This is a genomic window from Rhodoferax sp. RT5P35 (assembly GCF_056521385.1).
This window is the reverse complement of the sequence record NZ_JBWMAX010000010.1, coordinates 114724-171198: the sequence shown is the minus strand read 5'-3', so window position 1 is coordinate 171198 and position 56475 is coordinate 114724. Positions and strand designations below refer to the sequence as shown.

Sequence of the window (56475 nt, the reverse complement as noted above, 5' to 3'; positions counted from 1 at the left end):
AGGGACTTAAGCGATGCCGAGCAAAAGCTGTACGACTTCGTGGTGCGCCGCTTTATGTCGGTGTTCTTCCCCAGCGCCGAATACCAGATCACCACCCGCATCAGCACCGTGGCGGTAGAGGCCAAAAAGTACGCCTTCCGCACTGACGGCAAGGTGCTGGTCAAGCCCGGTTGGCTGGCTATTTATGGCAAGGAAGCCGTCAATGACGACGATGAAAAAGACGGCAAGAACCTGGTGCTGGTGAAGGCCGGTGAGGTGGTGCAAACCATCGCTGCAGATCCCAAGGCGCTGAAAACCCGGCCCCCCGCGCGCTACTCCGAAGCCACGCTGCTGGGTGCCATGGAAGGCGCGGGCAAGACCATCGACGACGACGAGCTGCGCGAGGCCATGCAGGAAAAAGGCCTGGGCACGCCTGCTACCCGCGCCTCCATCATCGAAGGTTTGATTGCCGAGAAATACCTGCTGCGCGAAGGCCGCGAAATGCTGCCCACCGCCAAGGCCTTCCAGCTGATGACGCTCTTACGCGGCCTGGGCGTGGAAGAACTCTCCAAGGCCGAGCTCACTGGCGAATGGGAATACAAGCTGGCGCAAATGGAGCGCGGCCAGTTGACCCGCGAGAGCTTCATGGCCGAGATCGCGGGCATGACCGAACGCATGGTCAAAAAAGCCAAGGAATACGACCGCGACACCATCCCCGGCGACTACATCACCGTGGCCACGCCCTGCCCCAACTGCGGCGGCATCGTCAAGGAAAACTACCGCCGCTACACCTGCACCGGGGCCGACGGCCACAGCGACGGCTGCGGCTTCTCGTTCGGCAAATCGCCTGCGGGCCGCACCTTTGAGCGCGCCGAGGTCGAGCAGTTCATGCGCGACCGCAAGATCGGCCCGCTGGACGGTTTCCGCTCCAAGGCAGGCTGGCCGTTCACCGCCGAGATGGCCATCAAGTTCGACGAGGAAACCAAGAACTACAAACTGGAATTCGACTTTGGCGATGACAAAAAGGGCGAAGAATCTGGCGAGCTGGTGGACTTTGGCGATACGCCCAGCCTGGGCAACTGCCCCAAATGCGGCAGCCCGGTGCACGAACACGGCGCCAACTTCGTCTGCGAAAAAACCGTGCCCACGCTGGCCCAGCCTACCCCCAGCTGCGACTTCAAGAGCGGCAAGATCATCCTGCAGCAGCCGGTCGAAAACGCCCAAATGGCCAAGTTGCTGGCCACCGGCAAGACCGACCTGCTGGACAAGTTCGTCTCCATGCGCACCCGCCGCGCCTTCAAGGCCCACCTGGCCTGGGACGCGGAAGCGGGCAAGGTGAACTTTGAATTCGCCCCCAGCAAGTTCCCGCCACGTCCCGGTGCAGCCGGCGCTGCGGCCAAATTTGCCGCTAAAGCCGCCCCTGCAGCCAAGTCGGCGGCGGCGAAAAAGGCGGCTCCAGCAAAAAAAGCGGCTGCGGCGAAAAAAGTGCCCGCCAAGAAAGCCGCTGTCAAAAAGGCCAGCACCGGCACCGGCGGCCTCACCCCTAGCGCCGCCCTGGCTGCGGTGGTGGGTGCCGAGGCCCTGCCGCGCCCGCAGGTCATTAAAAAGCTGTGGGACTACATCAAGGCCCACAACCTGCAAGATGCCGCCAACAAGCGCAACATCAATGCCGACGCCCTGCTGGCCCCCGTGTTTGGCAAGCCGCAGATCAACATGTTTGAGCTGACCGGGCTGATTGGCAAGCACCTGGCGTAGGCCAGTTTGCTGCTTAAAATATAGCTGCTCGTGCTGGTTCTATAAGCATGGCAGCCGTATTTTCGGTATATTTTCGACGGTATCTTCCACACCGTCTTAAGTATGAAATATTAGACATTTCACCATAAATGTTTTATATTCCATACATGACCACCTCCTACCATTTGCAAAAGCTCGGCCAACGCTTGCGCGAAATGCGCTTGCACCGGGGATTGACGCAGGTGGCGTTGGCCGCGCAGGCCGGTGTCACGCGGCTCAAAGTCATTGCCATGGAAGCGGGCAAGGACTCGGTGGCCATCGGCAGCTACGCACAGGTGGCGGCGGTGCTGGGCTGCGAGCTGTCCTTGGCGGTATTGACCCGGCCCACGCTGGAAGAACTGGACGAGGTGTTCCGTGGCCCTGCATAAACTGGACGTGGCCACGCTCCAGGGCGTGGGCGGTGCGCTGTTCAAAGAGGCCGACAGTTACCTGTTTGGCTACACCAACACCGTATCTGCGGCGGCCATCAGCCTGACCATGCCGATCCGGGCGGCGCAGTATTTCCGGCCCGCGCTGCACCCGGTGTTCCAGATGAATTTGCCCGAAGGCTTCATGCTGGAGGAACTGCGCAACCGGCTGGCCAAAACCATGCAACTCGACCCAATGCTGCTGCTGGCCATTGCCGGTGGCGAGACGGCGGTCGGGCGGGTACGGGCCCAGAGTGCCGGGCTGCCCTGGGCCGGAGCCGCCAATGCCGCGCCCCGGGGCGAGCGTTTGAACGAAATCCTGCTGTGGGATGGGGCCGAGAATCTGTTTGCCGAGCTGGTGGACCGCTACATCTTGCGGGCGGGCATCTCGGGTGTGCAGCCCAAGGTGTTGGTGCCCGAAGTAATGGAGCCACCCGCCGACAAAGCCACCGTCATAACCCAGGAGTTGATCGTTAAAAGTGGCCGTGCCCAGTACCCCGGCCTAGCCGCCAACGAGTTTTTGTGCATGGGCATTGCCAAAGAGGCGGGCCTGCCGGTGCCGGAGTTTTACCTGTCCCACAACCATGCCCTGTTTGTGATGCGCCGTTTCGACCGCACCGCCCAGGGCCAGGCCTTGGGCTTTGAAGATATGGCGGTGCTCACGGGTCGCAGTGCCGACCAGAAGTACGAAGGCAGCTATGCCAGCCTGGCCAAGGTGGTCCGCCTGTTTGCATCGCCCCAGCACGTGCAGGCATCGCTGCTGGAGCTGTTCGACAGTGTTGCGCTGTCGTGCATGCTGGGCAATGGCGATGCGCACCTGAAGAACTTTGGTTTGCTGTACGGCGACCCGACCACCCACGACTGCCGTCTGGCACCGGCTTTTGACATCGTCAACACCACGGCCTACATCCCGGAAGACGCGCTGGCACTGGAGCTGGGGGGCAACAAGTCCTTGTTTGCATCTCGGCTGGGTTTGCTCGGGTTTGCCACCCTGTGCGGTGTGCAGAACATCCGTGACCGGATCGAAAACCTGCTTCTGTCTGCCGAAACGGTGTTGCAGCGCGAGAGTGCCATTGCCGACACCATCCCCCACGTGGTGGCCGCCATGCAGTACGGCATGGCGCAGTTTGAGGGAACGTTTTTCAGGTCTGTGCCGCGACCACCATGATTTCCACCTTGATCTCCGGCCTGGCCAGCCGCGCCTCCACCGTAGCGCGGGCCGGGCCGATGCCGGTGGTGCCGATCCAGGCATCCCATACCGCGTTCATGGCGGCGAAGTCGCCCATGCTGGACAGATAAATGGTGGCGGTGAGGATGCGTGATTTGTGGCTACCGGCCAGGGCCAGCACGCTGTCGATCTGGTCCAGTACGCTCTGGGTCTGGGCGGCGATGGGCAGACTGGCATCTTCCGGGATTTGCCCGGCCAGATAGGCCACGCCGTTGTGCAGGGTGGCGTCGCACAGGCGGTTACCGGGGTGGATGCGCTGGATGGTCATGGAAATGGCTTTCGGATGGATAAAAAGAGAAACCAGATGGTAATGCGGCCCGCAGCGCAAAACCTTAGGGATGGGCCTGACAGAACGCGGCCAGAGCGGTATGCAGCAGGCCGAGTTCGGTGCGCAGTACCGCCGCCTGCGCGGCCTGCGCCTGGGGGCCAGGTAGGGTGCAGTCGGCGCTGCCGGTTTCCAGGGCTTGCGCCACACGGACCAAGGGGTCGGCGCGGAAGTTGGCGACCAGGCCCTTGAGGGTGTGGGCAATGCGCTGGGCCGTGGGGGCATCGCCCACCTGCATGGCCGCCTCCAGTGCAGCCAATTGCTGCGGCCAGTCGCGCATAAACGGGGCGGCGATGGTGCCGACGATCCACGGGTCGGCCTCGGCCAAGGCCTGGGCGTAGTCGAAGTGCGGCATGGCCGCCATCGCCTCCTCCATGGCGGTGCGCAGCTGGACCGGGTACACGGGTTTGGGCAGCAGGGTGTGCAGACCCGCGGCCTGGCAGCGCTCCCGGATTCCGGGATAGTCGAAAGTCACCAGCCCCAACGTTGGGCGCGTGGGGTGTGCCAGCGGCGCATTTCCATCCAGGTCCAGCAGCACCAGGTCCGCCGCGTTTGCGGCTTCATCCGCCAGCACCTGGTGGCCCCAGGCGTGCAGCAGGGTGCGCAGCACGGCATCGTGGCCCGGCGTGGCGTAGGTGCCAAGCAGCAAGATGTTCATACCGCGTCGGCGGGGTCGTCGAGCCGGGCCTTGGTGGCCAGCACGGCCGCCAGCTGGGCCATGAAGGCGTCGATACACAGGGGGTCGAAATGGCTGCCCGAGCCATCGCGCAGCAGTTGCAGGGCGCGTTCTATCGGCCAGGCGGCTTTGTAAGGGCGGGCGCTGGTAAGCGCATCAAATACGTCGGCCACCGCGACGATGCGGCCGACCAGGGGTATTGCCTCGCCCACCAGTCCGAAAGGGTAGCCCGTGCCGTCGAACTTCTCGTGGTGCGAGATGGCAATGGTGGCGGCCATTTGCATCAGTTGCGAGCGGCCCACCACCAGCGCCTGGTGGCCGATGCTGCTGTGGGTTTTCATGGTGTCGAACTCGACCGGGTCCAGCCGGCCTGGCTTGAGCAGGATGCTGTCGGGGATACCGACCTTGCCCACGTCGTGCAGGGGTGCGGCATCGAACAGCAACTGCTGCGCTTCGGCGGGCAGGCCCAGGTGCGCGGCGATGAGCAGCGAGTAATGCGCCATGCGCTGGGTGTGCAGACCGGTTTCGGGGTCGCGGTATTCAGCGATGCGGGAGATGCAGGCAATGGTTTCGCGGTCGCGCAGGCGCAGCTCGGCGGTGGCTTTGGTCACTTCTTCAACCAGCCACTGGGCGCGGTCGGCCAGGCGGGTCTGGCTGCGGCGCAGGGCCAGCATGTTGCGCGTGCGGGCAAAAAATTCGGTGCGGTCCAAGGGTTTGGACAAAAAATCGTTGGCCCCGGCTTCCAGCGCTTCGACCCGTACGGCGCGCTCGTCGCTGGAAGTGACCATCAGCACGGGGATGTCTTCGCGCCCCGGGAAGGCCCGAAACTGGCGGACCAGGCTGATGCCGTCCAGCTCCGGCATCAGGTAGTCCACCAGCAACAGGTCGGGCACAGTGGTCTGGCAAAACGCCAAGGCTTCCAGAGGCTTTAAGAAGCAGTGCACGCGACAGCCACCGACCTGGTCCATTAAGCGGTTGAGCAGCATCAGGTTGATGTCTACGTCGTCCACGATCACTACGTCCATGCAGCACTCCCAGTTGTCGTCCACGCCAAAACGGCGCTCCCCAGACGCAGCACCAGCGCGTCCAGTCCGGGCTCCAGCGCGGGCCCATCACCAGGGTGGCGGCCAAGTGCGTCGTGCAGTGCCCGTGCCTGCTGGGCCAATGCGGCACCGCCCAGTGCGTCGGCTGCGCGGGCCAGGGCAGCCAGCCGCACTTGGGCTTCTGCGTTATGGCGGGCTTGCAATGCCGCGTAGAGTGCGGGCAATGGGTGTTGCAAGTCGTCCAGCAAACCCGGCAGCAAGGGAGCTACCTGCGCCAGATCGGCCCCATAGTATCGGCCTAGGAGCTCCGGATTGAAATCCTCCAAAGGTGTAACAGTGGGGGATGTCGGCGGCCATGGCGCGCCGCTGCCGGAACGCAGGCTGCGCCAGCGCTGCACTGCCGCGCGCAGGGTCGGGGCGTCGATGGGTTTGCTGATGTGGTCGTCCATACCGGCCGCCACCGCGATGGCGCGGTCGCCCACCATGGCGTTGGCGGTAAGGGCAATGATGGGTACGTCGCGGTGGCGCGCCCCGGCCTCGCCTGCGCGGATACGGCGGGTGGCTTCGTAGCCGTCCATTTCCGGCATGTGGCAGTCCATCAGCACCAGATCGAACGGGTCCTGGCGCAGCAGGGCCAAGGCATCCCAGCCATGCTGGGCGGTGTGCCCCTGGTGGCCCCATTTGTCCAGCAGGGCCAGCACCAGCCTTTGGTTGGTGGGGTTGTCTTCCACCACCAGCACACGGGCTCCGGACAGGGCACCCGTCGGCGTAGTAAACAAGCCCGTGCGGCTGGCCGATAGCGGTACAGGTACAAGAGACGGGGGTGGTGCGGCGTGGGACAGCACGTTGTGCATACAGCGCAGCAGCTGGGCACCCTTGATTGGCTTGGTCAAAAACGCGGCAAAGCCTGCGGCACTGCAGCGCGCCGCATCACCGCGCCGGGCCACCGATGTCAGCATCACCCGCGGAATCTGCGACCACAGCGGGTCGGCCTGCATCCATTGGCCCAGACCCACGCCGTCCATGCCGGGCATTTGCATGTCCAGAATGGCCACATGCAGCTTGCGGCCCGCAGCCTGCTCGGTGGCCAGAACGCGTTGGGCATGCAGGCCGTCTTCGGCGGGCACGGCCTGCATGCCCCAATCTTGCAGCAGCAGCTCCAGCAGGCGGCGGTTGGTGGCGTTGTCATCGACCACCAGAACGCGCAGGCCGTCCAGGTCCGACAAGGGACGCTCGACCTCGGCCGCGTGGGGTGTCGGCGGTAGGCCCAACGGCAACTCGAACCAGAACACCGAGCCCTGGCCCAGTACGCTGCGGGCACCGATCACACCACCCATGCGCTCGACCAATTGCTTGGAAATGGCCAAGCCCAGTCCGGTGCCGCCGTACTGGCGGGTGGTGGACGCGTCGGCCTGGGTAAAAGGGGTGAAGAGCTGGGCCAGTTTTTCAGGCGTGATGCCGATGCCGGTGTCGCGCACCTCAAAGTGCAACAGCACCTCGCTGCCCTGGTCGGCCACCAGGGCCAGGTCGATGGTGACCTCGCCCTGCTGGGTGAATTTGGTCGCGTTGCCTGCCAGGTTCAGCAGCACCTGGCGCAGGCGGCCGGGGTCGCCGCGGACGCGGGACGGCACCTGCGACTGCGCCACCCAGGCGCACTCCACCGGCTTGTTGCCGATGCCGAAAGCCACCACGTCCGCCACTTCGTCCATCAGGGTACGCAGGTTGAAGTCCAGCACCTCCAGCTCCAGCTTGCCAGCTTCGATCTTGGAGTAGTCGAGGATGTCGTTGATGATGCGCAGCAAAGATTCGCCACTGTTGCGCACGGTTTCGGCGTACTCGCGCTGCTCGTCGCTCAGCGGGGTGTCGAGCAGCAGACCGGTCATGCCCAGCACACCGTTCATGGGGGTGCGGATTTCGTGGCTCATGGTGGCCAGGAATTCGCTTTTGGCCTTGCTGGCCTCCTCGGCAATCTGGCGTGCCAACGCGGATTCATACAAGGCCAGCTCGGCGGCCCGCATTCCAGCCTGGGCCAGGATGGCGCGGATACCGTAAGCGATGTTGTTGGCCGCTTCGCCAAACAGGCGTACCTCGTCGACAGAGAAGTTTTCGACCACGCTCGAATGCGCAAAAATCGCACCCCACACGCCATCCGCACCGTGCAGCGGCAAGCACAGCATGGACCGCACCCCCAAAGCCTGGGCGCTGCCCGGCCCGGTCATGGCACGGGGGTCGGTGCGGGCATCTGCCACTACCACCAGCGCACCCTCCAGGATGCAGCGGCCCATGACACCAAAACCCGGTGCGGTTTCAGACCAGCTGTGCGGCAAAAGGCGCATCTCTTGGGCCAATACACCGTGGCTGGCGACCAGGCTGACGCTTTTAAAAACATCCGTCTCGGTGCGGCCAATACCCACGGTGGAGTAGCCCCCCAAATCCACCATCAGGCGGCAAATGGTATCGAGCAAATCCTGCAATTGGGTGGACTTGGCCACCGCCAGATTGATGGCACTGATCAGGGTCAGCGCGCGGTTCAGGCGCTGCAGGTTAGCCTCGTCGCGCTTCAAGGCCGTGATGTCGCGGCCCAAGATGATGACCCCCTCGACATCGCCCGCAGCGTTGCGCAAGGGCATGTAGCGCGACATAGCGGTGATGGCGTCTAACTGGCCCTGCTGTGGCGACGTAAATTCAAGCTGCTCTTCGCAGCCGGTGGCCAGCACCCGCGCCACCAGGGCTTCGTGCTGCTGCCGGGTGGCATGGTTCAGCATGGTGACCGAGGGGTGCATTACATCCGCATCGTCACCCCAGACACTGCGGTACCAGCGTTGCATCGCCGGGTTCATGTAGACCCTCTGGCCTTGTGCATCCAGGCACAGGATCAGATCGGTGATGTTTTCAGCCAGGCCCCGAAACTGCTGCTCGCTGTCGGTCAGACGCTTTTGCAGGGCTTGGCGGTCCACGATGTTGCGGGCAGTGGACAGTGAATACTCCACGCCTTCATGCACAAAAGAATTGATGCGGACCTCGACCGCAAAGTCGGGGCCCTGGCGGGGCCGGTGGATGGACTCGAACAGCACATGGCCCCGCGTCTTCAGCTCCGCCCGCAGACTGCCCAACTTGGCGACCGTCAGCGCCGGATCGATGTCGTATAGCGTCATACCGCCGATAAGTTCGGCCTGGCTGTAACCCAGAGATTTGCACATCGTCGCGTTCACGTAAACAAAGCCGCTGGTCCCAAACGGCACCAGGCACACCGAGTCCCCCACCCGGTCCAGCGCCGCCCCCAACATGTGCAAACGGTCTTCAATGGCCTTGCGATCGGTGATGTCGCGCGACAGGCCCACCGTGCCGAGAAGTTCACCGTCCAGGATGGCCGGGACCTTGATGGTTTCAAACCAGCGTGCCTGTGGCCCCGTGCCCAGCGGGGCCTCGATGTGCACCGCTTGCAAGCTCTGCATCGCCATGCGCTCTTCGGCCAGACAGACCTCGGCAATCTCGGGCGGGAACAAGTCAAAGTCGTTTTTACCCAGCATGTCGCTGGGCTGGGCAAAGCCGCGCTCGTCTGCCACACCCTGGCTCACCACCAGAAAACGGCTTTCTGTATCTTTGAGCCAGATTTTGAAGGGCAGGTTGTCCACCAGCACGCGCTGGTTACGCTCGCGCTCCAGCACCTGGGCTTCGGCGCGTTTGCGCAGGCTGATGTCGATCCCCACGCCCACCGTACCGCACTGCCCTGGCCCGTAGCGCACCGGAGTCTTGAAAATTTCTTCCCACGGGGCATCGGGCCACGCACCTTGCTGCTCTTCGATATGGCGGGCCTCGCCACTGTCCATCACTTGCAGATCGTCGTCGCGAAACCGCTGGGCCAAGGGTGCGGGCCAGAGTTCAAAGTCGGTTTTGCCTACTGCCGCATCCGTATGGGACATCTGCAGCCGTTGCGCATAAGCCTGGTTGACCAGCAGGTGCAGGCCCTGCGCATCTTTGAACCAGACGGGGAACGGCAGACTGTCCAGCACAGTGCGTTGCTGCTGGCATTGCAGCTCCAGGGCCGCCAAGACATCGGCCACGGTCTGCCCATGCACCCGCAGAGTCCGCCGCAGCACGACCGTACCCACCCAGGACACGGCCAACACCCCCAATGCGCCGCACACTGCGGGCCATAAGCCAGGCGGTCGGGCCAGCCACGCAATGCTTAAAGTGGCGGTGCACAGCGCCAAAGGAGCCCATTGGAGCCGCCCTATCTGCACAAGACTGGCGCCGCGCCCTCTGTGTCGCCCTGTGGGCGCACAGACGTTATTGCGTAAGTCCTGGTCTATTCCCATAGTGAGTCTCTCTGGCCAATGAAAACCGGACTCAAGGCATCGCCCGGCCACAGCGCATGAAGCGCTGTGGCCGGGCGATGCACAGACCCGATTTGTAACATTGTGCGCCAGGGAGACCGCCCAGCGCTAGCCGACTAACCCAGGGTTACCCTGGGCACAGCGGCCGGTTTTTAACCGTGCACGACGGGCATGGAGCCGTCTTTTTCCGCCTTGATCAGGTCGGCGCGCACTTCCGCGCGGGTCAGGGCCGTACCCGTGGGGGTGACGACCGGGTAGTTGTTGTCGTTCGCCGAGGCCAGCGTGCCATCTTTTTCAGCGGCTACAAGCTCAGCCAGCACTTGCGCGCGGGTCACCGCGCTCTGGGTGTTGATCACAAGTGGGTGTTCGCGGTCGTAAGAATCGGCAAACGCGCTGGTGGTGGCCACCGAGGCCAAAGCAATCAGGGAAGCAGCTAAAAATTTCGTCGTGTTCATGGTCATTCCTTAAAGTTAAAACAGTTCAGCAGGACCAGGAACCTCTGGCGGGGCACACCACTCTTTTAAGATGGTTGCAGCGCCGGAGGACTGGTTCACAGGGTTAAGAAGATGTTCTTGCCTTGCCCTCATTCAGAATGCAGCAGCAGAACTAAGTTTCAGCTTTATGACACCCTAAACGGAACCAGGCTGTTTCGGTCTTGGAAACAATGGACACTCTCGAACTCATCCGGACCTTCCGTGAAGTCGCCGCCCGCGGTGGCTTTTCGCTGGCCGCCAAAACCTTGGACGTGTCCAAAGCCAATGTGAGCAAGCACGTGGCCGAGCTGGAGTCGCGCCTGGGCACGCGCCTGCTGAACCGCAGCACCCGCACTGTCAGCCTGACCGACGCAGGCGGCCTGTTGCTGGAGCGCAGCAAGCCCCTGCTGGAAATGATGGCGCTGACCCGCGAGGAGCTGCAGCACCGCTCGCAAGAGCCCAGCGGCCGCCTGCGCATGACCGCGCCGCAAGGCATTGGCAGCGTGGAGCTGCCCGCCCTGCTGGCCGACTTCATGCGCCGCTACCCCGAGGTGCACATCAGCCTGGACCTGAGCAACCGGGTGCTCGATATGGTGGAAGAAGGAATGGACCTGGCGCTGCGCGTGGGCACCGCACCCAATGAAAACCTGATTGCGCGCAAGCTGCGCCTGATTGACGTGGTGGTCTGCGCCAGCCCCGGTTACTGGCAGACACGCGGCGTGCCCCGGCACCCGGACGAACTGGTCGAGCACGATGCCGTGACGCTGTCCATACACGGCATGCACCCGGAATGGCGCTTCAAAGTGAACGGCAAGGCGCACAACGTGGCAGTGCGCAGCCGCATGGACGCGACCGACCCGGTACCGCTGGTGCACATGGCCTTGCACGGCCTGGGCATTGCCCGCGTGCCACGTCTGCTGGTGCAAGCGCATCTGGACAGTGGAGCCCTGGTGCCCGTGCTGGAGGACTACCGCGCCAACGACCTGTGGCTGTACGCCGCCTACACCCAGCGCCGCCACAACAGCGCGGCCCTGAAGGCACTACTGGACTTCATGGAAGCCCGCTGGAAGGTGGTGGCGGACAAGGCCCCCGGTTAGGGGCCTGCGGGGTTGTTAGCCGTGGACCTTGGGAATGCTGCCGTCCTGCTGGGCTTGCACCAGTTCTGCACGCACCTGGCCTACGGTTTTGCCCGGGTGGGTGTTGACGATGACCGGATATTTTTTATCGTCCTGGATCAACGACAGCGAGCCGTCCTGGTAGGCCCGTGCCAATTCGGCCTGGACCTGCGCGCGGGTCACGGTGCTGGCTGCCGCAGGGCTGGCCTGCGTGCTGCGGCCATAAGAGTCCGCAAAAGCATTGCCCGTGGCCACAGAGGCCAGGGCAATCAAGGAAGAGGCTAAAAATTGGGTGGTACGCATGGTGGTGTCTTTCAAAGTCAGTGCATAAACAATCTAAACAATCGCAGCAGGAGCCCCTGGCGCGGCCATGGTGGCTGCGCTGGAGGTCGGGCATCAGGCTGATCGCCCTGCCCCTCCTGTGTGGAATAGATCGGTATGGTTGACCGGCTTTAAATAGCGTCCCAAGGAACCACTGTGTTGCGGCGAAAGCAACAATCGTTGGCCGCGGCCAGCGTACCAATCAGCCCAGGTTCTCGGCAAAAAACGCCAGCGAGCGCTCCAGTGCCAGCGCCGCCGCCGGTGCGTCATAGGCTCCGCGCTGGTCGCAGTTGAAGCCGTGGTCGGCCGGGTACAGGCGCACATCTACCGCCAGGTGGGCCTGGGCAAAAGCACGCACCGTGTCCAGCGCAATGCCATGGTCGCGCTCGCCAAAATGCGACAGCACCGGCACCCGGGGCGTGCGGGCCACTTCGGCCGCCACCGTCATGCCGCCGCCGTAATACGTCACCGCAGCCGCCAGGCCCTGCACCAGGCAGGCCGCGCGCCAGCTCAACAAGCCACCCCAGCAGTAGCCCACCGTGCCGACCTTGCCCGCCTGGGCCGTGGCATAGGCCACAGCGGCCTGCACGTCCAGCATCAGCGTGGGCACGCCCAGCGCTTCGGCCGCAGCTTTCAGGGCGATACCGGCCTGTACATCGTCTGCCGTGTAGCCCAAATCCACACCCGGCTGCACCCGGTGGAACATGGCCGGGGCCACGGCCAGATAGCCTGCGGCCGCATAGCCATCGGCCACCGAACGGATGTGGCTGTTGATGCCAAAAATTTCCTGCATGACCACCACCGCGCCCTTGGGCGTGCCGCTGGGTTGGGCCACGTAGGCAGGCAGGACAAAGCCATCGGCGGCAGTCAGGTCAATGAAAGAGGACATGGGGAAAACTCCTGAAAGGTGGTGTCAATAAGTCGGCGCAACTGTAAGCCGCAAACGTTAAGCTCCCCCCACTATGGACTTCAAACCCCTCATCACCCTGTTGGCCATCGTCAACCCGCTGGCCATCGTGCCGTTTTTCATCCACTACACGCAGAGCTTTTCGGACGCGCAGCGCAAGCGCACCATCTGGGTGTCGTCGTTCAGCGTGTTTGTGGTGATTGCGGTGAGCGCCCTGCTGGGCCTGCAGATTCTGGAGTTCTTCAACATCTCGCTGGCCAGCTTCCAGGTGGGTGGTGGCTTGCTGCTGATGACATCGTCACTGAACATGCTCAACGCCCAGCCCGCCGAGGCCAAGTCCAACGCCACCGAACTGCAAGACGCGTCCGAGCGCGCCGCTGTGGGGGCCAGCATTGCCGTAGTGCCGCTGGCCATTCCGCTTCTGACCGGCCCGGCCAGCATGTCCACCGTGGTGATTTATGCCGACAAGGCCAAGACCTTTTGGCAACTGGCCACCCTGGTCGGCTACGGCGTGGTGATCGGCCTGGCCACCGCCTTGTGCTTCGCGCTGGCCGGGCCCATTGCCCGTGTGCTGGGCAAAACCGGCATCAACGTGATGACCCGCCTGATGGGCCTGATCCTGGCCGCCCTGGCCGTGGAGGTGATGGCAGACGGTCTGCACAAGCTGTTTCCGGTGCTGGGGTAATACTACTATTTTCATAGCTGCTTGCGCAGGTAACATATGCGCTAGAGGCTGATTTTTTATAAATTTTATGCAACACACTTTTCGCCGTTTAGTCCCCCTGCTGCTGGCCTGCGCGCTCGCCCTGGGCGGCTGCTCCACATCGCTGCCCGAGGGCATCACGGCAGTTACGCCGTTCGATGCCACGCGCTACGCGGGCAAGTGGTTTGAGATTGCCCGGCTGGACCATTCGTTTGAACGCGGGCTGGACAACGTCAGCGCCCGCTACACCCTGCAACCGGATGGCAGCGTGCAAGTCATCAACCGGGGCTTCAGCAGCGAGAAAAACGCCTGGAAAGAGGCCGAGGGCGTGGCCAAGTTCACCGGCGACCCGCGTACCGCATCCCTCAAGGTGTCGTTCTTCGGCCCGTTCTACGGCGGCTACCACGTGGTGGCACTGGACCCGGCCTACCGCTGGGCGATGGTGGTGGGGGCCGACCGCAACTACGTGTGGATTCTGGCGCGCGACAAACAATTGCCCGCCGACATCCGCGCCCAGTTGCTGGCCAAGGCGCAGCAGCTGGGGCTGGCGGTAGACCAGTTGGTGTGGGTGGACCAGAGCCGCAACGACAGCTAGACGCGCGGCCCCATCCGCCCCACCAGACGGAACGCCACCCCCATCGCCAGCAAACCAAAAATCGCGGTGCCGATGGCCGCCCCGGCCAGCACGCCGACCGGACCGAATTGCGCGCCCCACCAGGCAAACGGGATGGTGCCCAGGGTGGCGCGGGCCCAGTTGAAGCCGGTGGACCACAGCGGCTTGCCCAGGTTATTGAACGCGGCATTGGCCACAAACAGCGCCCCGGCAAAGAAAAAGCTGGCGGCCAGCCAGGAGCAGAACATGTGGATCAGATGCGCTGCCTCGCCATGCGCGCTGAAAGCCCAAACCAGCGCGTTTTGCCCCAGCGCCAGCAGCAGCCAGGCGGTGCCCACCGCGATCACCATGAACAGCAGGCTGTCGCGCAGGCCCTGGCGCACCCGGTCGAAATGGCCCGCGCCCAGGTTTTGCGCCAGGATGGGGCCCACCGCGCCACTGAGCGCGTAGATCAGCCCAAACGCCACCGGGGTGACGCGGTCGATGATGGCCTGCCCGGCCACGGCCGACGCGCCAAACTGGGCAATGGAATGGGTCACGAACGCGGCACTGATGGGGGTGGCCAGGTTGGTCAATACCGCCGGGCCCGCCACGCCCGCCAGCAGCTTGGCATCTGCGCCCAAGGCCGACCGGTCCCAGCGGCCCAGCAAACCGTGGCGCAACACGCCGCGCAAGCCCACCGCCGCCAAAATGCTGCGCGACACCACCGACGTAGCCGCCGCGCCGTCCAGCCCCATGTGCAGGCCGAAGATCAAAATCGGGTCCAGCACGGCCGTCACTACCGCAGCCCCCAGCGTCACTGCCATGGCCCCGCGCGCGTCGCCCACCGAGCGCATCAGCGCTGAGCAGGCCATGCCGATCCCCAGCAGCGGCAGCGAATGCACGGTGACGCTGAGGTAGCGCACGGCCAGGCGTTCGGTCTCGCCGGTGGCACCCAGGGCCTCTAGCAGCGGGTGCAGAAACGGTGCGGTACCGCTGCCGATGAGAGCGGCCAGCAGCGCCATCAGCAGCAGGCTGGAGGTGGCCAGACGCTTGGCATCCACCGCGCGGCCCGCGCCCACGGTGCGCGCCACCACCGCAGTGATGCCGATGGTCAGCCCGATGCACAGCGAGGCATGGAAGAAACCCACCACCCCCGCAAACCCCACCGCCGCCGCAATCGACTGCTGGCCCAGCTGGGAGATGTAGAACAGGTTGATCAGATCCACGATGAACACGGCCACCAGCCCGATGGCCGAGGTGGTGGACATCACCGCCACATGCCGGAACAATGGGCCTGTAACAAAACGTGGCGAAGCCGAGGGGGAAGCGGGGGAGGTCATGGGGGCCGATGGTACAAGCCCTATTACTATTAAAACAATAGCTACTTGCGCTAGTGCAATCTACGCAAAGTGCCAATTTCATTTAAAAGAACATCGCCATGACAAGCTTCCACTCCCGCCAGAAATCCCAAGATGCCCTGCTGGTGCGCCACCTCCACGCTTTCTTCGGCGCGCTGGAACCCCAGGCCATGGCGCTGCTGCGGCACAGCCTGGCCTGGGTGGAGATCAGCGGTGGCGACACCCTGCTGACCCAGGGCGCGGCGGGCGATGCGATGTACCTGGTGGTCAGCGGCCGACTGCGCGCCTTTGTGCAGTCCGAAGGCAGCAGCCCGCAGCGGGTGGGCGACATCGTGCGCGGCCAAGTGGTGGGCGAAATGAGCCTGTACACCGGCGAGCCGCGCGCCGCCACCGTGGTGGCCGTACGCGATGCGGTGCTGGCCCGGCTGGACCGCCCGGCCTTCCAGCGCCTGCTGGCCTGCAGCGCCCAGGTGTCCATGGCGTTCACCACGCAAATCATCCACCAGCTCAAAGACCGCAAACAGGCCACCCCCGCCGACAAACTGGTCACCATCGGCCTGCTGCCCATCACCACCGGCATCGCCCTGCCCGACTTTGCCGCCCAGCTGGCCGCCCAGCTCAAGCCCCTGGGCCGGGTGGGCGTGGTCAGCCGCCACGACATCGACCAGCGGCTGGAGCCACTGGGCCTGGGCCCGAGCGACAACACCGACAAGGAAACCCAGCGCCGCATTGCCATGCTGCTGGACGAAATCGAGGCCGAGCACGACTTTGTGCTGCTGCTGGCCGATGCCACGCCCACGGCCTGGACACAGCGCTGCTGCCGCCACTGCGATGAGCTACTGCTGCTGGCCGATGCCACCCAGCCGCCGGTGCTGCACCCCAGCGAGGTGCGGTTTTTAAGCAACCGCCCGCCGCTGACGGTGATTGCCGACATCCTGGTGCTGCTGCACCCCGCCAACCAACCCTCGCCGCGTGGCACCGCGGCCTGGCTGGCGCGGCGCCCCGTGGCCGGGCACATCCACATCCGCCCCGATTTGCCCCGCGACATGGCCCGGCTGGCCCGCATCCAGAGCCGCACCGCCGTGGGCCTGGTGCTGGCCGGTGGCGGCGCGCGCGGGCTGGCCCACCTGGGCGTGCTGCGTGCCCTGCAAGAACGCGGCATCGAGGTGGACTGGGTGGGCGGCACCAGCATCGGCGCGGTGATGGCCAGCTACGCCGCGTCCGACCAGCCGCTGGAAGTAGTGATGGCCAACGCCCGCCGCGCCTTTGCCACCAACCCCACCGGCGACTTCAACCTGTTTCCGGTGCTGTCGCTGATCAAGGGCCTGCGGCTCAAACGCATCCTGCGCACGGCGGTAGAAGAACTGGTGGGCTTTGACGCCGACATCGAAGACCTGTGGAAAAACTTTTTCTGCGTGGCCACCAATTTCTCCACCGCCAGCGAGCAGCGCCTGCAGCACGGCAACCTGGCCCACGCGCTGCTGGCCAGCACCTCCATCCCCGGTGCGCTGCCGCCGGTGGCGCACGGCGGCGACCTGCTGTGCGACGGCGGCAGCTTCAACAACTTCCCGGTGGACGTGATGCGCAGCATGCGCGGCGTGGGCCGGGTGATCGGCGTAGACCTGAACATCCGTACCCCCGTGCGGGTGGACTTTGAGGACATGCCAGGCAGCTGGGCCCTGCTGCGCGACCGCCTGCGCCCGCTGGCCCAGCGCCGGTACCGCCTACCGTCGCTGCCCAGCTACCTGCAGACGGTGACCATCCTGTACAGCATGTCGCGCCAGCACAGTGCCCAGCAGCTGTGCGACCTGTACTTCAACCCGCCGCTGACCCGCGTCGGCATGCTGCAATGGCGGCGGCTGGAAAACATCGTCCAGCGCGGCTATGCGCATGCCGTGCAGGTGCTTGACGAGTCGGGCCACCCCGCCTGACATTCCCGATCCGTAGGCCTATAGTGGTTCAACCGTCACAAGGAGTCCTCCATGCGCATGACCGACGAAGAATACTTTCGCAGTTGCGTTGCCAAAGAGCGGCAACTGGCCCATCTGCTGGGCCACCACCAAATCGAGGAATGCTACGAAACCGCAGGCACGCTGTGGGAGGGGCGCACCAAGCTGCCGCAGTGGAGCCGCCAATGGAGCGCCTGTGGCCCGCTGCTCATCGCCCACCGCATCGCGCTGCACTTTGGGGCCGACGCCGCCGGTGCCTGGGTGCAGGCTGGCAGCACCACCCAGCACCTGGCCGACCACCCGAACCCCGACCGCGCGGTGATGCTGGCTGTGGTCAAGGAAGTGGTGCGCCGACTTGAACATCCCAAGGAACTCCGGGCGGCCTAGCGAAGGCCGCAATTGCTGGGCGTTTATGCCGCTTTGCGGTGATTCAAAACCATAGCAAGCTATAAACTTTGACGCTATGAACACACCCGACCTGCGCCAAGAATCGCCCTGGAACGCCGAGCTGATGCTGCCCCGGGTGACCGACAACCCCAAGCTGCTGGAGCTGCAAATTCTGCTGGGCGGCCTGCAACTGGTGCTGAGCCGCGTACACCCCGCATTTGCCGCCAGCCGCTTCATCGCCACCCGGCAACTGGCCCTGCGCCTGACGCGCGGCATCGAGACCCTGAACCCGCACAAGGCCCACATGGGCAGCCTGGACCTGCAACAGGCCCTGACCGAGACCGAAAAAGCCCTGGACCCCGGCAGCCTGATGGTGCTGCGCAAGCTGCTGGCCCAAGCCCTGGCGAACGCGCACGACGAGGCCGACATCGGCCATGCCGATTTCACCTACAGCGACTTCATGGCCGAAGAACAGATGCTGGCGCACCGCCAAGTGGCGCACTGAAAACGGGTTTACGTTCTAAAACAGTGCGCACCAGAAAGGGTAAGTCCTAGTACTGGCCTTTGTGCATACGGATACAGTCTCGTCAACTTGCAGAGGGGCCCAGCGCTTCTCCCAGCGAGGGTCCGGGGAGACACCCAGCAGAATGATCAACAAATCTATTTAGACATCCGCTACGAGATGTTTTTGAAAAGCGCCGCTTAACCACGGCGCTTTTTCTTTTTGTGGCTGTTGCACACCCCCAGGCTACAGCGCAAGCGCTTTTCGCCAACCCCCTTGCAGGGGGCAACAGCAGCGGCCTGGCGGAGCCAGCTCCGCGCTGTTCACGAAGGGATGTCATTGCGTTGGTTTATGCTTTTAGGCCGCTTGCGCTTATTCCATCTGCAGTACATGCTCTTAAAACAAGAGCGGTTTTGAATGCGACAATCTTGGCATGGAACTTATTTTTGTGTCGCTGGCCTCGCTGCTGGCTGGTTTTGTGGATGCGATTGTGGGGGGCGGGGGTTTGATTTTGGTGCCTGCGCTGTTTGCCACTTTTCCTAGCGCCCACCCGGCCACGCTGTTTGGGGTCAACAAGGGGGCTTCCATCTGGGGCACGGGGTTTGCCACCTGGCAGTACAGCCGCAGGGTGCAGTTGCGCTGGCAAAGCCTGCTACCGGCAGCTGCGGCGGGTTTTGCCGGGGCGATGTTCGGGGCCTGGCTGGTGACGGTGGTGCCCAGCGACTTTTTGCGCAAGCTGTTGCCAGTGATTCTGCTGGCGGTGCTGATTTATACGCTGGCCAAGAAAGAGCTGGGCAAGGTGCACGCGCCGCGCTTTGGCGGCCTGCACGAGGCGTTGGTCGCCAGCGCGATTGGCCTGACCATCGGCTTTTACGACGGCTTTTTTGGCCCGGGCACGGGCAGCTTCTTTGTGTTCTTGATGGTGCGCTGGCTGGGCTACGACTTTTTGCACGCCTCGGCCTCGGCCAAGCTGCTGAACACCGCCACCAACCTGGCAGCGCTGATTTTGTTTGTCTCCACCGGCCACATCTGGTGGCACTTTGTGCTGCCCATGGCCATCGCCAACGTACTGGGCAGCGTGCTGGGTTCGCGCATGGCGCTGAAGCACGGCACCGGTTTCGTGCGCGTCGTCTTCATCGTGGTGGTGGGCGCGCTGATCCTGAAAACCGGCTACACCGCCTTTATCCAGTAGCTACACTTTGCTATAAATTAAATAGCTTATAGCGTAGGTGGAATAAGCGCTAGCGTCACTTTTTATTCGAAAATAGGCAACTACTCAGATCCCACGGAGCGCGGTAAACAATCCTTCCAGAAACACCGCAGAACTGGCTTTGCCAGGCTGCTGGTGTTGCCCCCTGCAAGGGGGTTGGCGAAAGATGCGAAGCACTGTAGCCTGGGGGTGCGTAAATTCAAACCCAAGGCTGATTTAATGCCTCTGTGGCAAGCACGCGCTGCACCGCCGGGCGCGCCAGCGCCGCCTGCAGGTACGGCCCCAGGTGCGGGTAGGTGCGCGCCGGGGCGCTGGTGAAGTTGCGGGTCCAGCGGCACAGCATCAGCGCATACGCGTCCAGCGCAGAATAGGTGGGGCCCAGCAGCCAGGGGCCGCCGTGGCGGGCCAGCTCGGCATCCAGTTGCGCCAGCAGGCCGCCCACGCGCAGCTCCGCCTGGGCTTGCACTTCGGCGGCACCGGTGGTGTTGCCGGGGTTCACCCAGCGGTGCGGGTAGAAGTAGGCGATCAGCGTGCTTTGCAGGGTGTTGGTCATCCAGACCAGCCACTTGTAGAAATGGGCGCGCTCTACCGTGCCGACCACCGGGGCCAAGCCCGCGGCGGGGTGGCTGTCGCACAGGTGCAGGCAGATGGCGGCGGACTCGAACAGCACCAGGTCGGCGTCGGTCAGCACCGGAATCAGGCCGTTGGGGTTGAGCGACAAGTAAGCGGGGGCCTTGTGTGCACCTGCGCTGGTGTCGACCAGCAGCAATTCAAACGGCAGGCCGATTTCTTCCAGCAAGATGTGCGGCGCCATGGCAGCGGTGCTGGGAGCGTAGTGGAGTTGCAGCATAGGTGGCAAAAAAGTTAGGGTGCCTGGCGGTGGTGCTGGCGGATGCCCCAGGTGGCCAAGCTTAAACCCAGCAGCGCCAACACCAGCAGCGGCAGCACCAGGCCCAACGGGCCCAACCCTGCGATGGCGTAGGCAAACACCGGCGGACCCAGGGTAGAACCCAGGTTGCCCATCTGCGCCACGGCCCCGGTGGCGCGGGCCTGCACTGGGTGCGCGTCGCTCAAATACGGCACCAGTGCAAACGACGACCCGCCAGCCAGGCCCACCAGCGCCATCAGCAGCAGGGCCACCGGCGCAATCGCAACGCCTTGCCACAGGCACACCCCCAGCGCCATCCCGGCAGCAGCCATGCCCGCAAACGCCAGGCGCACCAATCGCGCGGGCCGCAGCACAGACTGGGCCAGCCAGCCCGCCAAAAAATTGCCCCCAATGCTGAGCAGTGGCAGCACCACCGCCAGCCAGGCGCGGTCGGCCCCGTCCTGCTGCGGCAGGAAGGTCAGCAAGGCGATGGCGGTAGCGGTATAGAAGAAAAAACAGCAGCCCGGCAGCGCCGTAGCCCACTGGCTGTAAATGCCCACATGCAGTTGCGGCAGACTGGCCAGCGCGGGCCAGGGCTGGGTGGCGGCGCTGTCGCGGGGCAGCAGCCACAGCACGGCACAGCCCATCAACGCCATCGCCACCGCATGCACCGCCATCAAACCACCCAGTTGGAAATGCGCCAGCACCCAGCCCCCGCCCGCCGCGGTGAGTGCAAACGCCACCCCCACAAAGGTGCTCCACAGCCCCATGGCGATAGCGCGGTGCTGCGGCGCGCTGTGCTGCATGACCAGCGTGGGCGCGGCCACCACCACCGCCAGTTGCGACACGCCCTCTAACAGCCGCGTCAGCCACAGCAGGGGAAACGGCGGCACCAGCGACTGCACCAAAGCCAGCACCGCCCCCAGCCCCATGCCCACCAGCAGCAGGCGCCGGTAGCCGATGGCCGGAGCGCACAAGCCCATCGCCACGCCCAACACCAGCCCCACCATACCCACGGTGGACAAAATCCAGCCCATGGCCGCAGGCGTGGCCCCGTAGGTGGCCTGCAGGGCCTGGAAGGCGAAAGACACCTTGGAAAACTGCATCGCTGCCGCCACGCCGCACAGCCACAGGGTGAGGACGCGGGGCCAGTGGGTGGTGGATAGTGGAGCCATGTAAAAAGTAGAATTGCTCTTAAAAATATAGCTTCCAGTGCAAGTAGAACCTGCACCAGCAGCCTATTTTATGCCTGGGCCTTCGGCCACAGCCGCACCGCCAGGGCCAGCCCACCTGCCAAGGCCGCCAGGCCACACACACCCGGCCAGCCCCCTTGCGCCAGAGCCTGGCTGCCCAGCCAGGCTCCGCTGGCCATGCCGATGAACATGCTGCCCATTAATACCGCATTCAAGCGGCTGCGGGCGGAGGGCTCCAGGCTGTAGACGATGGTCTGGTGGGCGATCAGGCTGGCCTGCACGCCCAGGTCGAACACCACCGCACCCAGGGCGATCAGCCACAGCGGGCCACCAGCATCCATGCCGCCGATGGCCATGGCAATAAACGCGGCCACCACCAGGCCCGCACCAATGCGCGTCACCACCTCGGGGCCTTTGCGGTCGGCCACCTTGCCCGCCAGCGGCGCGGCCAGTGCACCAGCAGCCCCCGCCAGCCCAAAAGCGCCGGCAGCGGCACTGCCCAGATGGAAGGGCGCGGCATGCAGCATCACCGCCAGGGTGGACCAGAACGCGCTAAAGGCCACGCTCAGCAGGCCCTGGGCCAGGGCGGCGCGGCGCAAACCGGCGTGGCGCTGCAGCAGCGTGCCCAGGCTGGCCATCAGGGCCAGGTAAGGCATTTGCGTGGTCGGCACAAAGCGCGGCAGGCCGCGCCACACGGCCACGCCCAGCAAGGCGATGCTGAGGGCCGCCACCACGAACATGCTGCGCCAGCCCGCGTTCTCGGCCACAAAGCCCGACACCACGCGCGACAGCAAAATGCCCAGCAGCAGCCCGGTCATCACCGTGCCCACCGTCTTGCCGCGGCTGGCCTCCGGGGCCAACGTGGCGGCGGCGGGCACGATGTCTTGCGCCAAGGTGGCCGAGATGCCAATCGCCAGGCTGGCCGCCAGCAGCACGCCAATCGACGGTGCCGCCGCCGCGGTCAGCAGCGCAACACACAGAATGGCCGCCTTGCCCAGGATGATGCGGCGGCGGTCAAACCGGTCCCCCAGCGGGGCCAGCAGGATCAGGCCCAGCGCGTAGCCGAGTTGCGTCAACGTCGGCACCAGCCCGATGGCGACCGGCGAGGCCTGGAACTCTCCCGCCAGCACGCCCAGCATGGGCTGGCTGTAGTACAGCGCGGCAGCGGCCAGGCCCGCACCTGCGGCCAACAGCAGCACCAGTGCGCCGGGCATGGCAGCGGGTTGGTTATGCGTCATAACGGTAGAAGACATGGTGTAAACCCTCAAATTGTCGAATGCCGCGAGTGTCCTTGTTCTTTACAAACTTGGGAACGCCCACGCTAAGCACAATGCCTATACGCTATACGCATGAAGACCACCCCTGACCGCATCGAACTGATGCAAACCTTTGTGCGCATCGTCGAGGCGGGCAGCCTGTCGGCGGCGGCGCTGCAGATGGGCGCTACCCAGCCCACGGTGAGCCGCCGTTTGCAGGCGCTGGAGCGCTCGCTGGGCATCAAACTGTTGCAGCGCTCTACCCATGCCATGCAACTCACCGAAGACGGCAGCCGCTGCTTCGCCCGTGCCAAGGAGCTGCTGGGCCGCTGGGATGCCTTCGAGGCCGACCTGCGCGGCAGCCAGGATGTGCCCGAGGGCACGCTGCGGGTGATGGCGCCGCACGCCTTTGGCCAGCAGCAGCTCATCACCCCGCTGGCCGAGTATCTGCGCCGCTACCCCCGGGTGGCGGTGGAATGGCTGCTGCACGATGGCACGCCCAACTTCATTGCCGATGGCATCGACTGCGCCATCCACGTCGGCGCGGTGGACGACCCGACTGTGGTATCGGTGAAGCTGGCCGAGATTCCGCGCATCGTGGTGGCCGCCCCCAGCCTGCTGGGCGATGGCCTGCGGCCCAACCTCCCTACCCATGCTGACGACCTGGCCACCCTGCCCTGGCTGGCCTTGCGCACCTTCTACCGCAACGAAATCACCCTGCAGCACCGCAGCGGCGCGCAACACCGCCTGGCGCTGCAGCCGCGCATCAGCACCGACAGCCTGTTTGCGATGCGCAATGCCGCGCTGATGGGCCTGGGCGTGTGCGTCGCCTCTGCCTGGGCGGTGGCCGACGACGTGGCCAACGGCACGCTGGTGCACCTGCTGCCCGAATGGCACGCCGCCCCGCTGCCGATGGTGTTGCTCTACCCCTACGCCCAGTTTTATCCGGCCAAGCTGCGGCGCTTTGCCGAAGTGCTGCGCGCCGCCCTGCACCACGGCTTGGAGCCCGCGTGAGCGCAGAGCCTCGCGTCCTCAAGATATAGCGCGCTCCTCCTACATGCTTGTCACACGTGCAGGTCTAAGCTACTTGCTTTTTGGGAGCTACACACATGCAAATCACCGCCACCTGTACCCTGTCGGTGCACAACGCTGCCGACTGCCCCCTGGTCGCCATGCTGCGGGCCTGCCAGGGCGAGGCCCAGCAAATCCTGCAGGAAAACTTCGACGTGCAGCCCTGGGTGCCGCGGTTTGACTACACCGATGTGTACGGCAACCTGTGCCAGCGCATGGTGCTGCAGCCTGGCCACACGCAGATGGCCTTGTCGGTGACCGCCGAGGTGGATGCCAACATTGCCACCGCCCCGCAAGCCGCCCCCACCCCCATGCAAATGCTGCCCGACAACGTGCTGCTGTACCTGCTGCAAAGCCGCTACTGCCCGTCGGACAAGATGGCCGAGCGGGCGCTGGGCATTGTGGGCAACGTGGCACCCGGCTACGACCAGGCAGAAGCCATCCGCGCCTGGATCCATAACAACCTCACCTACCAGTACGGCGTAAGCAGCGCTACCACCGATGCCATGGACACGCTGTCCCAGGGCGCAGGCGTGTGCCGCGACTTTGCGCATGTGGGTATCGCCCTGTGCCGCAGCCTGCGCCTGCCCGCGCGCATTGTCGTGGGCTACCTGTACGGGCTGGACCCGATGGACCTGCACGCCTGGTTCGAGGTCTTTGTGGGTGGCCGCTGGTACACCTTTGATGCCACCCAGAGCCAGCCGCGCGGCGGGCGCATCGTGCTGGCCTACGGGCGCGACGCGGCGGATGTGGCGTTTATCTCCGACTACGGCAGCGCGCCGCTGCAGATCCAGAACATGCAGGTGACGGTGAACCTGGCACCTACCTAACTTTTTACTCCGGCAAGACGAGCGCGTCGCCACGGGTTTTCTGGTCGTGCAGCTTGTGCAGCAGGTCGTCGATTTTGCGGGTGAGTTTGTCGGCCGCGCCATCGACCGCCTTGTGCAGGGTGTCGGCATGGTGGGTTACGGCCACGGGCGGACGGCCTTCCAGGCGGGCTTCGAGCATGCAGCGCTTGTCTTGGTGGCCGTTTTTGTCGCTGTTTTCGTCGCTCAGGTGCACTTCGACGCGGGTGATGTGCGGGCTGAGCCGGGCCAGCGCGTGCTGCACCACCCCGGTAACGTGGGCTGCCAGGCCTTCATGGCCTTCGATGTTGTGGTCGGTGTTGAACTGGATCTGCATAAGAGTCTCCTTGTGGTGAATAGGGGCAGAGCGCCGATGCTGCCAGGGTCGCTATGTTGCGACGGCTACTGGATAGAGACCAAGGTAGGGCGCTGAGTTCCCTCAGCCCATTATGCGCGCTCTGTTTTTTATAGCTAGCAGCGTATGTAATGCATAGCCAAACTGCACTTTTTGCTTAAATTTCTCTCCGCCCTACTTCGCGTCGTTGTACACCGTGGCGCGCGATACGCCCAGGTGGGCGGCAGCGATTTCGGCACCCCGGCGGATGTCCAAGTAGCCCGCGCGTTTGATGTCTTGCACCAACTGTTTGCGGTCGGCGGACTTGAGCGCGCGGGAGGTGGTGGCCCGGGCGGCGGCAAAGTCGTCGATGGTTTGCCGGATGCGGTCGGCATTGGCCGCGTCCAGGGTTTCCGCCACCGCGCTGGACTCGGTGGCCATGAACTGCGCCATCGCCGCCTGGATGCCACCAAACAAGGTCAGGTCCACGTTCAGGCACAACGCGGCCACGTACTCGCCCGCTTCGTTCTTGATGCCGATGGAGGTGCTTTTGACCTTGCGCCCGTCGGCAAACTGGTTGGCATAGTTGGCAATCACCGCCGGGTACTGCGGGTCCTGGATGCGGGCCAGGCCCAACTCGGTGGCTGGCAGTCCGATGCCGCGCCCGCTGAGGTTGTTTTCAATCGCCAGGATGGCGTTCTTGGGGTGCGTCAGGTCGTGCACCACCACCTCGCAAAACGGCGCAAAGGTTTTGCCCAGGCCTTCGGCGATTTGCTGGAGCTGGGAGAACAGGTGCTGGTTGGATTTTTTGGCCATGCGTGTCGCGTCTGAAATCCAGACAAATTGTCTAGTTCCGGATCGTATCCCACGGGCGAAGACCATCACCACCCGTAAATAATTGACTATTTGTCTAGTATTGGATATATTTTCCAAAACACAGAGAAATAGACACCATGGCCCCCGACCTGTTGCTGCTGGACGACCCTACCGTCCAGGCCCTGCTCACCCATACCGAGACCCTGCGCTGCGTGCGCCAGGCGTTTGAAGCCCACAGCGCCCGCACCGGGCGGGTGTTTCCGCTGGTGCGTGAACGCGTGGCGCAGGCCGACGGCCACAGCGCGGTGTTCGGCATCAAGTCGGGCGACATCGCCACGGCCCAGGTGCTGGGCCTGAAGATCGCAGGCTTCTGGCCCGGCAACCGTGCGCGCGGCAAGGATGCGCACCAGGCGACGATTGTGCTGATCGACCCGGCCACCGGCCGCCCGCGCGCAGTGTTTGACGGCAACCACGTCACCGCCATGCGCACCGGGGCCGCCGGGGGCTTGGGCATCCAGCTGCTGGCCCGCGAAGACAGCCGCCGCCTGTGCGTGTTCGGCACCGGGGTGCAGGCGCAGATCCAGCTCGACTACGCCCTGCGGGTGCGGCCCGCGCTGCGCCAGGTGCTGTACGTGACGGCGGGCGGCCAAGCCCATGCCGCGTTTGAAAACGCGTTTGCCGACCGCTGCGCCATCGCCCACGCCGTGGATGCCGATGCCGCCGTGGCCCAGGCCGACATCGTCATTACCGCCACGCCCAGCACCCAGGCCCTGTTCTCGCGGCAGGCCGTGCAGCCTGGCACCCACATCAACGCCGTGGGGGCCGACACCCAGGGCAAGCGCGAACTGCCCACCGGGCTGCTGGATGCCGCCTTGCTGGTGGTGGACGACATGGCCCAGGCCCGCAGCGTGGGCGAATCGCAGTGGTCGCCCGCGTGCGCCATGGCCGAGATCGGCGCACTGCTGCTCGGCCCTGCGCCCTGGGTGCGCCCGGCCGGTGCCATCACGGTATTCGACATGACCGGCATCGCCCTGCAAGACCTGACCGTGGCCGAGTCGCTGTACCACAGCGCCACCACCCAAGCCCGCGGCCAGCGCCTGCACTGGCCCTGGTGACGGCCACCGCACCCCATATTTCTTTGCTATCCACCATCCCCAGGAGTTGTATGTTGACCAAAATGGCTTACGCGGCCTTTGCCGCCTGTTCACTCGCGCTCGGGGCCAACGCAGCCCATGCCGACACCCTGCAAAAAATCACCGAAACGCAGCGCATCGTCGTCGGCGTGCGCGATGCCGCAGCCCCCTTGTCGTACACCACCGGCGACGGCAAATATGTGGGCTACCAAGTGGAGCTGTGCGAGCGGGCCATCGCCGGCATCCGCCGCAAGCTCAAGCTGCCCGAGTTGGCCATCCACTACCAGCCCGTGACTTCGGCCAACCGCATGGCCCTGGTGCAAAACGGCACGGTGGATGTGGAGTGCGGCACCACCACCAACAACCTGGTGCGCCAAAAAGAGGTGGCCTTTGCCGTGACCACCTTCGTCACCGAAGTGCGCATCGCCGTCAACGCCAAGTCGGGCATCCAGTCGGTGGCCCAGCTCGCGGGTACCACCGTGGCCACCACCTCTGGCTCCACCGCCGTCAAAACCCTGCGCCAGCAAAAACGGGCGGCCGGGCTGGACTTCAAAGAGGTATTCGGCAAGGACCACGGCGACACCTTCATGCTGCTGGAATCCGGCCGCGCCGATGCCATGGTGGAAGACGACAACGTGCTGGCGGGCAATATCGCCCTGTCCAAAACCCCGCAAAACTTCAGGCTGCTGGGTGAGGTGCTGGCGGTAGAGCCCATCGCCATCATGTTCCGCAAGGACGACCAGGCGTTCAAACAGGCGATGGATGCCGAAATCACCGCAATGATGCGCTCCGGCGAACTGGCCAAAATCTACCAACGCTGGCTGGTGGATGCCATCCCGCCGCGTGGCATTGCCATGCACCTGGCGATGAGCACCAGCCTGCAGGCGCTGGTGGCACGCCCCAACGACAACCCGGCCGAGAGCTATGAAGCCAAATGACGCGCAATAAAGGAACCGCCATGCCTATGCCCCGCTACCTCGACCCGCACACCGGCAAAGAGTATCCGCTGAGCGACCGCCGCTGGCGCTCGGACGACGGCCACCCCATGCTCATCACCCCGCTGCCCGGCATGGGCCGCGACGACATCGACACCCGGGTGCGCTCGATCTGGCGCTACCGCGCCGCCCTGCCGCTGGCCATCCACCCCAGCGCCAGCATGGGCGAAGGCTGCACGCCCCTGGTGCAGAAAAAATGGGGCGGGCTGGAGCCCTTCTTCAAGCTCGAATGGTTCAACCCGACCTGCAGCTTCAAGGACCGGGGCGCGTCGGTGATGGTGTCGTTTTTGAAACAGCTGGGGGTGGCCCGGATTCTGGAAGACAGCTCGGGCAACGGCGGCGCGGCGATTGCAGCGGCCGGGGCCGCCGCAGGCATGCAGGTGAAGATTCTGGCGCCCAGCTATACACCGCAGCCCAAAGTGGCGCAAATCCGCGCCTTTGGTGCCGAGGTTCAGCTGGTGGACGGCCCGCGCGAAGCCTCTGAAACCGAGGCCATCCGCCAGTCGGAACAGATCTTCTACGCCAGCCACAACTGGCACCCGTTCTTCCTGCAAGGCACCAAGTCGCTGGCCTACGAGCTATGGGAAGACCTGGGTTTTAAAGCCCCCGACAACATCGTCATCCCGGTCGGCGCAGGCAGCAACCTGCTGGGCTGCTACATCGGTTTTAGCGAGCTGCTGGCGGCCGGGCAGATTACCCAACTGCCCCGGCTGTTTGCCGCCCAGCCGCTGAACTGCTCGCCACTGGATGCCAGTTTTCAGGCAGGGCTGGACACGCCGGTAGACCGCGCTGTGCACCCCACCATCGCCGAAGGCACGGCCATCAAACGCCCGGTACGGCTGCGCGAAATGCTGCAGGCGCTGCGCCATTCGGGCGGATGCAGCGTGGCGCTGACAGAGGCGCAAATCACCGCCGCCGTGCGCCAGCTGGCCCGCACCGGCCTGTACGTGGAGCCGACCTGCGCCTCGGCAGCCGCAGCGCTGGACGTGCTGCAGCAGTGTGGTGCCATCAAACCGACCGAGACCACCGTGGTGCTGCTGACGGGCACCGGGCTGAAGTCCACGCAGTTCATGGCGGAGCTGTTTGGCGAAGGGGTTGCTTGAGCCCGCAAAACGCTATGTTTTAAATAGCTTACTGTGTAGGCATTACAAGCGCCAGAAGTACTTTTTACTTAAATCTTGGGTGCCAGTATCGCCATGGTGATGCGCGACACGCAGGTCAAATTGCCGGCGTCGTCCACCAGTTCAATGGCCCAGACCTGGGTGGTGCGGCCCACGTGGACCGGGCGGGCGGTGCCGGTAACCCAGCCGCTGGTGGCACCGCGCAGGTGGTTGGCGTTGATGTCCAAGCCCACGGCGCGGTGGCCCTCGGGGGCGGCGTACATGGCACCGATGGAGCCCAGGGTTTCGGCCAGCACCACGCTGACGCCGCCGTGCAGCAGGCCGTAGGGCTGGCAGGTGCGGTGGTCTACCGGCACGCGGGCACGCACAAAGTCGTCGCCCACCTCCAAAAACTCGATGCCCAGGTGGGCAATGGCGGTGCCGATGGCTCCGGCGGTACAGATTTCGACGGTGAAAGGTTTCTTCCAGAGAGACATGGGGAATCCAGTAATGGGTTAGCGATATAAACGAAGACCGTTTCAGCATAAACCACGCCTTGCGTCCCTGGAGTCTCCCGCTTGCCCACCCCCCCTCCATCTACTTCTGTTTCCGCCGCCAATCTGCGCGGCATTCTGGCCATGGTGATTGCCGTGGGTTCTTTCTCGGTGATGGATGCCGCCCTGAAAACGCTGAGCCACCACTACCCGCCCCTGCAGGTGGCATCGCTGCGCGGGCTGGTGGCGCTGCCGCTGGTGGCCTTGTACGTGCTGTGGCGCAAGGAGCTGCCCAGCCTGCTGAAGATCCGCTGGCCGCTGCATTTGCTGCGCATGGTGATCGGGGTGACCATGCTGTCGCTGTTTGTGACGGCGCTGCGCACGCTGGGGCTGGCCGAGGCTTACACCATCTTTTTCATCGCCCCGCTGCTGATCACGGTGCTGTCGATTCCGGTGCTGAAAGAGCGCGTGCGGCCCCGCCACTGGTGGGCGCTGGCGGGCGGGCTGTGCGGCGTGGTGGTGGCGCTGCGGCCCGACCAGGAAGCGTTTTTGTCGCTGGGCGCGCTGGCGGTGCTGGGCTCTGCCGTGTGCTACGCGGTGTCGGCCGTGACCGGGCGGGTGCTGAGCCGCACCGATTCCAGCGCCGCCCTGGTGTTCTGGGGCACCAGCGGGCTGGCGCTGGGGGCCGGGGTGCTGGCCTGGCCGCACTGGGTGGCGGTGCTGCCCACCGACGCACCGGTGCTGGCGGTAATTGCGGTGAGCGGCTTTGCCGGGCAACTGGCCATCACCCAGGCGTTTCGCTACGGGCAGGCGGCGGTGGTCGCCCCGTTTGAATACACCGCCCTGGCCTGGGGCATGGCGCTGGACGGCCTGCTGTGGCACACCGCGCCCGACCACAGCACCCTGCTGGGCGGGGCGATTGTGATTGCTTTCGGCCTGTGGGTGGTCCGCCAAGAGCGCACCAAAGAGCTGGTGGTCACACCATGATTTCTGGCATCCAATCGGCAGCTAGCGCTTATTCCGTCTGCGCAAACAGCTATACAAACTGTAGTTTCACTCTGCACGCGCCAATGCAGCCGTCGCTAAATAAATACGCCAGCCCACCAGGATCAAAACCACAAAATACATAGCGGCTAGCGTAGGCTCTATAAGCGCTAAAGGCTTAAAAACCCTGTATTTTCAGGTGCAGAGCCTTCACAGCGAAACACAGCCTTGAAATCCCTGTAGCCCTGGAAACCAAAGTGCTTGGCAAAGCGCACCACTGCCGAGGGCTGGACGTTGCAACTGCGCGCCAGGTTCTCGATCTTCTCCCCCGCCATAGACGCGTGGTGCTGCGCCACGTAGCGGGCAATAGTCTTGAGCTGTTTGCTCAAAGTCCCAGACTCGCTGCCGATGTGGGCCAGCAGCGATTCGACCTGGGTGGGTGGCGCGGTCGCCTCGGACATCACTTGGGGTACTTGTCGAGGTAGCGCTGGATTTCGCTGCGCATGAAGCGCGACGAGTCTTCGGCCCGCTCTTCCCAGGCAAACACGCAGCTCGACAGCACACCGTCAAAACCAATCTCGGCCAGGGTGCCGAAGAACACGTCCCAGTCGATCTCGCCCTGGCCCATGTCCAGATGCTGGTGCACCCGTACCTTGGCGCCCGGTGGGTTGACGATGTAGCGCAGCGCCGACGAAGCTTTGTGGTTAAAGGTGTCTGCCACCCGCACATGGGCCAGCACCGGAGCGGCGGCGCGTAGCATGGCCGCCATGTCGTCGCCGTAGTAGAAGGTGTGGGGCGCGATGTACGACAGCTTGACACTGGGCGAACCGATGGATCGCACGATGTCGATAGCAGGGGCGAAGGTTTCGATCCAGTCCTCGGGATGCGGCTCGACCGACAGCACCACGCCTTCGCGCTCAAAAATCGGAATCAGCTCGTCCATGGAGCGCCAAAACGCCGCCTCACAGGCCTCGGGCGTGTTGAAGCTTTGGCCCGCCGAACGTTCGGGCGAGGCACCACGCCCGAACTCGGAAATCATGGTGTCGCAGTCCATCTCCACCGCCACTTGGATGGCCTTTTTCCAGTAGCGCATGGCCGCCAGGCGCTCGTCTTCCAGCGGGCTGGACCAGCGGTACATGGGCTGCAGCGTGGCCAGCTTCACGCCATGGTCTTTCAGCGCCTTTTTGAAACCCTGGATACGCTCGGGGTAGACGCGCGGCTGGGCCCACCATTCCAGAAAGTCGGCGCGCGGCGAGAGTTCAATGTGCTCGTAGCCCAACTCGGCCGTCTTGCGGCAAAGCTCGGGCAGCGAGAGGTGGCGGTGCATGTAGGGGTCGAGGGCGATGCGCATGGTGTGTCCTTGTTATTGGCTAATGGTCTGCTTTAAAGCGTCGATAGAGGTTTGGACACCCGCCTCAATCGACATGGTCAGGTCTTCCATTTCCAGCGAGACATAGCCGTCGTAGCCGCCCATGCGGCAGACCGAGAAGAACTCTTTCCACCACTGCAAGTCTTTGCCGCAGCCCACGGCCACGTAATTCCAGCTGCGGGTCTCGGCGGCAGTGACGGGTTGGGTTTCCAGCAGGCCGTTGATATCGCACAGGCCACGCTCGATGCGCGCATCTTTGCCGTGGATGTGGAACAGCGCGCCCTTGAGGTTGCGGGCGGCGGCGATGGGATCTGCGCCCATGGCGATCAGGTGCGAAGGGTCTAGATTAATGCCGACGGTAGGGCCGACCGCAATGCGCAGCCGCCACAGCGTGGCCGGGTTGTAGACCAACATGCAGGGAAATTCTTCGATGGCGATCTGCTCCACGCCGTGGGCCTGGCAGTGCGCGACGAACTTGGTCCACCATGGGATGGCCACCTCGTTCCACTGGTAGTCCAGCGCGGGCGCCATGTAGTCGGGCCACGAGACAGTGGAGGTGATCCAGTTGGGAGTCCGATCGCCGGGCGCACCCGCCGGGCAGCCCGACATCATCACCACTTTTTTCACGCCCAGCTTGCCCGCCAGCACGATGGTGTCGTAGCTCGATTGGGTGTGCTTTTCGCCCATCTCGCCCGGATTGAGCGGGTTGCCGGAGCAGTTGAGGGCCGCGATTTCCATGCCGCGCTTTTCCAGCTCGGCCCGGAAAGCGATCAGCTTGCTTTCGGTGGCCAGCAACTCGGCGGTGGGCACGTGGGGGCAACTGGCCCAGCCGCCAGCGGTCATTTCGACGGCGTTGACACCCAGAGATTTCACTTTATCCAGCATGTCGGGGAAGGACAGGTTGTTGTATACGTCGGTGCAGATGGAGAGTTTCACGGGGGTTCCTGAAAGATTTATTTGACGTAAAACGATGGCCGCTGGGCCAAGCGGATCGGCACGATGGCCTTGCTGTGCCGGGCTTCCACACAGGCTTCGGCGGTGGCAGAAGCGAAGTAGCCGTCCCACGCGGTAGGGCCGTTGACCTGGCCGCGCTGGGTGGCGTCAATCCATTCCTGCAGCTCTACGTCGTAGGCATCGATAAAGCGCTGCTTCCAGTCCATCTGGATGGCGGTGGAGGCACGGCCTTCCAGGCGCAGCGCCACGCTGGCAGGTTCGGGCAGACTGGCCGTGCCGACTTCACCCACCACCTGGCACTGGATGTCGTAGCCAAAGCGGCAGCCGACAAAGATTTCGGTGTCGATGCGGATGCCCTTGCTGGTTTCCAGCAGCACCATCACCGGGTCGTGTAAACCGGCGTGGGAGTTGCGGCTCTTGCGGCCTTCGACCACCTGGGCGGTAACGTAGTCGTCGTCCAGCAGCCAGCGCAGCACATCGATCTCGTGCACAAAGGTGTCGGTTATGCACATGTCACCCACGTACATTTCGGGCACGCTGGGGTTGCGGTGGGCGCAGTGCACCATCAGCGCATCGCCAATCGTGCCGGCATCGAGTGTCTTTTTCAGAGCGCGGTATCCCACATCAAAACGGCGCATGAAGCCCACCTGCACCAGCTTCTTGCCTGCCTTCACTTCGGCTTCCACGACGCGCAAGCCGCTTTCGGCCGAGGTCGTCATGGGCTTTTCGCAGAACACCGGCTTGCCCACAGCAATGCAGGCCAGTAACTGGGCGGCGTGGGCCGGGCCCCAGGACGCGACCAGCAGCGCATCCACATCGGGCGCGTGGATGAGGTCCTGGTAGTTGTCAAACACCTTGGCACCCAGGCGAGAGCTGTCGTTAAAAGCGTGGGTGGCCGCCAGATTGATGTCGTTGAGGGCCACGATGCGCGCGCCGCTGAGTTTGCGGTGGATGCGCAGTGCGTGGTCCTGGCCGATAGCGCCGCAGCCAATCACGCCAATTCTGAGTTCCATGGGATTCACTTCATGAGGCTCACCCCCAGGCTACGCACTGCGTGTCTTCGCCAACCCCTTTGCCGGGGGTGAACCCAGTGGCCAGGCAAAGCCGGTTCCACGGGTTCTTGGCCTCAATACGTAGTGCGCTGTTGGGTGGTGAACGGTTGTAATAAGAACCCGGCGGCGGTGCCACCGAGCCGTAGCTTTATTTGCTGTAGTTGGCGACGTTGTCTTTGACAATAGACTCGAACGGGATCAGCTTTTCTTTCGGAGCGGGTTCGCCCTTCTTGATCATCTCGACCACGTCAAACGCGCCCTGGGCCTGGCCCTTGGCGTTCTGGAAGATCGACTGCGACATGTCGCCCGCCTTGATGGCGTCCAGCGCGTCCTTGACACCGTCGATGCCAGAAATCATCACGCCCTTGCGGCCAGCAGTCTTCAACGCCTGCAGGGCACCCAAGGCCATCTGGTCGTTGGCAGCGATGAGCGCATCAAACTTAGGGAACTTCTGCACCCAGTCTTCGGTGATCTTCATGCCTTCGGCGCGGTCGTAGTTGGCGGGCAGGTTGGCCAGCACCTTCACGTCGGTGCGGCCAGCCAGGGCTTTGGTGAAGCCTTCCAGACGTTCCTTGGAGTGGTACAGGCCGGGCTGGCCTTGCAGGTAAACAATCTGGGCGTTCTTGGGCAACTGTTTGGCCATGAATTCGCCCTGCATGCGGCCAGCGTCCACGTTTTTGGAGCCGACAAAGGTGAACTTGCCACCGGCGGATTCAATGCCCAGTGCAATCACCGGAATGCCGGCCTTGTTGGCCTTTTCCACGCCCGGCACGATGCCCTGGTAGTCCACCGGCACGATGACGATGGCATTGACCTTCTGGGCGATGAAGTTGTCGATCTGGTCGAGCTGCTTGCTGGCATCGCCGCCCGCATCGGCAAACGACACGCTGACATTGGCATCCGCTTTGGCGGCTTCGATGAAGGCGTTCTTGCGGCTCATGGTGAACACATCGGTGTCGGCCAGATTGGCGTAGCCAACGACGAACTTTTTGGTCTGGGCAAAGACGGCGCCCGAGCCGACGGCGATTAAAACGGCGCAAGCGGCTGCGGTGAAGATGCATTTTTTCATGGTGATTTCCTGGTGTTTATGTACTTGTGGTTTAGTGCGGAGTTAATCCATACAAGGTTACGGCTGTCTCAAAACCATATAACCGAAAACAGCGTGGTTTTCATCGTTCGATAGGAAGCCCTTCAAAATGGTGGTGCGGTGGATCAGGCTTTTTTACGGGCACTGCCAGATTTGGTTTTGACATCCAGAATCACCGCCACGGCAATAATCACGCCCTTAACGATTTGCTGCCAGTACGAGCTGACATTCATTAGATTCAGAATATTGTTGATCACGCCAATAATCATGGCACCAATGAACGTACCGGTAATCGTGCCGGTACCGCCCATTAAACTGGTGCCACCCACCACCACGGCGGTAATCGCGTCGAATTCATAGGCCACACCCCCGGCAGGCTGGCCGGAGTTAATCCGTGACATCAGCACGATACCGGCAATCGAAACCAAAATTCCGTTGAATACAAAGGCCCGGCGCAATACGCCATCGGTATTGATGCCTGATGCCAACGCAGCCTTGGCATTACCGCCCACGGCATAGACGTGGCGACCAAACTTGGTGCGGTTCAGCAAGATCCAGGACACCATCACCACGAATACCAATATCAACACCGAAATAGGCACCGGGCCGATATTGCCCTGGCCAATAACTTGAAAATCGCCTAATCCACTGACCGGTACGCCCGCCGTGTACAGCAGAATCGCCCCCCGCGCCACGGTGGTCATGGCCAGGGTCATGATGAAGGACGGGATCTTGAAGTAAGTGATGACATACCCGTTAACCAGCCCCACAACTATGCCTGCACCGATTCCAGCCGAAATGGCGAGGTAAATGTTCTGCGTCAACGACATCACGCTGGCGGCGAGGGTGCCGGTCAGCGCCAGCACCGAACCCAGCGATACGTCAATATGACCCAAAATAATAATAAATGTCACACCACAGGCTAGCAAACTCACCACCACCACTTGACGCAATACATTGGTCAAATTACCAGTGGTTAAAAATGTTTCGTTCAAGAATGAAGACGCAACAAAAATACCGATAAATATTAAAATAGTGCCGTACTTACGGTATATCTCAGCAAAGCCCATATTTTTTATTTTGGAAAGCATGGTGGGTGTCTCGGGTGTAGGGGCTTTTTGGATAACGGCGCTCATGCGTGTACTCCTGTGGCCAAGGCCATAATTTTTTCTTGGGATGCGTCTGCCTGGCTGAGTTCGCCGCGCATTTTTCCTTCTTGCATCACCACAATGCGGTCGCTCATACCCAATACTTCGGGCAATTCAGAAGAAATCATGATGATCGCCAGGCCTTGTTTGGCAAACTGGGTCATGAGCTTATGGATTTCAGATTTAGAACCTACGTCAATTCCACGTGTGGGTTCGTCCAATATCAATACCGTTAAATCCCGCAGGAGCCATTTGGCAATCGCGATTTTTTGCTGGTTACCGCCACTCAAAGTGCCGACGATGGTATTGAGATTGGCAGTTTTTATTTGCAGCAACTGGCGCATGTGCTGGCCAGATTCTTTTTCGGCCTTTAAATCCAAAAATAATCCGGGAGCAAACTTTTCCAGATTTGCCAGAGAAATGTTTTCTTGCACCGAGCGGCACAGCACCAGGCCCTCGGCCTTGCGGTCTTCGGACACCATGGCGATGCCGTGGCGGATAGCGTCCGTCGGCTTGTTCAGTTCCAGCTTCTGGCCATTCAGCCAGACCTCGCCCGCGTCCAGCCGGTCGAGCCCAAAAATCGCCCGGACCACCTCGGTGCGGCCTGCGCCAATCAGCCCGGCCAGGCCGACGATCTCGCCCTTATGCACCTCGAAGCTGATGTCCTGGAACACGCCGTGGCGGGTGGCACCGCGCACGGACAGGGCCACCTCGCCGATGGGTACGGCTTCCTTGGGGAAGATGCTGCTGATGGTGCGGCCCACCATCAGGCAGATCAGGCGGTTCTGGTCGAAGTCGCCCGCCTTGCCAGAACCTACGTACTGGCCGTCGCGGATGATGGTGATGTCGTCCGCGATCTGGAAGATCTCGTCCATCTTGTGGGTGATGTAGATGATGGCTACGCCGCGCGCCTTCAGGTCGGCGATCTGGCGGAACAACATGCTCACCTCGGTGTCGCTGATGGCCGAGGTGGGTTCGTCCATGATCACCAGCGCTGCGTTACGCGAGATGGCCTTGGCAATCTCCACCAGCTGCATGCCCGCAATGCTGAGTTCGCGCATTTTCTGCTTTGCGCGGTACGGCAGACCCAGGCGGTCCAGCAGGGCCTGCGTTTCGCTGGCCATACGGTCAAAGTCCACAAACAGGTTCAGCCAGGCGAAGTGGCCTGGCTTGCCCTGCATGGGTTCGCGGCCCAAAAAGATGTTCTCGGCGATGGTCATGTCCAGCACTGGGCTCAGTTCCTGGTGGATCATGGCAATGCCCATCTCCAAGGCGGCGCGGGTGTTCTGGTGCGTGAGCTGCACGCCCTTGAAGAAGATCTCGCCCGAGTCCACCGCGTGCTCGCCGCTCAACACCTTCATCAGCGTGGACTTGCCTGCGCCGTTTTCACCCACCAACACGTGCACCGAGCCCGCACGCACCTGCAGGTTCACGCCATCCAGTGCCTTCACGCCAGGGAAGGACTTGGTGATCTTGCGCATCTCCAGCACCAGACCGTCGGGTTGGGTTTTCATCAGCACCTGTGTCTCCTAGTTGGCGCTGGTCGGGAGGTCCCGTGGCGCTCTGGTGCGAATTATGGGAGTGGGATTAGAAAAAAATGTCTAAATGAAATAAAAACTGTCATAGACTTTCATTTCATTAGGGTTAGTATTGAAAGCAATATGTCAAGCGACCTTCCAACCGACCTCCACCTCAGCCGCGTGACCATTGCCGACGTGGCCAAAGCCGCCGGTGTCAGCCTTTCCACCGTGGACCGTGTGCTCAATGGTCGGGCTCCCGTGCGGCGCGACACGGCCGAACGCATCCACGCGGTGGCCGAGTCCATCGGCTTCCACGCGGCAGGCGTGATACGCGAGCGGGTGCGTGGCAAACGGGTGCGCCAAACGCTGGGCTTTCTGTTGCAGCGTTCCGATGCGGCCTTCTACCAGGAGCTGGGCGAGTCGCTAGCCTTGGCGACCGAGTCACACAGTGAGTACTGCACCGCACCGCAAATCGCCTACATGGACGACTTGTCGCCCGAGGCCGTGTCGCTGCGGCTACGGGACATGGGCGAGCGGGTCGGTGCCGTTGCCCTGGTGGCCGTGGACCACCCGCTGATCTGGGCCGAAATCGAGCGGCTCAAAGCCAAGGGCGTACCGGTGTTTGCGCTGATCTCCGACCTGAGCACGCCCGCCCGCGCAGGCTATGCTGGGCTGGACAACCGCAGCGTGGGCCGCACTGCTGCCTGGCTGATCACGCACATGGCGCACATGCCGGGCAAGCTGGTCACGTTTGTAGGCAGCCACCGCTTCCAATGCCAGGAGGTGTGCGAGATGAGTTTTCGGTCCTACGTGCGCGAGCACGCGCCGAACTTCGAGCTGATGGAGCCGCTGTTTACGCTAGAGAGCGACCAACTGGCCGAAGAAGGCACGCGCGACCTACTGCACAGGCATCCGGACATCGTGGGCGTGTTGATCGCGGGCAGCGGTATTAACGGAGTGGTGCGGGCGCTGCGCGAGCATTACAGCAGCACGCCCGGCACCCGACCAGTTTGCGTGGTGCGCGAGCTGACACCGCATGCGCGCAAAGGACTGCGCAGCGGCGATCTGCATGCCGCCCTATCGCACCCCCTGCCGCAACTTGCCCAGGGACTCGTGGGCATGATGGTGGAGCGGCTGAACAACCCGTCGGTGGGTTTGCAGCAGACCATCGTGCCACTGGACACGCAAACACCAGAGAGCGCTTAGCTACTGTTTTAGTAGCTTCTAGCGCAGGTGGAAGATGCGCTGGAAGCACTTTTTATATAAATCCTCAACTCGCGTTCAGCGTCTCGCCCAGCGCATTCACCATGCTGTCGATCTCGGCGGGCGTGACCACAAACGGCGGGGCCATCTGGATGGTGTCGGCACCGTAGCGCACGTAAAAGCCCTTCTTCCACATCGCCATCGCCACTTCGTACGGGCGGCGGGCGGGCTCGCCGGGGTAGGCGGCCAAGGTGATGCCGCTGGCCAGGCCGTAGTTGCGGATGTCGGTGACATGCTTAGCACCTTGCAGGCTGTGCACCGCGTTTTCGAAATGCGGAGCAATGGCGCGCACGCGCTGGGGCATGTCTTCTTTCACCAAAATGTCCAGTGTGGCCAGGGCCACGGCGCAGGCCACGGGGTGGGCCGAGTAGGTGTAGCCGTGGGCAAATTCCAGCATGTAGTCGGGCGCACCGGCGTGCATGAAGGTGTCGTAAATCTCTTTGCCGACCAGCACCGCACCCATGGGCTGGGCGCCGTTGGTGATCTGCTTGGCCACGTTCATGATATCGGGGGTGACGCCAAAAGCCTCGGCCCCGCTCATCGCGCCCATGCGGCCAAAGCCGGTGATCACTTCGTCAAAAATCAGCAGGATGTTGTGCGCGGTGCAGATCTCGCGCAGGCGCTGCAGGTAGCCCACCGGCGGCACCACCACACCGGCCGAGCCGGACATGGGCTCCACGATCACCGCGGCGATGTTGCTGGCATCGTGCAGCGTGATCAGGTCCAGCAGCTCGTCTGCCAGCTCCACGCCGGTCTTGGGCATGCCGCGCGAGAAGGCGTTGCTTTTGAGCTGGGTGTGCGGCAGGTGGTCGGCCTGCAAGGCTTCGCCAAACATCTTGCGGTTGGCACCGATGCCGCCCACCGAAATGCCGCCAAAGCCCACACCGTGGTAGCCCTTTTCGCGGCCAATGAAACGGGTTTTGCTGGCTTGGCCCTTGGTGCGCCAGTAGGCACGCGCCATCTTCAGCGAGGTGTCGGCGGCTTCGGAACCCGAGCCGGTGAAGAACACGTGGTCCAGGCCGTCGGGGGTCAGCTCGACCAGCTTGTTGGCCAGCTCGAACGACAGCGGGTGGCCGAACTGGAACGCGGGCGCATAGTCCAGCGTGGCCATCTGGCGGGTGGCGGCGGCCGTGAGCTCAGTGCGGCCATGGCCCAAGCCGGAACACCACAGGCCCGACAGGCCATCCAGAATCTGGCGGCCATCGATGTCGGTGTAGTAGCAGCCCTTGGCACTGGTGATGATGCGCGGGTCGGCCTTGAAGTTGCGGTTACCGGTGTAGGGCATCCAGTGCGCGTTGAGCCATGCGGCATCGGTACGGGGACGTGCAGCTTGCTGCAGTTTTTGTGTATCGGTCATGTCCATGGCGCGCTCCAGATTAAAAAAGAATAGGCGGATTCTGGCCGCCCCTGTTACTCTCATAAAGAGTTAAATACCACTCTGTAGTTAGCAGAATATGCAAGTAACGAAGAACAAGGCCGTGCTGGGCCAGCTGACGGACATGGACATCCGCTTGCTGCGGGTGTTCAAAAGCGTGGTCGAGTGCGGGGGCATGGCGGCTGCCGAGCTGGAGCTGAACATCGGCACCTCCACCGTGAGCCGCCACGTCAAAGACCTGGAGACCCGCCTGGGCCTGACCCTGTGCCGCCGCGGCCGCAGCGGCTTTGCGCTGACCCCCGAGGGCCAGCAGATCTACACCGAGACCCTGCGCTTGCTGGCCGGGGCCGAAGCGTTTCGCGCCAGCGTGGACGCGCTGCACCAGCGCATGGGCGGCGAGATCCACTTGGCGGTGTTCGACCAGACGGCCAGCAACCAGCAGGCCCGCATCAGCGCCGCCATCGCCCAGTTTGCCGCGCAGGCTCCGGACGTGCGCCTGTGCCTGCACGTGGCCCCCATCCAGACGATAGAGCGCGGCATCATCGACGGCCAGTTCCAAGTGGGCGTGATCCCCGGCCACCGCAGCTCCGACAGCCTGGTCTACGACGACCTGTTTGGTGAAACCATGCTGCTTTATGGCGGCACGCAGCATGCCGTGCACGCCGCCGAAACCCTGGACTGGGACGGCCTGCGCCGCTACCCGTTTGCCGGGCTGGGCTACCACTCGCCCAACATGGAAATCACCCAGCGCGTGCGCCTGCCCCGCACCGCCACCGGCTTCGACCAGGAGTCGATCGCCACGCTGATTTTGTCGGGCCACTACCTGGGGTTTTTGCCCGACCACTACGCGGAACGGTTTGTGCAAAAAGGGCAAATGCGGGCGGTGCAGCCCGAGATGTTTCGCTACGACTGCCGGTTTCTGGGCATCGTCCGGCGCACGCCCGAGCCGTCACGGGCCACTCGGGCGCTGCAGGAGTGCTTGCGCCAGGCGCACGCCGTCTAAAGTGCAGAGACCTCTGGCACTTTGGCAAACAATTGCGCGGCGGTCAGCTCCAGCGCCACGCTGGCCAGCACAATGGTTTCGCCTTTGGCAAACGGGTGCAGCACCCACAGGCCGTTGGGGCTTTTCCGGTAGCAGTCGGTGATACGCGTGTCCAGGTCGATCAACACATATTCCTGCAAACTATTCAGACTGCGGTAATGGGTGAACTTCATCCCCCGGTCGAACCCGGCGGTGCTGAGCGATAGCACTTCAACAATGAGTTTAGGCTCGGCTTTGAAGGTGGGGCTTTCCAGATCGCGCGGGCTGCAGGTGACCATTACGTCAGGGTAAAAGTAGGCGTTGGCAGCCTCCACATGCAAGCGCATGTCGCTTACATAGGTTTCGCACGGGGTATCGCCCAGGTGCTGGTGCAGGGCAATGGCCATATTCAGCGCGGTCTTCACATGCCGGTCCTCCTCCCCCGCCATGGCAAACACTTCGCCATCCACAAACTCGTGGCGTTCGGTCTGAGCGTGTTCCCACACGAGGTAATCGGCAGGCGTAAAAACAGGAAGGTGTGCGGCGTGTCCCATGGCGGCTTTCGGGTGGGTGGTATCTGATTATGCGACAGCTAAAAATTTAAGCAAAAAGTGCTGCTAGCGCATATGATTCCTGCGCAAGTAGCTACAAATATAAGAGCATTTAAGCCTTCGCATCCCGCGCCATGCGTTCGCTCTTCCAGTACACATCATCCCCCCCGTCCACGCGGTTCAGCACCCGGGCCAGCACAAACAGCAGGTCGCTGAGCCGGTTCAGGTAGTGCCGGGGCGTGTCTTTCAAAGCATCCTGCTGCTCCAGCGCCACCACCGTGCGCTCGGCGCGGCGGGCCACAGTGCGGCAGATGTGGGCTTGCGACGCAGCGCGGGTGCCTGCGGGCAGGATGAATTCGGCCAGCCGCGGCAACGTGGCGTTGTGCTCGGCCAGGGCCTGGTCCAGCGCCAGCACGGCCTCGGGTTTGAGCAGCTCAAAGCCCGGGATGGACAGCTCGCCGCCCAGGTTAAACAGCTGGTGCTGCACCTCCACCAGCAACTCGCGCACGCCCTCGGGCACTGGCTCGCACAGCAGCAGGCCGATGTGGCTGTTGAGCTCGTCCACGTCGCCCATGGCGTGCACCCGCAGGCTGTTTTTGGAGACGCGGGTGTTGTCGCCCAGGCCGGTGGTGCCGTTGTCGCCGGTGCGGGTGGCGATTTGCGTGAGGCGGTTGGCCATGCGGTTCCTAAGTAAAAGGTTTAAATCTAAACGACAGAGCGATAACAAACACTACCGCACCGTCACCTCCAGCAACTGCTTGCGAGCGCCCCAATGTGGACACACCTCGTCCAGCAAGGTAAAAAATCCACTGGAATGGTTGGGGTGCACCAAATGGCATAGCTCGTGGTAGACCACATAGTCAATACACGCTGCGGATGCTTGCACCAAACCACTGTGCAAGGTCATGGTGCCTTGCCGCGACAGGCTGCCCCAGCGTTTGCTTAGAAGCTGCACGCGCAGGCGGGGCGCTTCAAATTCGCGGAAACGATAGTGTCGCAAGCACTGCTGCAGTTGCCGGGCCAACACAAGCTTAGCTTCTTCATGCCGCCAACGCAGCACCAGTGCTTGCAGCCGCTCAGGCATGGCATCCATGCCCGGCCTAAGGCATACGACCATCTCCAGACTACGCAAATAAACCCCCTCCGCAGCGCCATGCTCGATTCGCAATTTATAGCGCTTGCCCAAGTGCAAATGAGATTCTCCCAGAACCCAGGCACGCTGTGGCGTACGCGGCTCAAAGCGCTGAAAGAACGCCTTTTGCTCTGCAATCCAGCGCTCCCGCTTGGACAAAACGGCCCGAATGCGCTCTTCGCTGCACCCCATTGGCGCGCGCAACACCACCTGCCCCGTCGGGTGCACTTCTACGGACAATGTCTTGCGCCGTGCCTCGGTCGCCAAGACCTGTACATCGCCGTAGTCTTTAAGCATTAATGCCCCGCGCTTTAGCCAAAGCCAGCGACTGGTCGATGATCGCGTCCATCTGTGCGGTGCCCAGCTTGACCCCGCGCTCTGCACCCACTACGTCGTACAAAAAGTGGTCCAGGTCAATGCGGGTCTGGTTCATGGCATCCAGGTTACGCCAGAAGTCCACCACGTTACGCGTGGCCAGCACCGCAAGCACGGTTTGCGCGGTCTCCCGCGCCAGCTCCACCCCTTGGTCGGTTGGCGCAATCTCATCAAACACCTTCTTCACCAGCCCAAACAGCGCAATGCCATGGTCGTTGCCGCGCAAGGCCACGGGGATGTCGTCACGCGGGCGGTCCAGCACCGCTGCGCGCACTTCCTTGGCTTTTTGCAGATACGCCAGTTCGTTGATGCGCTTGGCCCGGTAGTCGTCAATCGCCTGCTGGATCATGCGAGAAAATTTCTCATAGTACGCCGGGTCCACCTTGATGCGCTCTTCAATCACCCGCTTGGTGTTGAAGCCAATGATGTCGGCCTGCGCAGCCGGTGTGGTGGCGTCTTGCTCGTCGATGGCGCGCTTCAAAGCCGCGTCGTCCAAGATGTTCACCGCTGTCTTGAGTACCAGCACGTCATTGGCCTGCAAATGCGTGTCCAGCAGCTTACGGATGCGCGGCTCGTAGTCGCGCTTGAAGTCCACCGCATCGGCAAAGCGCAATTGCGCCGCCTGCTTGAGCTTGGCAAATCGCAGCATGTCAGCCTTGTAGCGGTCAATGGTGCTCTGTGGCTCGGTGGCCAAAAACCGCTCGCTCGACAAAGCCAGTTGCAGCAGGCCGCCAAAGGCGCTCAGGCGCTCGTAAAAGTCATGCCGTACCTCGTCATCGCGCAGCGTTTCCAAGTAGGCATTGGTGTCGCGCTGGTTAGCCACCTGGCGGAACAGCTCCAGCAAATGGGCGTGCGCCTGCGGCAGCTGCGCCACTTCGGTGTGGATGCTCACCAACATGCCCGCCAAATCATTTTCATCAAACCCGGCCAGTGCCTGGTAGCTGGATATGGCTTTGTCCAGCGCCTCCAGCACCCCCGCGTAGTCAATAATCTGGCCAAAGTCTTTCTCGATGGTGGCGCGCGTAGGCTCGCCACCCTCTTCGTCATCCTGGACATCCACCGGCACCTCGTACAGCCGGTTGACCCGCGCAATGGCTTGCAGCAGCGTGTGCTCCTTGAGCGGGCGTGTTAGGTACAGCACCCGGTTGCGCGGCGCGTCAAAGCCAGTCAGCAGCTTGTCTTTGACGATCAACAGCTCCGGAGTGTCTCCATGTTTGAAGGCGTTGATCAGCGCCTTGTTGTACTGCTCTTCGTTGCCGTGGCGCTTCATCATCTTGTCCCAGAAGCGGTGCACCGCCTCGGTGGGTTCGTCGTCCACGTCATCACGCTCAGCGCGTGCGTTGGGGCCAGAGATCAGTACCTCACAGCTCACGTGGCCAATCTCGTCGATGTACTCTTTGAGCTGGATGGCCGCCGCCCGGCTGGCGGCCACTACTTGCCCTTTGAACGGCGTGCCCTGCCAGGTGATGCGATAGTGCTCACTGATGTCAAAGGCCAGCATGTACAGCGTAGGGTTGGCCTGTTGGATCATTTTTTCTCGAGCGTACTTGCGCTTCAAATCTCCCTTTTGCGCATCGGTCAGCCCGGCCGTCTGGCGCTCAAACCATTTGTCAATCGCCTCCTGGTCTTGCTTCACGTCCACCATGCGGCTTTCGTACAGCAGCTTCACCACCGCACCGTCGCGCACGGCTTCATCCATGGTGTAGCTGTCGATCAGCCCGCCAAAGCGCGTGAGCGTGTTGCGCTCGCGCCGGGTCACCGGTGTGCCGGTAAAGCCGATGTAGCAGGCGTTGGGCATCAGCAGGCGCATCTTGGCGGCCAGCGAGCCAAAGTTGGTGCGGTGGCCCTCGTCCACCAGCACGAACACATCGTGCGAGTCCACGGCAAAGCTTTTGGCCAGCGTGCCCACACGGTCAAACTTCTGGATCAGCGTGGTGATGATTTGCGCCTTTGGGCTTTGCACCAGCGCCAGCAGCTCGCGGGCGCTGCTTGCGCGCTTGGGCTCCAGGCCACAGGTCTTGAAGGTGCCCTCGATCTGCTTATCCAAATCGTCCCGGTCCGTCACCAGCACGATGCGCGGGTTCACCAGCCCCGGCAGCAGCGCCAGGCGGCGCGCCAGCATCACCATGGTGAGCGACTTGCCCGAGCCCTGCGTGTGCCACACCACGCCGCCCGTGCGGCGTTGCGCACCGGCCGGCGTGCTGTGTGACGAATTCTCCCAGTGGTTGATGCGCTCAATGATGCGGTCAATGGCCCGCACCTGCTGGTAGCGCGCCACTTTGCGCACGCCACCGTCAAACACCGTGTAGTGGAACACCAGTGCCAGCAAACACTGAGGAGCCAGCACCGCAGCCACAGTGCGGTCTTGCTCCGTGACGCTGCGCGCTACAAAGTACGGAGCCGCGTCCTCCGCCACACCCGGCTGTGCCCGTGCGCCACTCAGGCGCTGTAACAGCTCAAATAAATCGGCTTGCACATCACGCGGTAGCGGCTGCGCCAGCATGCGCGCGATGGCTGCATCTTCTGAGTCTTCGCGCCAGGTAGACCAAAACTTGGCCGGACTACCCACCGTGCCTACACGGGCCGAGTGCCCATTCATGGCCAACAGCACCTGCGCCATGACAAACAGATGCGGTGCCTGGCTCTCGCCCTGGTAACCCACCAACTGCGCCACCGCCTGCCCCACCTCCACGTTGGGCGCCTTGCATTCGATGACCGCCAGCGCAATGCCGTTGACAAACAGCACCAGGTCGCAGCGAACGGTGTTCTGGCTGCGGCTGCGCTGCACCACGAACTCGGGCGTGACGTGAAAGCTGTTGTCCAGCGGGTGCTGCCAGTCGATAAAGCGCATTGAGCGCCCGCGCGAGTCGCCGTCAATCGTTTGCTCCAGCGTGGTGCCCAAGGTCAGCAGGTCGTACACCGCCTCGTTGGTGCGCAGCAGGCCGCTGTAGGGCACGCTTTTGAGCCGCTGGATGGCCGTGCTCAGGTTTTCCTCGCTGAAAAGATGCTCGCCCGTGGTGGTATGGATGCGGTTGATGCGCTTGAGCGCATCGCGCAGCACATCGTCCAACACTACATTGAGCAAGCGCGGCCCGCGCAACTGGCGCGCCTTAGCCGGGCTCAGGTACTGCCAGCCCATGGCCAGCAGTAATTGCAAGGCCGGGGCCTGGCTGGACATGACCTCGCTGGGGTCAAAGTCCGGGTCCGGCGGCGGGCTGGCGGTGGGGGCTGTGGTCATGGTGGGCAGTAGATTTTGATTTGCTACTATTTTGATAGCTAATTGCGCACGTTATTCCTGCGCTAGAGGCCTATTTTGCTTACAAATTAGCCCTGTGCAGGTGCTTCGGGCAAGCGCCATTCGCCGGAGAGCAGCTTTTGCATGAGGGCGCGTTTTTGGGTTTTGAGCTCGCCAAGCTGCTGCGTCGCCAAGTCAACGGCTCGCGAGGCCGTTGTCAACACTTCCACGATTCGCTCCTGCTCCGGTATGGGCGGAATGTGGATCTTGAGTTTGGCAAACTCGGGCCACCGCAAGCTACCACGGCGGTCTACCGATGAATGCGTGGTGGCTTCAAACACCCGGCGCATGGCTTCCGTCTTCAAAAGCATGTACAGAAACTGGTGATTGACCACAGCAGCATCCGACTCGAACACCGTGTACATCGGGCTAACCAAAGCCGCGTCGCACAAATCCTGGTAGCCGATAGAGCCCTCTTCAATGTGGTTCGTGGCGTACACGAACTGCCCGCGCTGGACGATCTTGTAGGTGGTGGTGTTCTCGCTGAACACCTGCTTATTGAAGTACTGGAGCGAGTCCACCAAGCCTGCGTACTTGGTGCAAGACAGCACCGGCAACGCTTGACCCGTGGTGTTGATGCTGCGGTAGTCGCTGGCAAACGAACCGACGCGAACCTGCTTCCATTTCCCCGTAAACCCCGTCAAACGCCTGCGCCCGGTCAGCAGTTGCTGCATAAGGCCTTGTTTGCGGCGTTCGAGGGCAGAGAGCAACGCTTCGGTTTTTTGAATTCCCTCTGCCCACTCGCGCGCAGCGGTAACAACCGTTTCACGCTCTGCCTTGGCGAGCACAGGGATAGGTATTTCGCGGATCAGCGTGGTGTTCAGGTTGTCTTGCCCACCGATGTTGCTCAGTCGTCGAATTCGCGTGTAGCTGGCTTCGAGAACGTGAAAAAGAAACTCCGACTCAATCAGCCCGTCTTTCGGCGTGATGGCCGCGCAGGCTTGATTCGTCGCCGCATCAAACCCCAAAATGCCCACCTTGCCACGCGTTGCGCCTTGACCATACATGGCCATCAAGAGTGTGCCTTTGGCCAGCAACTTAGCTGCAGACGCATCGAGCCCCTTCTGGGTGAGGTAATCCGTGGGTGACTGAATAATGCTGAAGTCAATCTCACCCGTGCCCACCCAAGGAATCGAACCACCCCAATATTCAAGGGTGTCTCGAACCGGGGTGCCGCCTGTCGCCACATTTGCGATCTTGCCCAACGAAATCGTCTTCATGTGTTTGCACCAATCTTGAGGACAATTCCAACAGCTGTCTGTTTTTCAAACCCCAAGCCCCATGCGGCTTTCCGGGCAACTATTAAATATTGCTTAATAGTTGCCCCGTCCTTGCATTGCGTCTTCATGCCCGCCCCTTCCCCGGCAACTGCTTCGCCTTTTCACGCTCAATCTGTTGAATGCTTTTATCTGGCACCGGCATTTTCTCGGGCATGGTGCCACCCAGCTCCTTGATGGTTTGGCGCACCTTGAAACCCACTTCGTGGTGGGTTCGGTTGGCCTGGGTCTTATCCTGGATGCCTTCGCGCTTGAGCTTTTCTTCGGTCTGCGTGGCACGGAACAGGTTGGCCGCTAGTTCGGTGCTGCCCATGTGGTCGAGGATTTTGTGGCTCTTCTTCAGGCCCTTGACCGCGTGGATGTCTTTGGCACCCAAGCCGCCGTAGAGGCCTTTGTAGCCATGGTCCTGGAAGATGGCGTAGTCGATGGGCGTCTCTACGCCCGCGCCTTTGGCTGCGGACGAGAGGGCTTTGTTGTGCTCGACCAGGTCGTTGCGGATGGCCAGGCGGCGCTCGTCTTCGGACAGTTCACTGAACTTGGCAGCATCGCTGAGTTCCTGCTTGCGGGTTTGCAGCGCAAAGTAGGTTTGCCCATGGGCGATGACGGGTTTGCTGGGGTCGCCGTTTTGGACGATGAGATAGCAGGCGTAGCGGGTGAGCTGCACATCCTCCACAGGGCGCTGCGCACCGGAGCCAATGTCAACCATTTTGCGGATATCCGCAAAATGGTTTGCCACGTCGTAGCCGCTCTGGTGGCAAGCCTCTTTGGCTCTTTCAATGACCGGCTGAAAATTGCGGTATTGGGGATAGTCGAGCAAGGGGGCCAACTCCCGGGCAGTCCAGTACTCAGCACCGTTCGGCCCCGTACGGCGAATGTCTTCAAAAGCGGCTTGTGGGCCGGTGGGTTTCAACGTGCGGCTCATAGTCCCAACTCCTTCAAATGCAGCTTCATCTTCACGCGCACGGCAGCCAGCTCGGCTTCCAGGCGGTCAATGTCACGCTCAGTCTGTGCCAGGTCAATCTGCGCCTCTTCCTCGTACGTATCCACATAGCGGGGGATGTTGAGGTTGTAGTCGTTCTCAGCAATGGCTGCGCGGCTGACCAGGCTGGCGAATTTGTCCACGCCCTGGCGAGCCCGCACGGCGGCCACGATGTGCTGGATATGCGACTCTTCCATCTGGTTCTTGGTCTTGGCGGGGCTGAACTGGCTGCTGGCATCCACGAACAGCACATGGTCTTCCGCCTCGCGCTCGCCGCCACGCTCACGGGCGCGGTCGAACAGCAAGATAGCCACCGGGATGCTGGTGGTGGGGAACAGGTTGCCGGGCAAGCCGATCACCGCGTCCAGCAAATTGTCTTCAATCAAGCGCTGGCGGATGCGGCCTTCGGCCCCGCCACGGAACAGCACGCCGTGTGGCACCACAACGGCGATGCGGCCGCGCTGGGGCAGAGCCACTTCAACCATGTGGCTGATGAAGGCGTAGTCGCCCTTACTCTTGGGCGGCAAACCACGCCAGAAGCGGTTGTAGCGGTCGTGTTCGGCGTCGTCCACGCCCCATTTGTCCAGGCTGAACGGGGGGTTGGCGACTACGATGTCAAAGCGCAAGAGGCGGTCGTTTTCCACCAGCAGCGGGTTGCGCAGGCTGTCGCCACGTTCGATGCGGGCGGAGTCGAAGCCGTGGATGAACATGTTCATCAGCGCCAAGGCGTAGGTGCTTTGGTTGAGCTCCTGGCCATACAGCGACACGTTGCGGTTGCCCACGGCGGTGGCCGCTTCCAGCAACAGGCCCGCCGACCCGCAAGCGGGGTCGCAAATGCGCATGCCGGGTTGCGGGTTGGCTAGCACGGCCAGCAAACGCGAGACAGCCATGGGGGTGTAGAACTCGCCGGCCTTTTTGCCCGCGTCCGACGCAAAGCGCTCGATGAGGTAGATGTATGCGTTGCCAATCACGTCTTCATTCACGCGGCTGGGGCTCAGGTCCAGGTCGGCAAAGTCTTCCAGCATGGTTTTGAGACGGCCATTGCGCTCTTTGGTATCGCCCAGACGGTCGGTGTTGAAGTCGATGTTTTTAAAGACTTCGTCGAGCTTGTGGCGATCGTGGTTGGCTTCGGCAATATGGCGCAGGGTGATGTCAATCAGCTCACCAATGTTGGGCGTGCCGCGCCGTTCCCACAGGCTGTTGAAGTCGGCGCGGAACGTGTCGAGCACCTTCTTGGTTTTGGGGTCGGTGAGGGTGACCATGGGCAGCACAAAGCGGTCGCGCTCCATGAGGCGGGCAATGCGCTCGGGGTCTTTGCCGTACTTTTTTTCGTAGCTGTCGTAGTGGTCATGCCACACGTCGCTGATGTACTTGAGGAACATCGTGGTAAGGATGTAGTCCTTGTACTGGGCGGGGTCGATGGTGCCGCGAAAAGTGTTGCAAACGGCCCAGGCCTTGCGGAAGATGTCTTGGGGTGTGGTGGTTTCGGTCATGGTGTTTTGGTGCCGCCCGGCGTGTGCCGGGCGGAATTGCTTAGGTCAGGCAGAACCCTTTTCCCGCAAGAGGTAGGAAATCTCTCTCAATGTGGCAATTTGACGCTGCGCGAATTCACTTTCACCCTTCTGGCTCAGCGCATAGAGTGCCATGCCGGGGACAAGTACTCCACCGAAAATCAGTATGAGTGATAGCCAGTGCATCCAAGGTAGCGATTGGGTTGTTAACCAAGTTGCACCGCCACCCGATAAGAGCCACGCGAGCAACTTGAGTACGAGGAACCATTGGCGCTGCCGCTCTTGTCTAAGCAATTGGCGTCGAGCAGTAACTTCTTGCTGGAGTTCTTCGCATGTGCAATGAGACAGGGGTTTACCTTCGTCATGGGATGCCCCAACGAGTTGAATGATGTTTCCCGCACCCACTTGCTGGATGCTACTGTGTGAAATATGTGCCATTCGTGTGTCCTTTCAGCGCTTGCTACGCGCATTGAGAGCACAGCGACCCAAGTTTTTCGAGGGGTAAAATTCGCGGTTGATTGCCATTGCTTTTCCTTTCCAAGGGGTTTGGCGTTGCGTAGTCAGAAGGCTGGGGTGCTCGTAACACTCTGGCCTTCACTTTTTCCGATAACCCCATGTCACCGGACTTTTTGGGCCGCCGCCCAAAGAACTTGTTCTGTATAGCGATGTGTTTCCTCTGCCAGCTTTGCAGACAAGGCACGCTCTTCACGTTGCAAGCGTGCAATTTCCACAATCCTCTGCTGCACTTGCATCGAAGGTATGGGTATGACAATGTCTCGCAGACTCTGCAAAGACACCATCAAAATCATGGAGCCCCGCGCTTGGGCGTTGATGTCACGCTGTACCTGGGGCGAGTTCAACACCCATTGCAAATACCAACCGTCGAGACGTTGGCGATCTAACACCCGCATGCGCACCAAGGGTGCCGCAAAAATGCAAGGGGCTTGCACAGACTCCACGTAGATGGCCTTGGTGCTCGCGCCGCGCGGGCGAAAGAGCACATCGCCCACCTGCAATTGCAGCTTGGGCACATTGCCCTCAAAGGTGATGCGGGGCAACTCAACATCCGCCGTCAACACGTCACCATCCCCCTGCACGGTAGCCACAACACGTACGCTACCCATCGGCTCATCCGTCAATGATTGGCGAAACGAATGCCCTAATTGCAACTCCATCATATCGGAGAGTTTGTTAACTACACTGCTCATACCGTAAATTATAGCTATAAATAACACTAAATATTGCAGTAATTAGCAATACTGCAGTAATTTTTAACACAGGAACAAATCACAACAACAGCTATTGCGTTCTATCAGGTCAAAATCTCAACTACACCGGAAAGACAGCCCATGAACGCTCCCAGCGCATCCCAACACCTGCTGCCCACCCTGACCATCCGCGAGGTGCCACCAGCCCTGGTCGATGCCCTGCAAACCCGCTTCGGCGCGCAGTTGAGCACGGCGCTGGCGGTGCGCGAACACCATGGGCGCGACGAGTCGGCGTTCTCGGTGCCACCGCCCGCCGCCGTAGTATTTGCCGAGAGCACGGCCGACGTGGCCGATGCGGTGCGGCTGGCCGCCGCCCACGCGGTGCCGGTCATCCCCTTCGGCGTGGGCTCGTCGCTGGAAGGGCATTTGCTGGCGGTGCAAGGCGGCATCAGCCTGGATGTGGGCCGCATGCACGCCATCCTTCGCATCGATGCCGACGACCTGACGGTCACCGTACAGCCTGGTGTCACGCGCAAGCAGCTCAACGAGGCCATCAAGCACACCGGCCTGTTCTTCCCCATCGACCCCGGCGCGGATGCCAGCATCGGCGGCATGTGCGCCACCCGCGCCAGCGGCACCAACGCCGTGCGCTACGGCACCATGCGCGAAAACGTGCTGGCGCTGGAGGTGGTGACGGCCAGCGGCGAAGTTATCCGCACCGGCACCCGCGCCAAAAAGTCCAGCGCGGGCTACGATCTCACGCGGCTGATGGTGGGCAGCGAGGGCACGCTGGGCGTGGTCACCGAAGTCACCCTGAAAATCTACCCGCTGCCCGAGGCAATTTCAGCGGCTATTTGCTCGTTCCCCAGCATCGAAGCCGCGGTGCGCACCACCATCCAGGTGATCCAGCTCGGCGTGCCCATCGCCCGGGTGGAGCTGATCGACGCGAACACCGTGCGCATGGTCAACGCCTACGCCAAACTGGGCCTTCGCGAAGAACCGCTGCTGCTGATGGAGTTCCACGGCTCGCCCACCGGGGTGAAAGAGCAGGCCGAGCTGGTTCAAGAGATTGCCTCCGACCATGGCGGCCAGGCTTTTGAGTGGGCCAGCACGCCCGAGGAGCGCACCCGCCTGTGGACGGCGCGGCACAACGCCTACTTTGCCGCCGTGCAGTCGCGCCCGGGCTGCAAAGCCATCTCCACCGACACCTGCGTGCCCATCTCGCGCCTGGCCGACTGCCTGCTGGACTCGGTGGCCGAGGCGGATGCGTCCGGCATCCCCTACTTTCTGGTCGGCCACGTGGGCGACGGCAACTTCCACTTCGGCTATTTGATCGACCCGGACAGCGCCGAGGAACGGGAGAAAGCCGAGGTGCTGAACCACGCCCTGGTGACCCGCGCCCTGGCGCTGGACGGCACCTGCAGCGGCGAGCACGGCATCGGCCTGCATAAGATGGAGTTTTTGGTGACCGAAGCCGGGGATGGCGCGGTGGCCATGATGCGCGCCATCAAGCAGGCACTGGACCCGCTGAACATCCTGAATCCGGGGAAGATTTTCAGAATCTGATGTCAGGCCGGGCCGCACAGCCCCGCCTGCGGCGTACGCCCCCAGTTCTCCAACCAGGCCCACAGGCGCTGTACGCCATCGGCGCCCGGCTGCTGCAAACCGTGATCGGCCCCGAGAATGCGCAGCGCACAAAAGGGCGCAGCGCGGCCCGCAGCACGTTCGGCAAAGCGCAGGTAGGCCTCGGGAGGCACCAGGGCATCGGCATCGCCCCAGGCTTGCAAAATCGGCCAAGGTGCCTCCAGCAGCGGCCCCGCCACCGGCCAGCGCCACAGGTCGCGCCAATAACGCAAGGTGCGGCCTTGGTGCAGAGTGCTGTCGGGCGCGTCCGAGCTTTGCGCGGCATCCAATGCCTGCCAGGCGGCGAGTTGACCCTGGCGCTGGGCTTGCATGACCCCTGCCTGCAACGGGTCCAGCCCGGAGCCCGACAACAGCACCAGCCCGGCCAGGTGCGGCACTTCGGCCGCCAGGCCGGGCAGCAGCTCGGCCCCCTCGGAGATGCCCACCAGCAGCTGAGGCACGGGGGGCACATTTGCACGCGCCAGGGCATCGGCACGCAAGGCGGCACGGGCCTGGGCTTGCCAGCGGGCCAGGCTGTCGCGCTGGACGAAACCGGGTGGGCAGGTGGTGGGTGTTGGCCCGGCGTACAGGTCCACACCGGGTTTGTGCAACACCAGTACCTGGGCGTGCAGCAAACCCGCAAAGTAGCGCGTGGCGATGGGAGCCATGCCCGAACAGCCTGAGCCGGGCAGCACGATGACGCGGTAGCGCAACGGGGGCTCCAGCGCCTCGCGCTGCAAAACGGGCACTGGATAAGCGGCGGTCAGGCCGGGCAACGTGCCAGACGTAAAAAGGGGCTGCGCTTGCACGCAGCCCCCGATGAGCACACCCGCCGCCCAAACAGCAAACTTAGACACTTTAGCTACTACCTCTCAGGCGCAGACAAAATGAGCTTCCACCAGAAACACCGCAGAACTGGCTTAGCCAGGCTGCTGGTGTTGCCCCCTGCGTGTCGCATCGGTTTTGGCAAACCGATGCGAGGGGGGTTGGCGAAAGATGCGCAGCACTGCAGCCTGGGGGTGTGACTAGTCATCACTTCAGGATGATGGCCTGGGGTTGCGGTTGCTGCATCGGCTGTACCTGCATGGGTTGGCCTTGCTGCATAGGTTGGCGCACGCCACGGGCCATGTTGGGGTCGCTGTAGCCCAACTGGTCGGTGAGTTGCTCGTAGACGCTGGCGGCCAAGGTCTGCGAGGTTTCACGCATCACCTTGGCGCGGTTGGGCGGCGCAATGTCACCCCGGCTGGACAGCAGCTTGGTGTCGTTGCCCGCGCCCTGGGCCGAGAAGGCTGATTTGATCTCGAAGGTTTTGGTGCTGATTAGCGAAAAGTCGGCCAGGATGTCCAGGGTGAACTGGTGGCTGGCGCTGCTGGTGCCTTGCAGGGGCGATACGCTGTCGCGGAATTCGGCGCTGGACAGGGTGCCAAACAGCACGTAGTCGGCCCCATTGAATTCGCCCTTGCGGATGCGCGCAATGATGTCTTTCACCTCGGGCTGGCGCACGGGTTTGGCCATTTTTCCGGTTTGGAGCTGCCCCAATACCTGCTCAGCCTTGGTCGGCTGGGGTGAACCGGCATCAAAGCCCTTGCCCTGCACCACATGGAACACCGTGCCACGCAGCAGCGCGCCCTTGATGTCGTTGGTGTAGGAGCCCAGCTCGCGCTGCTCCAGGTAGCTGTAACGCCCCGCCACGTAGGTGCCGCTGGACTGCTCGGAGGCCGACAGGCTGTTGCGGTTGGCGTTCAACTGGCTGCTGGCCTGGTAGGTGGCGGCTTCAAAGTACTGCGCCACGGCCTGGGTGTAGGCCAGGTCGGTGACGGCAATCTTGACCGGGGTTTGGGCTTGGGCGGGAGCCGCCAGGGCCAGGCCCAAAAACACGGCGGAGACCGCAAAAATAGCGTTACGGCGTTGCATGGTGGCTCCTTAACGTTTGCTGGTTTTGCGAATTTCTTTTTCGTCCTGCCATTCGATCGTGCCTTCCTGCACGTCAAACATCTTCAGGGTGAACTTGTAGAACACATCCTTGGTGTTGGCGTTTTGCTTGACGATACTGGTCAGCTCGCCTTCCAGGCTGTACTTGGCCGCGGTCATTTGGCCGATCTTGGCGGTCGAGTTTTGCTTGTACAAGCCGCTCTGGTTCTGGCGCTGCAACTCGTCCACACCGGCCTGCATTTCATTGATGGACCGGGTGAAGCGCACCTTGCCCGACTTGACCAGCGTGGTCTGGATCGAGTTCATCACGTTGGTGGTGTCGATGTACTCGCTGGTCTTGTTTTTGACAGTGGAAATGGTGACCGTGGGGCGGCCCTGGAAGATGCCGGTTTCCAGCAGGCCACCGGTCATTTTCTCGGCAATCATTTGCAGGTCGGTGGAGCCAAATTCATTGGTCACCAGCTCGACGGCCTTGGCATCGCCGTAATTGACCTGGCGGTCGAACCGCACCACGGGGGACGAAACTTGGCAACCAGCCAAAACCAGCACGCTGGCCAGTGCGCTCAGGGCGAGTAGACGGTATGTTTTCATGGCTGTACTTTCTAAAAATAGCTTATTTGTTAACGTTCATTTCCAGGCGGAAATCGGTGGCTGCACCGGTAGGCGCCACGCTTTTGACAGTTTGCTGGCCCAGGCCCATTACGCCCAGCTGCTTCCAGGATTCGCCATCGCCCACCTGGTTGCCCACGCTGTCGAGCCAGCGGAAACGGTAGAACACGGTGCGGTCACCGCGCTCGGCATTGGCCAGGTCCGCCTGCACCACCAAAATGTCGTTCGGGCGGGTGATGCGCATTTCGCTCACGCGCACGCCTTGCGACTCCCCGCGCAGCGCCACTTTGGCGGCCACGGCGGCAGGGGTGCCGGGGTCTTGGGTCTGGGTCTGTGCCTGGGCGCTCAGGGCCAGGCATGCGGCACAGGCCAGCAGGGTTCGGTACAACATAGTCACTTCCTTTAAAAATGGGTGTTACAACGGCGGCAGTGTCCGCCCGGGCCTTAATTGGTGGCTACCGGTTTTTTGGCAGCAGGCTTGGCAGGGCTCTTGGCTGCAGGTTTGGCGGTAACCGCCATGTCTTTGGCAGGCTCGGGTAGCGGGGCCACCGCCACGGTGGGCAGCTTGCCAAACATGCCGATATTGCCCACCAAGGTGGTGTTTTCATACAAGCGCAAAGGCACCAAGGCGTACTGGCCGTCGATGGCGACCTTTACGTTCAGGTTCTGGCCATTGATGCTGACCGTGTGCTCGCCGGGCGGCAGGTAGCCGCGCGCCACATACACCCGGCTGGGTAGCATGCGCCACAGCCGGTCATCGGCCTGCTCGGTCAGCACCGACCCCAGGGAGCCCACC

At 62.7% G+C, this 56475-nt stretch carries 55 protein-coding genes (2 of these 55 cut by a window edge); 19 read left to right on the top strand and 36 right to left on the bottom strand.

The genetic code is table 11. The features are described 5' to 3' along the window. The 3 genes from AC097L_RS17005 to AC097L_RS16995 all read left to right on the top strand — a co-directional run. Positions 1 to 1734, top strand: the 3' portion of a protein-coding gene (locus tag AC097L_RS17005) for a DNA topoisomerase III (protein ID WP_479587719.1). The gene continues 1230 nt to the left of window position 1, outside the view; only the last 1734 of its 2964 coding nucleotides appear in the window; its start codon lies beyond the left edge, outside the window; its stop codon occupies positions 1732 to 1734. Positions 1735 to 1880: 146 nt separating this feature from the next. After that, on the top strand, positions 1881 to 2141 hold the full coding sequence (locus tag AC097L_RS17000; RefSeq protein WP_479587718.1) for a helix-turn-helix transcriptional regulator: 261 nt from the start codon (positions 1881 to 1883) through the stop codon (positions 2139 to 2141). Next, entirely contained in the window at positions 2128 to 3348 is a 1221-nt protein-coding gene (locus AC097L_RS16995) for a type II toxin-antitoxin system HipA family toxin (RefSeq protein WP_479587717.1), read from the top strand. Before AC097L_RS17000 ends, AC097L_RS16995 begins: the two co-directional genes overlap by 14 nt. Here the strand turns inward: AC097L_RS16995 and AC097L_RS16990 are convergent. The 5 genes from AC097L_RS16990 to AC097L_RS16970 all read right to left on the bottom strand — a co-directional run bounded on the left by AC097L_RS16990 (position 3323) and on the right by AC097L_RS16970 (position 10244). Beyond that, positions 3323 to 3676, bottom strand: coding sequence for a RidA family protein (locus AC097L_RS16990; RefSeq protein WP_479587716.1), 354 nt, complete (start codon positions 3674 to 3676; stop codon positions 3323 to 3325). The genes AC097L_RS16995 and AC097L_RS16990 overlap by 26 nt on opposite strands. A 64-nt stretch (positions 3677 to 3740) precedes the next feature. After that, positions 3741 to 4391 carry an Hpt domain-containing protein gene (locus AC097L_RS16985; RefSeq protein WP_479587715.1) on the bottom strand — a complete coding sequence of 217 codons (651 nt, stop codon included), beginning with the start codon at positions 4389 to 4391 and terminating at the stop codon, positions 3741 to 3743. After that, the gene (locus tag AC097L_RS16980) at positions 4388 to 5434 is read right to left on the bottom strand and encodes an HD-GYP domain-containing protein (protein ID WP_479587714.1); all 1047 of its coding nucleotides are present in this window, start codon (positions 5432 to 5434) and stop codon (positions 4388 to 4390) included. The genes AC097L_RS16985 and AC097L_RS16980 overlap by 4 nt, the downstream gene beginning before the upstream one ends. Next, the gene (locus tag AC097L_RS16975; RefSeq protein WP_479587713.1) at positions 5425 to 9582 is read right to left on the bottom strand and encodes a response regulator; all 4158 of its coding nucleotides are present in this window, start codon (positions 9580 to 9582) and stop codon (positions 5425 to 5427) included. Before AC097L_RS16975 ends, AC097L_RS16980 begins: the two co-directional genes overlap by 10 nt. A gap of 359 nt (positions 9583 to 9941) precedes the next feature. After that, positions 9942 to 10244: a DUF4148 domain-containing protein gene (locus tag AC097L_RS16970; RefSeq protein WP_479587712.1), complete on the bottom strand. Its 303-nt coding sequence runs from the start codon at positions 10242 to 10244 to the stop codon at positions 9942 to 9944. Between the two features lie 209 nt (positions 10245 to 10453). On the opposite strand from AC097L_RS16970, the gene AC097L_RS16965 reads away from it, so the two are divergent. Beyond that, complete coding sequence (locus tag AC097L_RS16965) at positions 10454 to 11359, top strand: LysR family transcriptional regulator (protein ID WP_479587711.1); 906 nt, start codon at positions 10454 to 10456, stop codon at positions 11357 to 11359. A gap of 15 nt (positions 11360 to 11374) precedes the next feature. On the opposite strand, the gene AC097L_RS16960 is transcribed toward AC097L_RS16965, so the two are convergent. After that, positions 11375 to 11680, bottom strand: coding sequence for a DUF4148 domain-containing protein (locus AC097L_RS16960; RefSeq protein ID WP_479587710.1), 306 nt, complete (start codon positions 11678 to 11680; stop codon positions 11375 to 11377). 220 nt (positions 11681 to 11900) lie between these two features. After that, positions 11901 to 12587, bottom strand: coding sequence for a dienelactone hydrolase family protein (locus AC097L_RS16955; RefSeq protein WP_479587709.1), 687 nt, complete (start codon positions 12585 to 12587; stop codon positions 11901 to 11903). Between the two features lie 73 nt (positions 12588 to 12660). Here AC097L_RS16955 and AC097L_RS16950 point away from each other — a divergent pair, with 73 nt between their 5' ends. Beyond that, complete coding sequence (locus AC097L_RS16950) at positions 12661 to 13290, top strand: MarC family protein (protein WP_479587708.1); 630 nt, start codon at positions 12661 to 12663, stop codon at positions 13288 to 13290. 67 nt (positions 13291 to 13357) lie between these two features. Beyond that, entirely contained in the window at positions 13358 to 13903 is a 546-nt protein-coding gene (locus AC097L_RS16945) for a lipocalin family protein (RefSeq protein ID WP_479587707.1), read from the top strand. Here AC097L_RS16945 and AC097L_RS16940 read toward each other — a convergent pair. After that, positions 13900 to 15243 (bottom strand): MATE family efflux transporter, encoded by a 1344-nt coding sequence (locus AC097L_RS16940; protein WP_479587706.1) that lies wholly within the window; start codon positions 15241 to 15243, stop codon positions 13900 to 13902. The genes AC097L_RS16945 and AC097L_RS16940 overlap by 4 nt on opposite strands. A gap of 98 nt (positions 15244 to 15341) precedes the next feature. Between AC097L_RS16940 and AC097L_RS16935 the strand changes: the two genes are divergently transcribed. From AC097L_RS16935 to AC097L_RS16920, 4 genes are all read left to right on the top strand, one after another. After that, positions 15342 to 17192, top strand: coding sequence for a patatin-like phospholipase family protein (locus tag AC097L_RS16935; protein ID WP_479587705.1), 1851 nt, complete (start codon positions 15342 to 15344; stop codon positions 17190 to 17192). 51 nt (positions 17193 to 17243) lie between these two features. Beyond that, positions 17244 to 17597 (top strand): aminoacyl-tRNA synthetase, encoded by a 354-nt coding sequence (locus AC097L_RS16930; protein WP_479587704.1) that lies wholly within the window; start codon positions 17244 to 17246, stop codon positions 17595 to 17597. 76 nt (positions 17598 to 17673) lie between these two features. Continuing rightward, complete coding sequence (locus tag AC097L_RS16925) at positions 17674 to 18102, top strand: hypothetical protein (RefSeq protein ID WP_479587703.1); 429 nt, start codon at positions 17674 to 17676, stop codon at positions 18100 to 18102. A gap of 430 nt (positions 18103 to 18532) precedes the next feature. Further along, complete coding sequence (locus AC097L_RS16920; RefSeq protein ID WP_479587702.1) at positions 18533 to 19291, top strand: sulfite exporter TauE/SafE family protein; 759 nt, start codon at positions 18533 to 18535, stop codon at positions 19289 to 19291. Positions 19292 to 19508: 217 nt separating this feature from the next. On the opposite strand, the gene AC097L_RS16915 is transcribed toward AC097L_RS16920, so the two are convergent. From AC097L_RS16915 to AC097L_RS16905, 3 genes are all read right to left on the bottom strand, one after another. Further along, entirely contained in the window at positions 19509 to 20159 is a 651-nt protein-coding gene (locus AC097L_RS16915; RefSeq protein WP_479587701.1) for a glutathione S-transferase family protein, read from the bottom strand. Between the two features lie 14 nt (positions 20160 to 20173). Beyond that, positions 20174 to 21352, bottom strand: a complete 1179-nt coding sequence (locus AC097L_RS16910) for an MFS transporter (protein ID WP_479587700.1) — start codon at positions 21350 to 21352, stop codon at positions 20174 to 20176. 68 nt (positions 21353 to 21420) lie between these two features. Continuing rightward, positions 21421 to 22623, bottom strand: coding sequence for an MFS transporter (locus AC097L_RS16905; RefSeq protein ID WP_479587699.1), 1203 nt, complete (start codon positions 22621 to 22623; stop codon positions 21421 to 21423). Between the two features lie 96 nt (positions 22624 to 22719). On the opposite strand from AC097L_RS16905, the gene AC097L_RS16900 reads away from it, so the two are divergent. Together AC097L_RS16900 and AC097L_RS16895 are read left to right on the top strand one after the other, a co-directional pair. Beyond that, positions 22720 to 23640, top strand: a complete 921-nt coding sequence (locus tag AC097L_RS16900) for a LysR family transcriptional regulator (RefSeq protein ID WP_479587698.1) — start codon at positions 22720 to 22722, stop codon at positions 23638 to 23640. 95 nt (positions 23641 to 23735) lie between these two features. Beyond that, positions 23736 to 24527, top strand: coding sequence for a transglutaminase domain-containing protein (locus tag AC097L_RS16895; RefSeq protein WP_479587697.1), 792 nt, complete (start codon positions 23736 to 23738; stop codon positions 24525 to 24527). Positions 24528 to 24531: 4 nt separating this feature from the next. On the opposite strand, the gene AC097L_RS16890 is transcribed toward AC097L_RS16895, so the two are convergent. Next, positions 24532 to 24879, bottom strand: a complete 348-nt coding sequence (locus tag AC097L_RS16890; RefSeq protein WP_479587696.1) for an HPF/RaiA family ribosome-associated protein — start codon at positions 24877 to 24879, stop codon at positions 24532 to 24534. 192 nt (positions 24880 to 25071) lie between these two features. Continuing rightward, on the bottom strand, positions 25072 to 25692 hold the full coding sequence (locus AC097L_RS16885; RefSeq protein WP_479587695.1) for a helix-turn-helix transcriptional regulator: 621 nt from the start codon (positions 25690 to 25692) through the stop codon (positions 25072 to 25074). Positions 25693 to 25829: 137 nt separating this feature from the next. Between AC097L_RS16885 and AC097L_RS16880 the strand changes: the two genes are divergently transcribed. The 3 genes from AC097L_RS16880 to AC097L_RS16870 are packed head-to-tail and all read left to right on the top strand — an operon-like array spanning position 25830 to position 28923. Beyond that, a complete protein-coding gene (locus AC097L_RS16880; protein WP_479587694.1) occupies positions 25830 to 26807 on the top strand; it encodes an ornithine cyclodeaminase family protein in 978 nt (325 codons plus the stop codon). A gap of 50 nt (positions 26808 to 26857) precedes the next feature. Continuing rightward, on the top strand, positions 26858 to 27763 hold the full coding sequence (locus tag AC097L_RS16875) for an amino acid ABC transporter substrate-binding protein (RefSeq protein WP_479587693.1): 906 nt from the start codon (positions 26858 to 26860) through the stop codon (positions 27761 to 27763). A gap of 20 nt (positions 27764 to 27783) precedes the next feature. Beyond that, on the top strand, positions 27784 to 28923 hold the full coding sequence (locus AC097L_RS16870) for a threonine synthase (RefSeq protein WP_479587692.1): 1140 nt from the start codon (positions 27784 to 27786) through the stop codon (positions 28921 to 28923). A 68-nt stretch (positions 28924 to 28991) separates the two neighbouring features. Here AC097L_RS16870 and AC097L_RS16865 read toward each other — a convergent pair whose 3' ends face one another. Then, the gene (locus tag AC097L_RS16865) at positions 28992 to 29417 is read right to left on the bottom strand and encodes a hotdog fold thioesterase (protein ID WP_479587691.1); all 426 of its coding nucleotides are present in this window, start codon (positions 29415 to 29417) and stop codon (positions 28992 to 28994) included. A gap of 81 nt (positions 29418 to 29498) precedes the next feature. Between AC097L_RS16865 and AC097L_RS16860 the strand changes: the two genes are divergently transcribed. Then, on the top strand, positions 29499 to 30401 hold the full coding sequence (locus tag AC097L_RS16860) for a DMT family transporter (RefSeq protein ID WP_479587690.1): 903 nt from the start codon (positions 29499 to 29501) through the stop codon (positions 30399 to 30401). 167 nt (positions 30402 to 30568) lie between these two features. Here AC097L_RS16860 and AC097L_RS16855 read toward each other — a convergent pair whose 3' ends face one another. From AC097L_RS16855 to AC097L_RS16825, 7 genes are all read right to left on the bottom strand, one after another. After that, entirely contained in the window at positions 30569 to 30859 is a 291-nt protein-coding gene (locus AC097L_RS16855; RefSeq protein WP_479587689.1) for a MurR/RpiR family transcriptional regulator, read from the bottom strand. Further along, positions 30859 to 31749, bottom strand: a complete 891-nt coding sequence (locus AC097L_RS16850; RefSeq protein WP_479587688.1) for a sugar phosphate isomerase/epimerase family protein — start codon at positions 31747 to 31749, stop codon at positions 30859 to 30861. Before AC097L_RS16850 ends, AC097L_RS16855 begins: the two co-directional genes overlap by 1 nt. Positions 31750 to 31761: 12 nt before the next feature. After that, positions 31762 to 32703: a sugar phosphate isomerase/epimerase family protein gene (locus AC097L_RS16845; protein WP_479587687.1), complete on the bottom strand. Its 942-nt coding sequence runs from the start codon at positions 32701 to 32703 to the stop codon at positions 31762 to 31764. Positions 32704 to 32720: 17 nt separating this feature from the next. Continuing rightward, complete coding sequence (locus AC097L_RS16840) at positions 32721 to 33734, bottom strand: Gfo/Idh/MocA family protein (protein ID WP_479587686.1); 1014 nt, start codon at positions 33732 to 33734, stop codon at positions 32721 to 32723. Positions 33735 to 33921: 187 nt separating this feature from the next. Further along, positions 33922 to 34842: a sugar ABC transporter substrate-binding protein gene (locus tag AC097L_RS16835; protein ID WP_479587685.1), complete on the bottom strand. Its 921-nt coding sequence runs from the start codon at positions 34840 to 34842 to the stop codon at positions 33922 to 33924. Positions 34843 to 34985: 143 nt separating this feature from the next. Continuing rightward, on the bottom strand, positions 34986 to 35996 hold the full coding sequence (locus AC097L_RS16830) for an ABC transporter permease (RefSeq protein ID WP_479587684.1): 1011 nt from the start codon (positions 35994 to 35996) through the stop codon (positions 34986 to 34988). After that, the gene (locus AC097L_RS16825; protein WP_479587683.1) at positions 35993 to 37522 is read right to left on the bottom strand and encodes a sugar ABC transporter ATP-binding protein; all 1530 of its coding nucleotides are present in this window, start codon (positions 37520 to 37522) and stop codon (positions 35993 to 35995) included. The genes AC097L_RS16830 and AC097L_RS16825 overlap by 4 nt, the downstream gene beginning before the upstream one ends. Before the next feature lie 147 nt (positions 37523 to 37669). Between AC097L_RS16825 and AC097L_RS16820 the strand changes: the two genes are divergently transcribed. Then, positions 37670 to 38734, top strand: coding sequence for a LacI family DNA-binding transcriptional regulator (locus AC097L_RS16820; RefSeq protein WP_479587682.1), 1065 nt, complete (start codon positions 37670 to 37672; stop codon positions 38732 to 38734). A 64-nt stretch (positions 38735 to 38798) separates the two neighbouring features. Here AC097L_RS16820 and aptA read toward each other — a convergent pair whose 3' ends face one another. After that, on the bottom strand, positions 38799 to 40154 hold the full coding sequence (gene aptA / locus AC097L_RS16815) for an omega-aminotransferase AptA (protein ID WP_479587681.1): 1356 nt from the start codon (positions 40152 to 40154) through the stop codon (positions 38799 to 38801). A gap of 91 nt (positions 40155 to 40245) precedes the next feature. On the opposite strand from aptA, the gene AC097L_RS16810 reads away from it, so the two are divergent. Beyond that, on the top strand, positions 40246 to 41169 hold the full coding sequence (locus AC097L_RS16810) for a LysR family transcriptional regulator (RefSeq protein ID WP_479587680.1): 924 nt from the start codon (positions 40246 to 40248) through the stop codon (positions 41167 to 41169). Here the strand turns inward: AC097L_RS16810 and AC097L_RS16805 are convergent. The 9 genes from AC097L_RS16805 to AC097L_RS16765 all read right to left on the bottom strand — a co-directional run bounded on the left by AC097L_RS16805 (position 41166) and on the right by AC097L_RS16765 (position 51485). Continuing rightward, entirely contained in the window at positions 41166 to 41741 is a 576-nt protein-coding gene (locus AC097L_RS16805; RefSeq protein ID WP_479587679.1) for a Uma2 family endonuclease, read from the bottom strand. The two genes, AC097L_RS16810 and AC097L_RS16805, sit on opposite strands and share 4 nt — an antisense overlap. 109 nt (positions 41742 to 41850) lie before the next feature. After that, positions 41851 to 42417 (bottom strand): cob(I)yrinic acid a,c-diamide adenosyltransferase, encoded by a 567-nt coding sequence (locus tag AC097L_RS16800; RefSeq protein WP_479587678.1) that lies wholly within the window; start codon positions 42415 to 42417, stop codon positions 41851 to 41853. Between the two features lie 51 nt (positions 42418 to 42468). Further along, the gene (locus tag AC097L_RS16795; protein WP_479587677.1) at positions 42469 to 43167 is read right to left on the bottom strand and encodes a M48 family metallopeptidase; all 699 of its coding nucleotides are present in this window, start codon (positions 43165 to 43167) and stop codon (positions 42469 to 42471) included. Continuing rightward, a complete protein-coding gene (locus tag AC097L_RS16790) occupies positions 43160 to 46483 on the bottom strand; it encodes a type I restriction endonuclease subunit R (RefSeq protein ID WP_479587676.1) in 3324 nt (1107 codons plus the stop codon). The genes AC097L_RS16795 and AC097L_RS16790 overlap by 8 nt, the downstream gene beginning before the upstream one ends. 86 nt (positions 46484 to 46569) lie before the next feature. Beyond that, complete coding sequence (locus tag AC097L_RS16785; protein ID WP_479587675.1) at positions 46570 to 47760, bottom strand: restriction endonuclease subunit S; 1191 nt, start codon at positions 47758 to 47760, stop codon at positions 46570 to 46572. A 124-nt stretch (positions 47761 to 47884) separates the two neighbouring features. Next, entirely contained in the window at positions 47885 to 48739 is an 855-nt protein-coding gene (gene dinD / locus AC097L_RS16780; RefSeq protein ID WP_479587674.1) for a DNA damage-inducible protein D, read from the bottom strand. Next, complete coding sequence (locus AC097L_RS16775) at positions 48736 to 50289, bottom strand: type I restriction-modification system subunit M (protein ID WP_479587673.1); 1554 nt, start codon at positions 50287 to 50289, stop codon at positions 48736 to 48738. Before AC097L_RS16775 ends, dinD begins: the two co-directional genes overlap by 4 nt. Positions 50290 to 50334: 45 nt before the next feature. After that, positions 50335 to 50745: a hypothetical protein gene (locus tag AC097L_RS16770; RefSeq protein WP_479587672.1), complete on the bottom strand. Its 411-nt coding sequence runs from the start codon at positions 50743 to 50745 to the stop codon at positions 50335 to 50337. Between the two features lie 179 nt (positions 50746 to 50924). Beyond that, the gene (locus AC097L_RS16765; protein WP_479587671.1) at positions 50925 to 51485 is read right to left on the bottom strand and encodes a restriction endonuclease subunit S domain-containing protein; all 561 of its coding nucleotides are present in this window, start codon (positions 51483 to 51485) and stop codon (positions 50925 to 50927) included. A gap of 171 nt (positions 51486 to 51656) precedes the next feature. On the opposite strand from AC097L_RS16765, the gene AC097L_RS16760 reads away from it, so the two are divergent. Further along, complete coding sequence (locus AC097L_RS16760; RefSeq protein WP_479587670.1) at positions 51657 to 53081, top strand: FAD-binding oxidoreductase; 1425 nt, start codon at positions 51657 to 51659, stop codon at positions 53079 to 53081. A 2-nt stretch (positions 53082 to 53083) separates the two neighbouring features. Here AC097L_RS16760 and AC097L_RS16755 read toward each other — a convergent pair whose 3' ends face one another. The 5 genes from AC097L_RS16755 to AC097L_RS16735 all read right to left on the bottom strand — a co-directional run. Then, positions 53084 to 53995, bottom strand: a complete 912-nt coding sequence (locus AC097L_RS16755) for an alpha/beta hydrolase (RefSeq protein WP_479587669.1) — start codon at positions 53993 to 53995, stop codon at positions 53084 to 53086. 175 nt (positions 53996 to 54170) lie between these two features. Beyond that, a complete protein-coding gene (locus AC097L_RS16750; RefSeq protein WP_479587668.1) occupies positions 54171 to 55052 on the bottom strand; it encodes a hypothetical protein in 882 nt (293 codons plus the stop codon). 9 nt (positions 55053 to 55061) lie between these two features. After that, entirely contained in the window at positions 55062 to 55661 is a 600-nt protein-coding gene (lpoB, locus tag AC097L_RS16745; RefSeq protein WP_479587667.1) for a penicillin-binding protein activator LpoB, read from the bottom strand. Positions 55662 to 55683: 22 nt separating this feature from the next. Then, entirely contained in the window at positions 55684 to 56070 is a 387-nt protein-coding gene (locus AC097L_RS16740) for a YcfL family putative periplasmic lipoprotein (protein WP_479587666.1), read from the bottom strand. 53 nt (positions 56071 to 56123) lie between these two features. Then, on the bottom strand, positions 56124 to 56475 hold the 3' portion of the coding sequence (locus AC097L_RS16735; protein WP_479587665.1) for a COG3014 family protein. Its footprint extends 1136 nt past the window's final position; 352 of the gene's 1488 nt are visible here — the last part of the coding sequence; its start codon lies off the right edge, out of view; it ends in the stop codon at positions 56124 to 56126.

Coding starts and splice junctions, on each gene's coding strand:
- AC097L_RS17000 (WP_479587718.1), top strand. CDS start 1,881: ATGACCACCTCCTACCATTTGCAAAAGCTCGGCCAACGCTTGCGCGAA.
- AC097L_RS16990 (WP_479587716.1), bottom strand. CDS start 3,676: ATGACCATCCAGCGCATCCACCCCGGTAACCGCCTGTGCGACGCCACC.
- AC097L_RS16985 (WP_479587715.1), bottom strand. CDS start 4,391: ATGAACATCTTGCTGCTTGGCACCTACGCCACGCCGGGCCACGATGCC.
- AC097L_RS16980 (WP_479587714.1), bottom strand. CDS start 5,434: ATGGACGTAGTGATCGTGGACGACGTAGACATCAACCTGATGCTGCTC.
- AC097L_RS16970 (WP_479587712.1), bottom strand. CDS start 10,244: ATGAACACGACGAAATTTTTAGCTGCTTCCCTGATTGCTTTGGCCTCG.
- AC097L_RS16965 (WP_479587711.1), top strand. CDS start 10,454: ATGGACACTCTCGAACTCATCCGGACCTTCCGTGAAGTCGCCGCCCGC.
- AC097L_RS16960 (WP_479587710.1), bottom strand. CDS start 11,680: ATGCGTACCACCCAATTTTTAGCCTCTTCCTTGATTGCCCTGGCCTCT.
- AC097L_RS16955 (WP_479587709.1), bottom strand. CDS start 12,587: ATGTCCTCTTTCATTGACCTGACTGCCGCCGATGGCTTTGTCCTGCCT.
- AC097L_RS16950 (WP_479587708.1), top strand. CDS start 12,661: ATGGACTTCAAACCCCTCATCACCCTGTTGGCCATCGTCAACCCGCTG.
- AC097L_RS16945 (WP_479587707.1), top strand. CDS start 13,358: ATGCAACACACTTTTCGCCGTTTAGTCCCCCTGCTGCTGGCCTGCGCG.
- AC097L_RS16940 (WP_479587706.1), bottom strand. CDS start 15,243: ATGACCTCCCCCGCTTCCCCCTCGGCTTCGCCACGTTTTGTTACAGGC.
- AC097L_RS16935 (WP_479587705.1), top strand. CDS start 15,342: ATGACAAGCTTCCACTCCCGCCAGAAATCCCAAGATGCCCTGCTGGTG.
- AC097L_RS16930 (WP_479587704.1), top strand. CDS start 17,244: ATGCGCATGACCGACGAAGAATACTTTCGCAGTTGCGTTGCCAAAGAG.
- AC097L_RS16925 (WP_479587703.1), top strand. CDS start 17,674: ATGAACACACCCGACCTGCGCCAAGAATCGCCCTGGAACGCCGAGCTG.
- AC097L_RS16920 (WP_479587702.1), top strand. CDS start 18,533: ATGGAACTTATTTTTGTGTCGCTGGCCTCGCTGCTGGCTGGTTTTGTG.
- AC097L_RS16915 (WP_479587701.1), bottom strand. CDS start 20,159: ATGCTGCAACTCCACTACGCTCCCAGCACCGCTGCCATGGCGCCGCAC.
- AC097L_RS16910 (WP_479587700.1), bottom strand. CDS start 21,352: ATGGCTCCACTATCCACCACCCACTGGCCCCGCGTCCTCACCCTGTGG.
- AC097L_RS16905 (WP_479587699.1), bottom strand. CDS start 22,623: ATGTCTTCTACCGTTATGACGCATAACCAACCCGCTGCCATGCCCGGC.
- AC097L_RS16900 (WP_479587698.1), top strand. CDS start 22,720: ATGAAGACCACCCCTGACCGCATCGAACTGATGCAAACCTTTGTGCGC.
- AC097L_RS16895 (WP_479587697.1), top strand. CDS start 23,736: ATGCAAATCACCGCCACCTGTACCCTGTCGGTGCACAACGCTGCCGAC.
- AC097L_RS16890 (WP_479587696.1), bottom strand. CDS start 24,879: ATGCAGATCCAGTTCAACACCGACCACAACATCGAAGGCCATGAAGGC.
- AC097L_RS16885 (WP_479587695.1), bottom strand. CDS start 25,692: ATGGCCAAAAAATCCAACCAGCACCTGTTCTCCCAGCTCCAGCAAATC.
- AC097L_RS16880 (WP_479587694.1), top strand. CDS start 25,830: ATGGCCCCCGACCTGTTGCTGCTGGACGACCCTACCGTCCAGGCCCTG.
- AC097L_RS16875 (WP_479587693.1), top strand. CDS start 26,858: ATGTTGACCAAAATGGCTTACGCGGCCTTTGCCGCCTGTTCACTCGCG.
- AC097L_RS16870 (WP_479587692.1), top strand. CDS start 27,784: ATGCCTATGCCCCGCTACCTCGACCCGCACACCGGCAAAGAGTATCCG.
- AC097L_RS16865 (WP_479587691.1), bottom strand. CDS start 29,417: ATGTCTCTCTGGAAGAAACCTTTCACCGTCGAAATCTGTACCGCCGGA.
- AC097L_RS16855 (WP_479587689.1), bottom strand. CDS start 30,859: ATGTCCGAGGCGACCGCGCCACCCACCCAGGTCGAATCGCTGCTGGCC.
- AC097L_RS16850 (WP_479587688.1), bottom strand. CDS start 31,749: ATGCGCATCGCCCTCGACCCCTACATGCACCGCCACCTCTCGCTGCCC.
- AC097L_RS16840 (WP_479587686.1), bottom strand. CDS start 33,734: ATGGAACTCAGAATTGGCGTGATTGGCTGCGGCGCTATCGGCCAGGAC.
- AC097L_RS16835 (WP_479587685.1), bottom strand. CDS start 34,842: ATGAAAAAATGCATCTTCACCGCAGCCGCTTGCGCCGTTTTAATCGCC.
- AC097L_RS16830 (WP_479587684.1), bottom strand. CDS start 35,996: ATGAGCGCCGTTATCCAAAAAGCCCCTACACCCGAGACACCCACCATG.
- AC097L_RS16825 (WP_479587683.1), bottom strand. CDS start 37,522: ATGAAAACCCAACCCGACGGTCTGGTGCTGGAGATGCGCAAGATCACC.
- AC097L_RS16820 (WP_479587682.1), top strand. CDS start 37,670: ATGTCAAGCGACCTTCCAACCGACCTCCACCTCAGCCGCGTGACCATT.
- aptA (WP_479587681.1), bottom strand. CDS start 40,154: ATGGACATGACCGATACACAAAAACTGCAGCAAGCTGCACGTCCCCGT.
- AC097L_RS16810 (WP_479587680.1), top strand. CDS start 40,246: ATGCAAGTAACGAAGAACAAGGCCGTGCTGGGCCAGCTGACGGACATG.
- AC097L_RS16805 (WP_479587679.1), bottom strand. CDS start 41,741: ATGGGACACGCCGCACACCTTCCTGTTTTTACGCCTGCCGATTACCTC.
- AC097L_RS16800 (WP_479587678.1), bottom strand. CDS start 42,417: ATGGCCAACCGCCTCACGCAAATCGCCACCCGCACCGGCGACAACGGC.
- AC097L_RS16795 (WP_479587677.1), bottom strand. CDS start 43,167: ATGCTTAAAGACTACGGCGATGTACAGGTCTTGGCGACCGAGGCACGG.
- AC097L_RS16790 (WP_479587676.1), bottom strand. CDS start 46,483: ATGACCACAGCCCCCACCGCCAGCCCGCCGCCGGACCCGGACTTTGAC.
- AC097L_RS16785 (WP_479587675.1), bottom strand. CDS start 47,760: ATGAAGACGATTTCGTTGGGCAAGATCGCAAATGTGGCGACAGGCGGC.
- dinD (WP_479587674.1), bottom strand. CDS start 48,739: ATGAGCCGCACGTTGAAACCCACCGGCCCACAAGCCGCTTTTGAAGAC.
- AC097L_RS16775 (WP_479587673.1), bottom strand. CDS start 50,289: ATGACCGAAACCACCACACCCCAAGACATCTTCCGCAAGGCCTGGGCC.
- AC097L_RS16770 (WP_479587672.1), bottom strand. CDS start 50,745: ATGGCACATATTTCACACAGTAGCATCCAGCAAGTGGGTGCGGGAAAC.
- AC097L_RS16765 (WP_479587671.1), bottom strand. CDS start 51,485: ATGATGGAGTTGCAATTAGGGCATTCGTTTCGCCAATCATTGACGGAT.
- AC097L_RS16760 (WP_479587670.1), top strand. CDS start 51,657: ATGAACGCTCCCAGCGCATCCCAACACCTGCTGCCCACCCTGACCATC.
- AC097L_RS16750 (WP_479587668.1), bottom strand. CDS start 55,052: ATGCAACGCCGTAACGCTATTTTTGCGGTCTCCGCCGTGTTTTTGGGC.
- lpoB (WP_479587667.1), bottom strand. CDS start 55,661: ATGAAAACATACCGTCTACTCGCCCTGAGCGCACTGGCCAGCGTGCTG.
- AC097L_RS16740 (WP_479587666.1), bottom strand. CDS start 56,070: ATGTTGTACCGAACCCTGCTGGCCTGTGCCGCATGCCTGGCCCTGAGC.